This is a genomic window from Paenibacillus sp. ATY16, from assembly GCF_003399985.2.
GTDB lineage: Bacteria > Bacillota > Bacilli > Paenibacillales > Paenibacillaceae > Pristimantibacillus > Pristimantibacillus glycanilyticus.
Map to the genome: position 1 here is coordinate 57672 of NZ_NMOK02000002.1, position 57671 is coordinate 115342.

The following is a 57671-nucleotide window of genomic DNA, read 5'->3' on the forward strand; positions in this document are numbered from 1 at the left end:
GCCCGGCTCCTAGGGGTTACCCTGCAAAACCTGACGGCGGAGGAAGAGACTGCCGTTCAGCTTGATCTGTTCGATTATAAGGAGCAGCCTCGCAAGGAAGCATTGACCAAAACGATGGATGTGCTGCGGGACAAATTCGGCGAGAGTGCCGTGCTTACGGCGGGCATGCTGGGGGATGATCCGTCCGTGCTTATCCGCAATAAGCGATTGCGCGGCACTTCTCTCCAAAAGGATGAATTGTAACAATTGCATGGGCATAGCTTGTTGCCAAGGTGGTCGGTTTGTTATATATTGATGAGTGAAGGTTCACAATAATTATAGCGAGCGGTAGATACATCACGACGTTTGCAGAAGCATTTTTTATGTCTATTTTTTGTGGGAGGGAATACCAATGGCTAAATTTACATGGGTAGAGAAAGACACCTGTATCGCATGTGGAGCTTGCGGCGCTACGGCACCAGATATTTACGATTACGACGACGAGGGTATTGCTGAAGTCATCTTCGGAAACGACGGCAACCATGGTAATACAGAAATTCCTGAAGATCTGTACGACGATCTGCAAGATGCTTGCGACGGCTGCCCTACAGATTCGATCAAAATCGCTGACGATCCGTTTAATATGTAAGCTGTCATAATAAAACTCCATGCTACTTCAGCGTTCGCTGGGAGCATGGAGTTTTTTGCGCGTCTGCGTATGACTATTGATTGAGGATGAGGAGGACGGTAACGGCGGCGATAATAACAACCACGACCGAACCGATCCAGGCGAGCGCCTTGACGTTTACCTCTTCTTTTGGCTTCTGTTTCATAGCGGGAGCTTTCCGTTTGGCTGTGCTCATCGTCAATCAACCTTTCCGTGGGAAAAATGAATACCATATACCCACATTGTAAACGGTTTCTTGTTCTGCCGCAATATCCGGAAGGACTTGCCGGCCAGCGTCGCCCTTTTCTTTTTCTTATAAAAAAGATAAACTGTCAGGTAGGACAGAAACTTGAAACGGAGTGTGTAATCTTGCTTTATTCTTCTATTCTTAAACCGGTATTTTTCCAAATGGATCCCGAAAAGGCTCATCATCTCGTCATTGACGGCCTGCATACAGCCGGACGCGTTCCGGGCATGAACAACATGCTGCATGCCATGTACGGCGTGAGCGATTCGCCCGAGCTTGCGGTTGATCTGTTCGGCATTCATTTCCCTCATCCGGTTGGGCTTGCCGCCGGCCTGGACAAGAATGGCGTGGCAGCGGACGGCTTCTCCAGCATCGGCTTCGGATTTGCCGAGGTAGGAACGGTAACGCCAAAAGGACAGCCGGGCAACGAGCTGCCGCGGCTCTTCCGCTTGCCTTCCGACGAAGCGCTTATTAACCGGATGGGCTTTAATAACGAAGGGGCGGAAGCGATGGCCCGCCAGCTGTCGCAGCGCAAGATTAACCGGATCCCGATTGCCGTTAACGTCGGTAAAAATAAAGCAACGCCAAATGAACGGGCTCACGAAGATTACCGTTCCTGCATACAAGTGTTATATCCGTATGGCGACTTCTTTGTCGTCAACATCAGTTCCCCGAACACGCCGGATCTGCGCGCGCTGCAGCATGGCGACGAGCTGCGCACGCTTCTTGGCGAAGTGTTGGAGGAAATCGGGCTTCAGGCGTCGAAATTAGGTAGTAAAGCAAAGCCGGTTCTGGTGAAGATTGCTCCTGATATGACGGACGAGCAGCTTGAGCTTACCGTCTCGACGATTAAAGACAGCGGCGTAGCGGGCATTATCGCTTCGAATACGACGATTTCAAGAGAAGGGCTTAAGCACCCTAATGCCAAGGAAACGGGCGGACTTAGCGGAGCGCCGCTGCGCGAGCGCTCGACCGAGGTTGTTAGGGCGGTATACCGGCAGACGGAAGGCAAGCTTCCGATTATCGGATCCGGCGGAATTTTTACGGCGGACGACGCATACGATAAAATCCGCGCCGGAGCCTCGCTCGTCGAAATTTATACCGCTTTGATCTATAAAGGTCCAGGAGTACTCCGCGAACTGACGAACGGCTTAAAAGAACGATTGCGTAAAGACGGCTACCGTAACATATCGGAGGCAGTGGGCGCAGATCATCGATAGGAACAGGAGGCGGCCGGATGGATGGAAGAGATTGGAATCTTTTTTTACAGCCTTACGAGCAAGCAGTCGAAGAATTGAAAGTGAAGTTGAAGACGATGCGGGTCGAGCTTAAGATGCGTGAGGCGTATGCTCCGATCGAGTTCGTTACCGGTCGTGTTAAGAAAGTGTCAAGCATATTGGAGAAGGCGAGACGGCTTAGCGTACCCGCCGATCAGCTGGAAAAAGGCATCGAGGATATCGCGGGTATCCGGATCATGTGCCAGTTCGTAGACGATATTCACCGTGTCGCCGGATTCATCCGCATCCGGAAGGATCTGAAGCTTGTCTACGAGAAGGACTACATTACGAATTACAAGGACAGCGGCTATCGCAGCTACCATATGATTGTGGAATATCCGGTGCAAACGGCGCTTGGTCAAAAATTCGTGCTCGCCGAAATTCAGATTCGCACGCTTGCGATGAATTTCTGGGCTACGATTGAGCATTCGCTGAATTATAAATATAAGGAAAGCTTGCCGGACGACGTTCGCGAGCGGTTGAAGAAAGCAGCCGAAGCGGCTTTTCTGCTGGATACCGAGATGTCGAGCATCCGGCACGAAATTTTGGATGCGCAGCGCGACTTCGAGGAGCGCTCCAACGTGGTTTCCACCGTGCTCAGCGCCATTCAGGATTTGTATTTCTACCACCGCGTAAGAGAAGCGGCGCAATTCCAGATGAAATTCAACGAGCTGTTTGAGCAGGAGGACCTGTATGGTCTCAAGCAGCTGTCGGTTGATATTGAAGCGGCGATTCTCCGCGCGAAGAAAGGCAACAATCCTGGCTGAGGCTCATCGTCAAAATCCCGCGTACTGCTTATATGCAGGACGCGGGATTTTATTTGCGCTGAAATTTGACAAAAACTTGAGTCCGCCTTATCTTAACGATGTAAGGTTAACGATAAACATGAAGCATGAAGCTTAACGGCCGGGAGGCATAAGATGCAGCAAAACCATGTAACGATGAAGGATATCGCAAATAGGCTTGGCGTCAGCAGCGTAACCGTCTCGAAAGCTCTGGGCGACAAAGAAGGCGTCAGTGACGAACTCAAGCAGAAGATTAAGGAGATTGCCCAGGAAATGGGCTACCGGTTCAATACGGCGGCGAAGGCGATGAAGGAAGGGCTCTCCTACAACATTGGCGTTGTTATTGCAGAGAGGTATGCCAGCGTAACGCAGTCTTTTTATCTTCAATTTTATCAGTATCTGTCTACCGCTCTGGAGGATGTGCAGTATTCCGGCATTTTGCATATGTTGAGCGAGGAAGATGAAGGGCAGCTCGTGCTGCCGAGAATCTACCATGACCGCAAGGTCGACGGGTTTATTATATTAGGCCAGCTAAGCAATGCTTATATTTCGGCCATTCATGAAACCGGCATCCCTCTTGTGTTTCTGGATTTTTATACGGACCGGACTGAACTGGATTACGTCATTACGGATAATTTCTACGGCATGTACGAGATGACCAATTATTTGATCGCAAACGGCCACCGGGATATCGCTTTTGTCGGCAGCTTGCATGCTACCAGCAGTATACAAGACCGTTTTCTGGGTTATTATAAATCGCTCCTTGAGCATCGCATACCGCTGCGGCAGGAATACATCCTGAATGACCGGGATGAGAACGGCAAATTGCTGGATGTCGCCATTCCGGAAGTACTGCCAACCGCTTTTGCCTGCAATTGCGACCAAGTGGCCTATCTTCTGATGAATACGCTGCGCAAGCAAGGAGTTCGGGTACCGGAGGATTGCTCGGTTGTTGGCTTCGATAACGATATTTACGCCACCCTTGCCGAGCCGGCGCTTACGACGGTTGAAGTTGACAGACAGGAAATGGCTAAAACGGCGGTTAACAAGATGGTCCGCAAAATTAGCGACCCCGCATTAAGCAGCGGCAGGGTACTGGTCAGAGGGAAAATGATTTACCGGGAATCGGTAAGAAGCATGAAGTGACGATAGTCGCTTCATGCTTTTTTTATTGACGGGAGTGAGCAGTCCTTTTACAATAAACTTGTAACTTAATCGATAACTTAATTTTTAATTTACTTAAGTTATAACCGGGGAGCTGAAACTGGTGGAGCAGCAAGACTTAAAAAGCTGGCGGCAAGAGATCGAAAACGAACTGCAAGATAATATTCTTTCCTTTTGGATGAAGCATTCGCTTGATGAACGGGATGGAGGGTTCGTTGGGCGGATCGCCAATGATTTGAAGATTCAGGAGAAGGCGGATAAATCCCTCGTATTAAACGCGCGTCTTTTGTGGACGTACGCTTCCGCATACCGAAAGTATGGAGAGCCGGCCTATTTGACGATGGCTGAACGGGCTTACCGTTATTTAACCTCCTATTTTTACGACCGGGAGAACGGAGGATACTTCTGGCTGTTGAACCACGAGGGAGAGCCGATATCGAAGAAAAAACAAATTTACGGTCAAGCCTTTGTTTTGTACGCTTTTTCGGAATTCGTGCGGGCTTGCCCGAATGAAGAGGTGCTTAAGCAAGCCGTTCAGTTATTCGAGCTGATCGAGCGATATAGCTATGATCCTTTATACAAAGGGTATATCGAAGCGCTTGATAGCAACTGGGAGGCCACGGATGAGCTTAGCCTTAGCTCTACCGATTTGAATGAGAAGAAATCCATGAACACGCATCTGCACGTGCTTGAAGCGTATACGAATTTGTACCGGGTATGGCCTTCGGAGCGCTTGAAGGAAAGTCAAAAGGAGCTTATCGCGACGATGCTTGATCATATCGTGGACCCGCAGTCCGCGCATTTCAAGCTGTTCTTCGATGAACGGTGGAATTCCAAGTCGCACGAGATTTCTTACGGACATGATATCGAGGGCAGCTGGCTGCTCATGGAAGCAGCGGAGGTGCTGGGAGACGGGGAGCTGATCCGCCGTACGGAGGCAGTTGCGCTTGCCATGGCGCAAGCCGTCTACGAGGAAGGCGTGGATACCGACGGCGCGGTCGTTAACGAAGCGGGCCCGAAGGGCTGGACGGATACCGATAAAGTCTGGTGGCCGCAAGCGGAGGCGGTCGTGGGATTCCTGAATGCCTATCAGCTGTCGGGCAAGGATTATTTTCTGAATGCGGCTTACCGGACCTGGCGGTTTATCGATCGTTATCTGGTGGACAAGGCAAACGGAGAATGGTTCTGGAAGGTCAATCGGGCGGGTGAGCCCGACATGGCGGACATGAAGGTTGATGCTTGGAAATGCCCGTATCACAATGGCCGTATGGGCCTGGAAGTGCTGGAGAGACTCGAGAAGCTGAACGTACAAACCAAATAGGCGAAGGGATGAATAGACAATGAACGAGACCGTTTTTATGGAAAAACTACAACGTTTGCACACGGAGCACAAGGAGCTTCTTACACGGCCGAACACGCAAGTTCATGGCGGAAACGGCATATATGACCGTTATGCTTACCCGGTTATTACGGCAGCTCATGCGCCGGTTTATTGGAGGTATGATCTTAATCCGGAGACCAATCCCCATCTTATGGAGAGGATTGGCGTAAATGCCGCTTTTAATCCCGGAGCAATTGAATTGAACGGAAAGTTCTATCTGGTTGTGCGGGTCGAAGGTCATGACCGGAAATCATTCTTTGCGGTTGCGGAGAGCGTTAACGGCATTGACGGATTCCGTTTCTGGGATTATCCGATAGTCATGCCGGAGACGGATATTCCGGATGTGAACGTGTACGACATGCGGCTGACGAAGCATGAGGATGGATGGATCTACGGCGTATTCTGCACGGAACGGAAGGATCCCGAAGCGAAGCAGGGAGACACTTCCAGTGCCGTCGCAAGCGCGGGCATTGCGAGAACGAGGGATCTGAAGGCATGGGAACGGCTGGATGATCTCCGGACACCTTCTCCCCAACAGCGCAACGTTGTGCTCCATCCCGAATTCGTGAACGGCAAGTATGCATTCTACACGAGGCCGCAGGATGGGTTTATTGAAGCCGGATCCGGCGGCGGTATCGGTTGGGGCTTGTCAACTAGCATCGAGCATGCGACTATTGAGTTGGAAACGATAGTGGATGAGAAAAAATACCATACGATCAAGGAAGTGAAGAACGGACAAGGTGCGGCGCCAATCAAGACAGATATAGGGTGGCTGCATATTGCCCATGGCGTTCGGAATACGGCGGCAGGACTGCGTTATGTGATCTACGCGTTTATGACGGATTTGAATGATCCTAGCAAGGTGATTTATGCGCCCGGAGGCCACTTGATTGCGCCGGATGGGGATGAGCGGGTTGGCGATGTGTCGAATGTCGTCTTTACGAACGGGCTGATCGCTAGAGACAACGGAGAGGTGTACATCTATTATGCTTCCTCGGATACGCGCTGTCATGTCGCGGTTACGACCGTTGAGAAGCTCGTCGATTACGTTGTAAATACGCCTGCGGATCCGCTTCGTTCCTATGCCTGCGTGCAGCAGCGCAGCGAGCTGATCGCCAACAATCTGAAGCTTATGGAGCGTCCCGATTTCAGCTTTCTTAACGAATGAAGTCCCGAAGCAGTCGGGGCTAATAGAAAGGGATATGATCTATGCCGCTAATTGATATGCCGCTTGAACAGCTGTACAACTACAAAGGACGCAATCCTCGCCCGGAAGACTTCGACGCTTATTGGGAGCGTGCGCTGGATGAAATGCGTGCGGTCGATCCGCAAATCGAGCTTGTGCCGAGCAGCTTTCAGGTACCGTTTGCAGACTGCTTCGACCTGTATTTCACGGGTGTGCGCGGAGCGAGAATCCATGCCAAATACGTACGTCCGAAAAATGTCCCGGAGCCGCATCCCGCCATTATTCAATTTCATGGCTATACCGGGAATGCGGGAGACTGGTCCGATAAGCTGGCTTACGCGGCCCTCGGATATTCCGTGTTCTCGATGGATTGCCGCGGACAAGGCGGGCTGTCGGAGGATACGGGCGGAGTGAAGGGCACTACCCACAACGGGCATATAATCCGGGGTCTGAACGACCACCCCGATAATTTGCTGATGCGCCATATTTTCCTTGATACCGCGCAGCTTGCGGGGATTGCCATGGACCGGCCGGAGGTTGACCCTGACCGGGTAGGGGCAATAGGCGGATCGCAAGGCGGCGCGTTAACGATTGCCTGCGCTTCGCTGGAACCGCGTATTTCGAGACTTGCGCCCGTGTATCCGTTCCTGTGCGACTACAAACGCGTGTGGGAGATGGATTTGGCGAAGGACGCGTACGGTGAGCTAAGAACCTTCTTCCGGCATTTCGACCCGCGGCATGAGCGGGAAGAGGAAATTTTCGAGAAGCTTGGTTACATCGACCTGCAGCATTTAGCCAACCGGATCAAAGGGGAAGTGCTGATGACCGTAGGACTAGCGGATACGATTTGCCCTCCTTCCACGCAATTTGCGGCGTACAACAACATTACCGCGCCGAAGTCGGCCGATATTTATCCGGATTACGGTCACGAGCATATTCCGGAAGTGTCTGACCGGACGATTCAGTTCATGCTTGGTCTATAAAGGAGAAAGAGGAGGTTGCCCATTTCGGGACAACCTCCTCTTTCATTATGCCCGTGACCGGATTCGCTGCTCGGCCGTCTCGTTAAACTTAAGCAGCAGAGTGCCGAAGGTACGGATATCTTCCTCGCTCCAATCGTTAAGGAGATCCTTGAAAAATGCCTCTCTCGACTCGCGAACTTCCGCGAGCAAGGAAGGCGCATCCTCCGTCAGCTGCAGCAGGCTGATCCTCGCGTCATTCGGATCTGTCAACCTTGAGATTAGTCCTTTGGCTTCCAAGGCCGCAATCTGACGGCTTACCGTAGAGATATCCAGCTGGAAGGTGGTGGAAAGCGTTTTGATTCCGGTTGGTCCCGCTTTTTCCAGATGCTGAAGGATCAAGTAAGAGGAGCGGTCCATCTCCTTGCCCATAATATTGGAGAGCCGGGCAGCCTCGGCGCGGCGGATGAAGAGGGAGATTTGGCTTTCGATCAAGCTGAATGGCGACTTATCGTTCCTGTCCATAGGGTTGTTTCCCATTCCTGTCTTAGTTTCTTAATGTTAGCTTACCTTTCGTGTTTGCATAATGCAAGCAAGTCCATGGTAACTAATGTATGTCCTTGCGATAAGTATTTGCATTCCGGAAATAAACTTGTATAATACAATGGTTATTACTTGTATCATACAAACAAATAGTAGGAGTGCATGTCCAATGAAAGGGAACTTATTCTGGCTTAATCTGAAGCTGATGGCTAATCACAAAACGCTTCGGATCGGCTCGATTGTTTTGTTGTTTATTCCGCTGCTCTATACAGGCATGTTTCTGGCTGGCTATTGGGATCCGTACGGCCATATGGACAAGCTGCCCGTAGCGATAGTCAATGAGGACAAAGGGGCTGTATCGGAGGGCAAAGAGCTGCATCTTGGCCAAGATATCGTGGATAATATGAAAAGCGCCCATACGCTTGATTATCATTTTGTAGAGCGGTCAGAGGCGGAGAAAGGGCTCTATGACGGCGATTATTATTTGACGATCGTTATTCCGGACAACTTCTCGCAAAGCGTTACGACGCTGACGGAAGAGCATCCGCAGCCTGCCGATTTGGTCTATATGACGAATCCGGGCAACAACTATGTATCCGGTCAGATCGGAAGCAACGTGCTGAAGGAGCTAACGAATAAGGTCAGCCAAAATATCGTAAAGAGCTATACGCAAACCGTTTACGGGAAAATGCAGCAAATGGCTGACGGCTTCTCGGCTGCGAGCAGCGGCGCGGAGCAACTGGCGCAAGGAACGGAATCCGCGCAGGATGGCGTAAGCAAGCTGAATAACGCGATAGCGTCGCTGGCCAGCGGTGCAGGAAAGCTGAGCGACAGCATGAAGCCGCTCGGGCAAGGAATTCAGCAATTAGCTAGCGGAGCTGCCGGCCTATCTAACGGGACAGCTTCTTTGAACGATAATCTTTCCAGGCTAAAGTCGGCAGGACAACAGCTTGCTGACGGGGCAAATGCGCTGCGGAAAAATACGGCAGCATGGAATGAAGCGGCAGACTCCGCAATGAAGGCTGCTTCAGGAGTGGACAACTCGGCCGAAAGCCTTCAATCACGGATCAAGGCTTATGTCGAGCAGCATCCCGAGCTGAAGGATGACACTGCCTTCGCGGCGATTGTAAGCGGCAGCGAGAAGCTTGCTCAGGATGCTGACGAAGCCAGCAAGTCGGTTGAAGGGTTAAAGCAGCCGGCGGAAGCTGCCCGGCAATCCGGCGTTAAGCTGGCTGCAGGACAGTCGGCATTGGCGGACGGACTTGCGCAAGCGTACGAGGGCAGTGGCAAGCTTGCAGCCGGCAGCGCCCAGCTGAAGGACGGGCTGAACATCTCCAGCACTGGCATCGGCAAACTGCAGAGCGGCATTCATCAGCTTGCCGGAGGCGCGCAGCAGCTGAACAACGGTTCGCAAGAGCTGCTTGGCGGGGTGATCCGCCTCGTGGACGGCTCGCAGCAGCTGACGGACAAGCTGTCGGATGCCGCACAGTCAACAGCGGGTATAAAAGCAAGCGATGCGGAGCTTAATATGTACGCCCAGCCGGTACAGCTCGAACAAAAAGAGCTGAATACGGTCAAGACGTACGCAACGGGCTCAGCCCCTTATTTTCTGGCGTTAGGCCTTCTGGTTGGTTCTTTGATGGCCTCTAACATTATTCATTTCCAAGAGGGGCAGGTCCGTTCCGCATGGCAAAAGTTCTGGGGCAGAATCGGCGTCTTTTATCTGGTAGCCCTGCTGCAGACCATCGTGCTTGACCTTATCGTGCTGTACGCGATTGGACTGGACGTGCAAAGCGTGCCGAAGTTCTTCCTTTTCACTCTCGTCACGGCCTGCATGTTCACGACCCTCATTCTGATGCTTGTCGCGATCTTCGGTACGCTGGGCAAGCTGGTTGGCATTGCGCTTGTCGTTACCCAGCTGGCGAGCAGCGGCGGCACGTTCCCGATGGAGCTTGCGCCGCAATGGATTCAATCCGTTGGGCAATGCCTGCCGATGACGTATGTGCTTCGCGGCATGAAGAGCGTCATCTCCACAAGCAACTGGGATATGTATTGGAGCAATACGGGCATTCTGGTTACCTTTCTTGCGGGGTTTGCGGTTATTATGCTTGCGGCGTATCTTCTTCGTTCTGCCAAAGAAGCACCTGTTGCGCCGGCAGCCGCACACTAGAAAAACTTGCGCGCTTGCCCGTTTCCGGGTAGTCTCAATATAAAAGAGAAGAAATCGGGCAGGAGGTTTGCAAGAGAATGAAAGCATTGCAGGATAAGATTCGCAACGAAGGCATTGTGTTAAGCGAGACCGTACTGAAGGTGGATTCCTTTCTTAATCATCAGGTAGATCCGCAATTGATGTTTGAGATCGGACAGTTTTTCGCCGCGGCGTATGAAGGAGAAGGCATTACCAAGGTGTTGACGCTGGAATCGTCGGGGATTGCTCCCGCGGTTATGACGGCACTGGCACTCCAGGTGCCCCTTGTTTTCGCGCGCAAGCAAAAGTCGCTTACGCTTCGCGACGATCTCTACGTCGAGGAGGTATACTCCTTCACGAAGCAGGTGAAGAGCGAGGTGGCGATCTCCCGCAAGTTTTTGTCGCCGGGGGAGCGGGTGCTTATTATTGACGACTTCCTTGCTTACGGGGAAGCGGCCTTCGGGATGGCGAGAATCGTGGAAGCGGCCGGCGCAAGCGTAGCGGGGATCGGCATTGTAATAGAGAAGTCCTTCCAAAGCGGAGCGGACAAGCTGAAGGAAGCGGGCTATCGGGTAGATTCGCTGGCACGCATCGCTGTCTTGTCTCCGGGCGGCATTCAATTCGCAGCGGAATAAAGCAAAAGCGGAAGCTCTGTTCGGAGAGCTTCCGCTTTTTTTTAATCGTTACATCGCCTGCAAGCCGGCCTGATTGAGCAGATTCCAAGGCTTGTTGTAATGAGGCTGGAAGAAGAAGTCGACGAAGGTGAGCTCATTCATCGTCATGCCGTTCTGGATGCAGACCGACATGGTATTGATCGCTTGCGTCAGATCATCCTTCGACATCACCTGGGCGCCTACAATCCGGCCGGTATCCGCTTCGTAGACGACCTTGAGCAGAACCTTTTCATAGGTCGGCATAAATTCCGGCCGGTCATTGTCTTCCAAGGTGACGGTTTTTATATCCATCCCGGCGTCGAGGGCAGCCAGCTCGGTCATGCCGGTCGAAGCGATGTTTTGCTCATAGATCTTAATGCCCGAAGTGCCTTGCGTACCCATGTATCGGACCGTTGGAGCGACAAGGTTGCGGGCAACGAGCGTTCCCATCCGGACGGCGTTGGTTGCGAGAGGGATGTACGCATGCTTGTGGGTCGGGTTATAAAAGACGGCGCAGCTGTCGCCCGCAGCCATGACATCCGGGTTGCTGGTGCGCATATACTCATCCACGATAATGGCTCCGTTGGGCAGCATGTCGATCTGGCCTTTGAGCAGATCCGTATTCGGGCGGAAGCCGATGCAGAGGACGACGAGGTCCGTGTCGTATTCGCCGGCAGTAGTTACGACGGTGTTTACCTTGCCGGCTTCGCCGCGGAAGCCGGTTACGGTCTGTGCGAGCTTAAGCTCGATACCGCGGTTGCCAAGCTCTTGTTCAATCGCGTCGGTAAACTCGCGGTCCAAATATTTGTATAAGATCCGGTCCATATTGTCGATAAGCGTCACTTGCTTGCCAAGCTGCTCGAAAGCTTCAACAAGCTCGATTCCGATGTATCCGGCGCCAATAACGGTAATCCGGTTGGCGTGCTTCGCTTTTTCGATGATCGCTTGGGCGTGATTGTAGTTTTTGCACAAGACGATATTTTCAAGCTCCATCCCTTTCAGCTTAGGAATAATCGGCCACGAACCGGTTGTTACGACCAGCTTGTCGTAGCTTTCCAGCTTCTCCTCATTGGTTTCGAGATTGCGAGCCAGAATTGTCTTGGCTTCCGTGTGGACTTCCAGCACGTCATGGCGCAGCTTCATCTGAACACCCATGTCCGTCAGCTGCTGAGGCGAAGCGTAGAACAGCTTCTTCACATCCTGCACAACGCCGCCGACATGAAGGGCAATGCCGCACGAGAGGAACGATACATTGTCATTGCGCTCGTAAACCGTAATTTGCGCCTGGGGATAAAGCTTAGCCATCTGCGTAACAGCGGCGGTACCTGCATGCGTGCATCCAATAACAGCGATCTTCATATAAAATTCCTCCTCAAATTTTCCTGTGAAAATATTCACATACTTCTGCGCAAGTAAAGGAAGCGGATCTTGACGGGGGAGCATGTTGCTTGTTCATTGCATCGCCGGCTTCCTTCCGGGCTCAGTGAAGATGGTGACGAGAGCTTGCGGTTTGATAAACGGGGATGCCGCTTCATCTTGTGTGAATTAATTCACAATATCTTGTTGCTCTTATCATATGCCACTTTTATCAAATTGACAAGGAGTTGTGATTAATTTCACATATTGATCACAAATGCTCAGCCCTTCTAATTAGAGAGGCATTAGAGTATACTCGATGTTATATTTCTAACGTATTTTAGCTGCTTGCAAGGGGATGACCAGATGTCCGGCTATTTGCCGATTGCTTTTACGACAAAAATGAAATCACTGCTTGGAGAAGAGTATGACCGGTTTATGTCTTCCTACGAGGATCCTCGTGTGTACGGTATCCGGATCAACCGTTTGAAGCTGGGTACCGAAAAGTGGAAGTCGATCTCGCCGATGGGAGAAGCCGTTCGCCCGATCCCGTGGGCGCCGGAAGGCTTTTATTACGAAGAAGGAGCAAGACCAGGCAAGCATCCGCATTATCATGCCGGTCTTTACTATATTCAAGAGCCAAGCGCGATGGCTCCGGTTGAGCTGCTTGATGTCCATCCCGGACATCGCGTGCTTGATCTATGCGCGGCGCCGGGCGGCAAGTCGACTCAGATTGCGGCCAAGCTGCAAGGCGCCGGCGTGCTGGTAAGCAACGACAACGCCAGGGAACGGACGAAGGCGCTTGCCAAAAACATCGAGCTGGCCGGCGTCCGCAACGCCGTTGTACTGAACGAGGAGCCGTCGGCTCTAGCGCCGGTCTTCCGGGAATGGTTCGACCGCATACTGGTCGACGCGCCATGCTCGGGAGAAGGCATGTTCCGCAAGGATGAGTCGATGATCGCGGAATGGGAGAAGCATTCCATCGAACGCTGCTCGGCGATGCAGAGGCCTATTTTGCGCGATGCGGCAGCAATGCTGGCTCCGGGAGGCGTTCTGGTCTATTCAACCTGCACGTTCTCTCCGGAGGAAAACGAAGCTCAAATCGCGGAGCTGCTTGCGGAATATCCGGATTTCGAGGTTAAGCCGGTTCAGCATCAATTCGGCTGGAAGCCGGGGCATCCGGAATGGGCTGGAGAAGCGGGCGAAGGTCTTGCGGCCGAGCAATCGGCGTCGCTGGCGGGAACGGTCCGGCTGTGGCCTCACCATATCGAAGGCGAGGGTCATTACGCGGCGGTGCTGACCCGCAAAGTCACGGCTCCCGCGGAAGGAATGCCTTACAATGAGCCCCTTATCCAGACGGTCGAAGACAACGTAAAGAGAAAAAAAGTAAAGGGCAATGCCGGCGCTGCCTTGCGGGCAGCGGAGAAGAAGGGCGGCCGCGGAGCAAAAGACGGCGGCGAGCTTCAGAGGGCTGGCGGTTCGGTACGGCATTCAGGCAAAGGGCAGCCGGAGGTTGTTGATGCAGCCGCGTCATGGCATTCTTTTGCGGATCAGGAGCTGTCGGGTGGTTTTGCCGGTACGGGGTCTATTCAGAGCTTTGGCTCTCGTATCTATCTTCAGCCGGAAGGAATGCCTTCATTAGACGGTTTGCATGTCGTGCGCGCCGGCTGGTACGTCGGAGAAGCGGGCCGTAACCGATTCGAGCCTTCGCAAGCGCTTGCCATGGGGCTCCGGCATTCGGAAGCCGTACGATCGCTCGATTTTGCGTCGGATAGTCCCGAAATTATCCGGTATTTGAAAGGCGAGACGCTTTTTGTAGAAGCCCATAACATAAAGATTGAAGGAAATCCCGCACAGCCGCTTAAAGGATACGTGCTTGTATGCACGGACGGATATCCGGTCGGGTGGGGAAAATATACGGGAGACGGCATGCTGAAGAACGAGCTGCCGGCTGGCTGGAGGTGGATGTAAGATGGGTAAAAAGATGCGGATAGACAAGCTTCTGTCCCATACCGGATACGGAACCCGCAGCGAGATCAAGAAGCTGGTGAAGCAGGGAAAAGTTACGGTAGCCGGAAAAGTCGTCAAAGACAGCGGGCAACTCGTTGATCCGGAGCTCGATGAGGTTGCGTTCGACGGGGAACGGGTAATGTACCGCGAGGTTATTTACTTGATGATGAACAAGCCTCCCGGCGTCATCTCCGCTACGGAAGACCGCCGCGAACGGACCGTTATCGATTTGCTTGAGCCGGAGGATCAATTAATGGATCCGTTCCCGGTCGGAAGATTGGACAAGGATACGGTTGGACTCCTGCTGCTTACGAATGACGGACAGCTGGCGCATGAGCTTCTGTCGCCGCGCAAGCATGTTCCCAAAACCTATGAAGCGGTTGTGCAGGGCGATGTCGGCGAAGAGGATCAGACGCAATTCAAGGCCGGCGTTACGCTGGATGACGGATACGTCACGATGCCTTCGGATTTAAAGATATTGAAAAAGGACGGCGGCGAGGGTGGCGTAACTTCGGTCATATCGCTTACGATAATGGAAGGGAAGTTCCATCAGGTGAAGCGGATGTTCGAAGCGGTAGGCAAAAAGGTTGTATACCTGAAAAGGGTATCGATGGGACCGCTTGAGCTGGATGCCGACCTGGAGGAAGGGACTTACCGCGAATTAACCGATGAGGAAATCGCGCTTCTGCGCGCTCACAGGGCTGCGGATTAAAAAAAGAGACCAGGATGGAGAGAATCGTATGGCATTACAGTATGATTTGATTGCGCTAGATGTAGATGGTACCTTATTGACGGATGATCATCAACTGACAAGCAAGACTCGTGAAGCCGTGCGGGAAGCGGCAGACCGGGGAGCAAGCATTGTATTATGCACGGGCCGGGCGCCTTTCAGCGTCTTTCCGGTACTGGAGGAGTTAGAGCTGACCGGTACGATTATTACGCATAACGGCGGAGCGACGATTGACTCGGATACGAGGAAAATCATCCACCAATACGAGATCGCCCCGCAGCAGCTGGAGCCATTCGTGGAGTATTGCCGGAAAAATCAAGTCCATTACGACGTAAACACGGCTTTTGAAATGATGGTTGAATCGTTAACGCCAGAGGTATCCGATATGTACAGCAAGTTCCATGCGTCGCCTTCCGTTCTGGGACAAGGAGCCAGCCTGCCGCAGGGGCTTGTCAAGTTTACCGTATTCGGCAGCAAAGAGGTGATGGACCGGGTGCAGGAGGAATGGGAGAAATGGCCGTCGTCCCTGCAGACGATCCGAAGCGGCGATTTCTTTATCGACGTGCATCATCCGGAAGCAAGCAAGGGCAGAGCATTGCGGCAATTTGCTCTCAGCCATGGCATTGACCGGAGCCGGATTCTTGCGATCGGCAATTATTATAACGACATTTCCATGCTGGAGTTTGCCGGCTGCGGAATCGCGATGGGCAACTCTCCTGACGGGGTAAAGGAAGCGGCGGATGTCGTGGGACGTTCCAACGCCGAGGATGGCGTTGCGTACGCCCTACGGGAGTTCGCCTGGAGCTGAGCGGATAGAGAATGAACAATAAGAAGGGGCAGCCCCCTTGGTCATGTCGACCTCGGGAGCTGCCCCTTCTTTCATTGGGTTTAGTACCAAGTCCTTAGTGCCAAACTCCTCTAATGATGATTACCAGAAGAATGAAAAGGACAAGGATGAAACCTACCGTATTGACGCCGCCTCCATATACGCCAGACATGCTAATTCCTCCTTGTGATTATATTCCGCTGGAAGGCTGCTGTCACTCGAGTACATTCGCCCTCTGTTCGGTATACAGTATAGTATTGTGGGAGGCCTTCTTCGGAATGGACTCCTGTCACGATACATCGGGATTTGGGTAGTTACCCAGAAGGAAAAAGCTTGCTGGCAGCGGGTTTCGGCATCATCCCCGGCATTTGCCGCGGTATTAATTGAAACGCCGAAGCCCTTTCGGCAGATGGTTCTTAAGCTGTCCGCCGCTTGCTTTAGCCCAGCCAAGCGGAAGCCCGTCTACGGCAACAAGGCCCCAGCCGCTCTCTTCGCCCTCAGCGGGCAGCGTCTCTCCGCGAAGGTAAGCGGCAATCTCCGCCGCATCAGGAGGATAGCTCCGTACCCACGCTGCGTCCTCCGCTTGTATCGCGAGAGCAAGCGCATGCGCCGGCTCCAGCCGGTTCTTGCGGATATCGCCGAGATGAAGGCCGGGCCGCGCGACCTTAAGACCGTCAAGATCGGCGGCGCCAAAGCTGCCGTTTGTTTGATGGGGCAGCCAATAGAGGGCGTCGCCGAAGCGAAGCGGCTCGCCCGTACCAAGCTCGAAGCCGGGCAATGCCTGCTCGGCAAAGCTGTGGAACAAGGCCATCTCGGCCGTCAGCGGCTTGGGCCGTCCTGCCGCGCGTTTGTCGCGCCGTTTGTCTCTGCCTTTTGCCGGTTCATCCGCCGACTCAGGCTGCTCGCCTTCGGACGTGTTCCGCAGGCGGGCGACAAAATGTCCTTCGCCGCGAACCTGCTGCGGCCATAAACGCTCGATTTGTTCAACCTGGAAGGAAGGGTGGAGGGCAACGAATTGTTCGATCGTATCCTCGTTCTCGGCACGGTTAAACGTACAGGTCGAGTAGACGAGTACGCCGCCGGGCTTAAGCATGACCGCGGCATGCTCCAGAATTTCGGACGAGCGTTCGGCGCAATAGGCGACATGAGCCTCCGACCATTCGGCTACCGCATCTTCATCCTTGCGGAACATGCCTTCACCCGAGCAAGGAGAATCCAGCATGATGCGGTCGAAAAAGGCGGGAAACCGTCTCGACAGCTCATGCGGCGCGGCATTCGTAACAACAGCGTTGCGGATGCCGAGACGTTCAACGTTTTCGCTTAAAATTTTTGCTCGGGCAGGGTGGATCTCATTGGCGATCAGCAGGCCTTCGCCATTCATGCTGCCGGCGATTTGCGTCGTTTTGCCGCCCGGAGCGGCCGCGAAATCAAGAACCGTCTCGCCGGGTCGGGCATCCAGCAGCTCGGCCGCCGACATGGCGGACGGCTCCTGGATATAATAAAGACCGGCTGTATGATAAGGGTGCTTGCCGGGTCTTGAAGCTTCGTCATAATAGTAACCGGTTTTGCACCAAGGTACGGGCTCCAAATGAAACGGCTGCTTAAGAGCAGCCGCTTGGTCCCCGATTGGTTGTCGACATTTCAAAGGATTAAACCGAAGCCCGTAAACACGGGCATCATTGTAGCTGTCAAGAAACCGCTCGGCTTCTTCCCTTCCGAGAAGAGCCTGCATTTGCCGGACATAAGCCTCCGGCAGCTGCACGTTCTTCAATGTACTGCAACTCCTTTATGCTTATCTGTTGCGTCCGCGGCGTCCGCCGGGAGCAGAACCGCGGGAACCGCCGCCGTTATTGCCTCCGCGCGAATCTCTGCCGCCGCGTGGAGCGCTGCCGCCCGGGCCGCGTGAATCTTTGCCGCTGCTTGGACGGCCTTCCCATCTGCCGCCGCCGGCTGCCGCGCCGCGCGTATTACCGCGTGCTGCGTCGTCTTGGCTCCGTTCGCCTCTGCCGCTGCCGGTTGCTGCGCCGCGCGTATTGCCGCGAGCAGAACCGCCTTGAGTCCGTTCGCCTCTGCCGCCACGGTTAGCGCCTCGAGTGTCTCTGCCACCGCGTCCGGATTCGCGTTCGCCGCCTCTGCCGCCGCGTTCGGGAGCAGCAGCTTCCCACGGATTGCCCTCGGTGCCGCTGACGGCGGCTCGTTCCGGCTTGCCGCGTCCGCCTGCTTGCGAGCGGCCTGCACCCGCGCCGCGCTCATTGCGCTCGCCTCTGCCGCCGCGTCCGCCTTGCGCCGGTTTGAAGTCGCGATTGCCGCGACCGCGGCCGCCGCGATCCGGTTTTTTGTCATAGCTCTTGCCTTCGCTGCCGGAACGGGGAGCGCTAGTCTTCACGATTGTGCCGTCCGGTTCAACCGTACGGCGCTCAAGTACAGCATTGATGCTGCGCTCGATATGGGCAACCGCTCCGCGGTCGTAAGGCGATGCGATGGTAATTGCAACGCCGCGTTGTCCGGCACGGCCTGTCCGGCCGATCCGGTGGATGTAAATCTCGGAGTCGGTTGGCACATCGTAGTTGAACACATGGGTAACGCCCTCAACGTCAAGGCCGCGTGCCGCCACGTCCGTTGCGACCAGAATTTGAAGCTTCGCATCGCGGAAGCGTTTCATGACCTGCTCGCGTTTGGCTTGCGTAAGATCGCCATGCAGCTCGTCCGATTCGAAGCCGTGGTCTTGAAGATCCTTGTTTAGTTTTTTTGCGCGAACCTTCGTCCGGCAGAAAATAACGGCCAGGTAAGGGCGTTGCGTTTCGATCATGGAAATCAGCGCTTTCTGGCGTCCGCGGTCAGTCGTCTCAATAACCAGCTGTTTGATATTGTCCAACGTGACATTCGCGCTTTGAATTTTAATATCGACCGGAGTCTTCATGTAATTCTCGGCAAGACGTTTGATCTGATCCGGCATGGTAGCCGAGAAGAGCATCGTTTGACGGGCGCGAGGCGTCTGTTCTACGATATTTTGCACTTCGGGCAGGAAGCCCATGTGAAGCATTTGATCCGCTTCGTCGAGTACAAGCATCTTCAGCTTGCCGAGGTTGATCGTCTCGCGTCTCATGTGGTCGATCAAGCGGCCGGGCGTAGCCACAACAATGTGAGGCGAATTGTTAAGCTTGCGAATTTGCGCGTCTACGTCTTGTCCACCGTATGCGGCAAGGACTTTGGCGCCAACCGCCGCGGCAAGCTTTTTCAGCTCGCTTGTAATCTGGATAGCCAGCTCGCGCGTCGGAGTCAGAATCAGCGCTTGAACCTGCTCCTTCTCGACGTCGATGCGCTGCAGAATCGGCAAGGTGAAGGCGATCGTTTTACCCGTCCCCGTTTGGGCCTGAGCGATGACGTCTTGTCCGGACAGCAGGACGGGGATTGCTTTCTTTTGCACGGGAGTTGGACTCGTAATCCCATTGGATTGCAGGACATCGGTCAGTTCCGGGATAATACCCATGGAAATAAATTCAGTTGACATTTTGTATATGTTCCTCATTTCATCGAACTCGTTTATCGTTTAGTATACCAGTTGTGCCTTGGAAGTGCATCTTTCATCTACATATGCTATGCTGGGCGTCATAAGCTATTAAGCATACATGCAAACAAAGGAATGATCAACAATGAATAGCGGTACAGAGCGCGCTTCGGTGAAGCCGGGGCTTGAGGTGGATATTGTCCTGAAGCAGGATCAGCGGACGGGGAAGCTGACGCGCGGCATCGTAAAGGATCTGCTTACGAATTCGCCGACGCATCCGCATGGCATCAAGGTGCGTCTCACTGACGGCCAAGTCGGAAGAGTAAAACGCATTTATTCGTGATAAAGGAGCTTAGAGCGCGATGGCATTCGGGATTTCCAGGTCTGAAGTGACGGCATGGAAGGAAGCGGTCGCCCGCGGGGAGATTGCCTACCTGACGCATTATTGGGTGGATCCGCGTTTTCCGGGCATGAAGACCGTAACCAAGGTAGGCTGCTCCGATCTGGACAAGCTTGCGTTATGGTGCAGGGATAACGGTCTCAACCCGAGATATATTCATAGACGGGATAAATACCCGCATTTTGACCTGTTGGGGCCTAAGCAAAAAGAAATTCTTTTGCGGGAAAATCTACATGCGCAGCTGGAACGGTTTCATCTTCTATGAAAAGGAGGACGTTGGACATGCAGACGAACACGCTGCATCAGATGATAGAAGAGTTAAGTCTGAACGCATGGCCGTCTCTTCAGACGGTCGTTTACGACGGCTGGCTCCTCCGGTTCGCGGACGGTTATACGAAGCGTTCGAATTGCGTGATGCCGCTGTACGAGAGCCATGGCCAAGTGATGGAAAAAATCGTTCACTGCGAGAAGCTGTACGCGGAGCGCGGTTTGGACGCGGTATTTAAAATCACGCCCTTTGCAAGACCTAGTCAGCTGGATACCCTATTGGAGGAGCGGGGCTACCGGGTGGTGGATCCCGTTTACGTGAAGACGGCGGCGCTGGAGGATCTTCCGGATCCGGAAGTCTTCGCATGCCGGATCGACGAACGGCTTAGCGAACACTGGCTGGATGAATTTATGCAGATGATGCCGCTCTCGGACAAGCAGCGGGAAACGGCGGTTAAGATGCTGACCGGCATGCCGCTCCGCCAATGCTTTGTCACATTGTATGCGGATGGGGTTCCGGCGGCATGCGGAATCGGCGTAATCGAGCATGGCTATATCGGCTTGTACGATATTGTCACCTCCGAGAGGTTCCGTAATCGAGGACTTGGCTATCAGCTGCTGCTGCACATTTTTCGTTGGGGGAAGCGGAACGGGGCGGATAAAGCCTATTTATTGGTCGTTCAGGCGAACCAACCCGCAAACCGGCTGTATGACAAATTCGGTTTCGAGACGCAATACGAATATTGGTACCGGGTTAAATCTTTGAAGCAGGATGAGTGAACGTTTAGATGGTCTTAGGGTTAGCATTCATACAAGGCTTTTTATTTTCTTTATCTCTATGTTTGGATTTGGGCATGGTGAACGTTGCCATTATTAAAACCGGGGTCGAGCGCGGCTTTAAGCCTTCCTTTATGATAGGTTTCGGTTCATGCTTTGGAGACTTGACCTATCTGGCGCTTGCGCTGATCGGGTTCAGCTTTATACTCGAGATTACCGTCGTTCGTTGGATTTTATGGATTGCGGGAACGGCGGTTTTGCTTCTGCTCGCTTATAAAATGGCGAAAGAATCGCTCCATCCGAGAATGATCGATTGGAAGGCGAGGGAATCGGAAGCAGGGCAGCAGCCCAAGCGGAGGCTCGCGGATTTTCTGTTTGGACTCGGAGCGGCCTTGTCGTCGCCTACGGTTATGCTGTGGTTTGTCGCTTCGGCGGGGCCGATTGTAGCCGAGGTTCACGGCGACAGCCGTTATGCGATTGCGGTATTTATCGCGGGCTTCTTTACCGCCGGCTTATTGTGGTCGCTTGGCATGGCCTACCTCAGCGGGCGGGCAGGCAAAGCGCTAGGCGCGAAGTTCGTGAGGATCATTTCGATTTTCTCGGCTCTGCTTTTTGTTTATTTCGCAATCCGCGTATTCTGGTCGGGGCTGCAGTTTGTGTTAGGCGAGTAGGTTATTTATTGTGCGAAAGAGGGATATCGTGTCCGTTGTGAATTTGTTGGCTTCCCGGCTTGGCCGTAATGACGAGGAACCTAATATTGAACTTGCGCAAAGGCTGGCAAGCGAAGAAAATCTTGCCGGCATACAAGATATCATCGAGAATTTGTCCGGTAAGGATAAAAAGGTTCGGCATGATTGCATCAAGGTTGCCTATGAGATTGGCGAGCTTCGGCCGGACCTGATAAGCCCATTCGCTGCACGATTTATCGAGCTGCTGGACAGTTCGGATAATCGGCTGGTATGGGGCGGGATGACGGCATTGTCCACCATTGCGGATGCGGCATCGGAAGCGATTATGGAGCATTACGGCCAAATCGCTAAAGCCATGTACGAAGGTTCTGTCATAACCGTGGACAAGGCTGTTCTTACGCTTTCGAAATTAGCGGCAGCAAACGAGGACAACAACAAGGCAATCTTTCCGATCCTGCTCCGCCATCTTGAAAGCTGCAGGCCTAAGGAAGTTTCGCAGCATTCGGAAAGCGCGCTTCTTGCCGTGACGGATCTAAATAAGGAGGCTTTCCTGAAGGTACTGCGTGCAAGAGAGCAGCAACTCACGGAAGCTCAGTTAAGGAGAGTCAAAAAGATCTATAGGACGTTAGACAAATAGCACAAAATTAAAACTCGGATGGGCTTATCAAGGACAAGCACATCCGAGTTTTAGTTTTAAACCTATTTACAGCATGAGCGACAACAGCTGCTCTTTCGTAATCGGACCGAAGTAGAAGTTCACGTCGATCTCATCCAGCAGCTTGCCGAGCGATTCCGCGTCGTAACGCGTGCCGATCAGCTTCGAAGTCACTTCGCTTGTCTCGCCTCTGCCGAAGAAGTCGCCAAATACGGCGGCATCCACGATTTTGCCCTCTTCCACCTGCAGGCGTATGTCGTAGGTGCCCGCGCCTTCAATGCGCTTTGTCTGACGGACGTTAAAGGCAGGGGAGCGGCCGTAATTCCAGTCCCAGCTGCGGTAACGCTCGTCAGCCAGCTTCCGGACATTCGCCCAATCCGCTTCAGTCAGCTCGTAAACCGGAATTTCCGGCTCGCCTTCGAATATCGACTCCAGCAAATACTGTCTCAATTCCTGAATGGTCATTGGTTCCTTCAGAAATTCCGAGATGTTGGCAACGCGGCTCCGGATGGATTTGGTTGCTTTCGAGACGTATTTCTCCGCATTAACCTTGAGCGCTGAAACGACGTTCTCAATCTCCGAATCAAATAAAAGAGTGCCGTGGCTGAACATTTTCCCTTTGGTAGCAAATTGGGCGTTGCCGGAAATTTTGCGTTCGCCGACCTGAAGATCGTTGCGGCCCGACAGCTCCGCGTCTACGCCAAGCTTGCGCAATGCGCGGACAACGGGCTCCGTGAACTTCTTGAAGTTGTGGAACGACTTGCCGTCATCTTTCATGATGAAGCTGAAGCTGAGGTTCCCGAGATCATGATAAACCGCGCCGCCTCCCGACAGCCTGCGCACAACATGGATGCCGTTCTCATTGACGTATTCGGCGTTAATTTCCTCAACCGTATTTTGATTCTTGCCGATAATGATAGACGGCTCGTTAATGTAGAACAGCAAATATTCGTCTTCCGGCAGCGAACGTAAAATATATTCCTCGAGCGCCAGATTTAGCGTCGGGTCCGTGATATTGTGATTGTCGATAAAGCGCATGCGTAATTCTCCTCTTCCTATTCCGTCCTGCTCCCATTATAACCCTCACGGAAAGATTTTTCATGCGGGAGCGGACAAAATGTTGGGGCGTCCTATCTTACACGCTGCGTGCTTTGCCGCCTTCCCCGATCCAGGTTTTCTTCCAGTCCAGCTGGGCAATCGCAAGCATAATGACGCTTAACAGCGCTATGCCGCACAAAATGAGGAAGCCAGGCGTGTAGGAGCCCGTGGACTGATACAGGTTGCCCAGAATAAGCGGCAGCGCATATCCGCCAAGTCCGCCGGCTGCGCCAACGATCCCGGTTACCAGTCCAATCTCGTCGCCGAACCGCTGCGGTACGAGCTGGAACACGGAGCCGTTCCCGGCGCCAAGACACATCATGCCTACGAATAACAGGCCAATCACGAGATAGAGAGGCGGAAGACTCGAAATCGTTGCGAGCATAACAGCCGCTCCCGTATACAAAATCATCAGAACCTTAATGCCGCCAAGCTTATCGGACAAGTAGCCGCCAATCGGACGGAAGAAGCTGCCCGCGATGACGCATAGCGTAGTAAAATCGGCTGCTTTGACGGCAGACAAGCCGTATTGGGTGTTAAAGAAGATCGTCAGGTAGTTGGAAAGGCCAACAAAGCCGCCAAACGTAACGCCGTACATGATGCAGAAGAGCCAGGTATCGCGCTGCTTTAATATTTTTGCGTATTGGGACAGCTTTTTGGGAGCGGGCTGGTTCGGGCTGTCTTTCGCGAAGATCGTAAAGACGATGAAGGCGATTGCGATTGGAATAAGCGCAAGGCCAAAAACCACTTCCCAACTTCCGAAATGCTGGGCGATCCGGTTGGCGAACAAGGTGGAGAAGACCGTTCCACTGTTGCCCGCGCCGGCGATTCCCATGGCGAGACCTTGATATTGAGGCGGATACCAGCGGCTTGCAAGCGGAAGCGCAGCGGCAAACGATGCGCCTGCGACACCAAGCATGAGAGCAACGATATGCAGATCCGACAGGGAATCAACAAATTTCCAGCCCCATACAAGAGGGATCATCGTAAGCAGCATACCGAGCTGTCCGGTTCTCTTTGGTCCGATATAGTCGGTAAGGAAGCCGAACACCAGGCGGAGAATGGAGCCGCCAAGCACCGGCAGGGCAACGAGGTTGGCTTTTTGAACCGGCGTCATATCATAATCTCCGATAATAACGACGCTAAGCGGTCCAATCAGTACCCAGATCATAAAGCTGATATCGAAATACATAAAGGCACTAAATAATGAAGGCTTATGACCGCTTTTCCAGAACGACGTAGGGTTACTCATAACCAATTCCCTCCAATGGATATATTTCTGATTTTCTGTTGCAGACTCGCGTTCCCGGGGCGAGAGTCTGATTTTCGTTTCATTTCAACATTAAAAAAAGGCCGCAAACTGCCCTTGCGGACAGAAGCGGCCTCTTTGCCGAAGGCGGTACAGCATTGTACCCACCGGATCGTACGGTCACATCATTGTGAACCCAATTCGAATTATAGGTGAATTGTCAAATGCATGTCAATAAACATAACACCGAATTTTTAAATATTCCTAAAACAAAGCAGTATTTGATGTTTTTGTGTAACTTATATTGACATGTAAATAAACTTCCATTATGCTCAAATCAAATGATCAGCACAACGATGTGCTGTCGACCTTGGCAACGGAGCCCGCTTCCTTATTTACATAGGGAACGGGCTTTTTATGTTCATTTTGTGCGGTGGGGAGGGAATTTCTAATGACTACCTTGCAGAAGCAGCAGCTTATTGTATCCGTAGAAGAAGCGCTTCGTCATTTGTGCGGGGGAGCGTCCCCCGTTCTAACCGAAAAGCTGCCCTTGGAGGATTGCGTGGGCAGAGTGCTGGCGGAAGATTTCTTTACGCCGTTTCCAATGCCGCCGTTCCGCCGGGCTGCTATGGACGGGTATGCGGTACGCTCTCACACCTTGCTTGAAGCCGGTCCGGGCAGTGAGGTCATGCTTAAAGTGATTGCGGAGGTTAAGGCGGGCACATCCAAGGAATGGGCTCAGGAGTGTACCGTAGACCGGCCGGTTAATGATAGGGATGCCGTGCGGATTTTTACGGGTGCGCCCGTGCCGCATCGTTACGATACCGTTGTCATGCAGGAAGTGGTTACCCCCATTTACGGAGAAGACGGGAAGCCCCTGTGGATCGGAATAGACCGTCCGCATCCGGCAGGCCGACATATCGCGGAAGCCGGAGAGGATCTTGCGCCAGGCAAGCTGATTCTCGTGAAAGGAACCGTGATCGGGGCAAAAGAAATGGCGGTGCTGGCCTCTTACGGGCAGGCTGAAGCGGTTGTGCGCGTGAGGCCCAGGATCGTTGTTCTGCCGGTTGGCGATGAGCTTCAGGAACCGGGTACGGCGCTTTCCGCAAACCGGATTTATGACGCTAACGGACTTGTAGTTTACGCTTTCCTGAAGCAGCTTGGCGCTCAAGTCACCCGCCGGAAGCCGGTTCCGGATCATCCCGCCATTCTGGCTAATGAAATCAGGCTTGCCGCGGAGCAGGCCGATATAGTAATAACGACAGGCGGGATATCGGTCGGTGACCATGATTACGTTGAGCGGTCCGCTGCCAGCGCCGGCTTTGTGCCGATGTTTACGAAGGTGCTGATGAGACCGGGGACCCCAACCTCCGCTTTTAAAAAAGAGGGCTGTCTACTGTTTGGTTTGTCGGGTAATCCGTCCGCTTGTTATTCCGGTCTTGAGCTGCTGGTGAAGCCGGCCGTTCAATGGCTCAAGGGAATGAAAAATTACCGCAATCAGTGGTTAAAAGGCAAGCTGGAGGACTCGGTCGGCAAGCCTTGCCCTTATCCCCGATATATTCGCTCGATAGCAACGATGGAGCTTGGGGTATGGCGAATTTCACCGCTGCCCAACGACAAATCGGGGAATATTGCGGCATTCGCGGAAGCAAACGCCATTGCCGTAATCCCGGCGGGCGGAAGAGGTGCGGCAAAAGAGGAAATCGTTTCTTTTCTATTACTAACGCATATGGCAAACGGAGGATTAACGTTGTGACGACAAGGAAACTAGCGGTAATCGGCAATGGAATGGCAGGCGTAAGATGCGTAGAGGAGATAGACCGGTTATCGCCCGGAGCCTTCGAGATTACGATTATCGGGGATGAGCCGCATCCGAACTACAATCGGATTATGCTGTCGAAAGTGCTGCAGGGCGATACCTCCATTTCGGATATTACAATCAATGACTTTGCCTGGTATAAGAAGCGAGGGATCCGGCTGCTGCTGGGCGAGAAGGCTGTGCGGATCGATGCGGTTGGAAAAAGCATTTATCTGGAATCGGGCAAGACGGTGCCTTACGATGAACTTATATTGGCAACGGGATCTTCGGCTTTTGTCCCGTCGATCTCGGGTATTCATAAATCCGGCGTAACGGCCTTTCGCAACATAAAAGATTGCGAGACGATGATCGAAGCCTCGGAATCCTACCGGAGAGCGGCGGTTATCGGAGGCGGTCTGCTGGGGCTGGAAGCTGCGCGCGGTCTGCTTAACCTGGGCATGGAGGTGCATGTCGTTCATAATGCCTCCTATCTGATGAACAGGCAGCTGGATGCGATGTCGGCCGATATGCTGAAGCGGGAGCTAATGCAGCAGGGCATGCGGTTCTGGATGGAGAAGCGGACGGAGAAAATTATCGGCCGCAAAAGGGCGGAAGGGCTGTTGTTCAGTGACGGCACCAAGCTCGTGGCGGATCTGATTGTCCTGGCTGTAGGGATCAGTCCCAACATCACGGTAGCCGTTAACAGCGGAATTGCCACGAACCGGGCTATTCTTGTCGACGATTACATGCGGACTAACGTGCCTCATATCTATGCGGTTGGAGAATGCGCGGAGCATAACGGGACGGTATACGGATTGGTCGCCCCGCTGTACGAGCAGGGCAAAGTGCTGGCCAAGGTACTGATGAATGCGGATACCGTTCCTTACAAAGGCTCCATTCCTTATTCCATGCTGAAGGTGTCCGGGGTAGACGTGTTCTCGGCAGGAGATATTCAAGGCGATGTTGAGGTGGCGCTGCAGCAATATAACGGTCTTCAGGGTACATACAAGAAGGTAACCGTCAAAAACGGAAAAATAGCCGGTGCCGTCTTGTACGGGGACAGCTCTGAAGGAATGAAGCTGCTTGATTGCTTAAAGAAGAAAACGGATGCGAAGGTGCTCTTTGAAAAGACGGAAAGCGAGTCCGGCGGTGCTGATGAGGCTGTTGTTGCGATGGCCGATCACCAGACCGTATGCTCGTGCAACGGCGTCAGCAAGGGAGCTATCGCATGCGCGATCCAGGAAGATAATTTGCAGACGGTCGAGCAGATCCGGGATAAGACAAAAGCATCCGGCTCCTGCGGCGGCTGCAAGCAGCTCGTAGGCGCGGTGCTGGCAAGCGTGCTGGCGGGAGCGGGAGGCGGAACTAAAAAGGTAGTCCCAATCTGCGGCTGTACCGAGCTCGGTCATGAAGAAGTAAAAGCCGAAATTGCGAAACGGGAGTACGCAAACGCAGCGCAGGCAAGAGAAAAGCTTGGATGGAGCAAGGCAGACGGCTGCGTCGTTTGCCGCGGCGCTATTCCTTATTATATGGGATTGATCCAGGAATCCAAAAAGACAGTAAGCCCGTTGTTGGACGATGAGCGCAAGGAGTTAACATGGGATACCCGGGAACTCAAACTGCCTTATCCTGTGCAAACCGAGCGGTCTGCCCATTATTTGAAGCCTTCGGACGTCCTGGTCCGAGATTTTGGGCTTGCCGCCGTACCTGCCGGCTGGGAGGTTTACGTCGGAGGCCATTCGGAGCATCCGGTTAAGCAAGCGCAGCTGCTTGCGGTTGAGGCGGACGAGGAGCAAGCCATGCAGCTGGCGGCAGCCTGCGTTCAGTGGTACCGGGAATCCGCTTATTACGGGGAGCGTCCTTGGAAATGGCTTGAGCGAATCGGCCTCCAGCCGCTTAGGGAAAAGCTTCTGGATCGCGGAGAGCAAGAAGATTTACTCAGCCGGTGGCAGGCGGCGGAAAGGGCGGAGATGGTATGGAGCGGCACGTAGAAACAATGACATTCTCGGTGGAGCAGGCGAGGCAAGTGATGGCCACGCAATGTCCCTTTTGCAGCGTGCAATGCAAGATGGAGGTTATGGAGGACCGTTCGGGACGGCGGCCGACCTACCAGGTAACGGCGATCCCGAACAAAGCTTCGGAAGGCCGGTTATGCGTGAAAGGGATGAACGCGTATCAGCATGCGGTCAGCAGGGAAAGGCTGCTTCACCCGATGATTCGCAAAAACGGCAAGCTGACGCAGGTGACGTGGGAAGAAGCTCTCGAGGCGGTCAGCAGCCGGCTGTCCGGACTGCAAGCGGAGCATGGCGCCCATGCCGTTGGTCTGTACGGCGGCGGATCGCTTACAAACGAATCTGCCTATTTGCTGGGCAAGTTCGCGCGGGTTGCTCTGCAGACCAAATATATTGATTATAACGGCAGGTTTTGCATGTCGGCGGCGGCATCGGCGGGCGTAAAAACCTTCGGCATCGACCGCGGCCTGACAAACAAGCTGTCGGATATTCCTCTAGCCGAATGCATTATTTTGGCGGGGACTAACATCGCGGAATGCCAGCCGACGCTGATGCCGTATTTTACGAGAGCGAAGGAAAACGGGGCCATCATCATTGTTATTGATCCCCGTGTATCGGCCACCGCTTCTATCGCCGACGTCCATCTGCAGGTGAAGCCCGGTATGGATGCGGCTCTGGTGAACGGCATGCTGAAGGTTATTTTTGACGAGAAGCTGATTGACGAAGCCTTTATCAAGAGCAGGACAAAGGGTTTTGCCGAAGTGAAGGAGCATGTGGATTCGCTGGATCTTGGCGAAATCGCTGACATTACCGGCGTAAGCTTGGACCTGATCCGCAAAGCGGCAATCAGCTTTGGCAAGGCGCGTACGGGAATGGTCTTTACAGCCCGCGGCGTAGAGCAGCATGCGGATGGGCATATGGCCGTAAGAAATTTTCTAAACATGGTTCTGGCCACGGGCAAAATCGGCAGGGAAGGCTGCGGCTATGGCGCGGTGACCGGACAAGGGAACGGACAAGGCGGACGCGAGCATGGGCAAAAGGCGGATCAGCTGCCCGGCTACCGATTGATCGAAAATCCGGAGGACCGCGCTTATATAGCGGGCGTATGGGGGATTGAACCGGGAGAGCTTCCCGGCAAAGGAGTATCCGCCTACGAGATGATGGAGCTTGTTCATAGCCGGGATATAAAAGGGCTGTTCGTCATGGGCTCTAATCCGATTGTATCGAACCCAAACGCCGTTCTGGTGGAAGAAGCGCTGGAACGGTTGGAATTCCTTGTTGTTGCGGATATGTTCCTCTCGGAAACCGCAAAGCTTGCCGATATCGTACTGCCGGTGACCTCCTATCTCGAGAACGAGGGAACGATGACGAATCTGGAGGGCAGGGTTCTGCTGCGGCCGGCTGGCCGTCCGGCTCCGGGTGAAGCGCGTCATGACTGGCAGATTCTATGCGACTTGGCTTATAGCCTTGGCAAAGAAAAGTATTTCACCTTCCGCCATCCGGAGGATATTTTTAATGAACTGCGCATGGCAAGCCGCGGCGGCATTGCGGATTATTACGGCATCACGTACGAAAGGCTCCGCAAGGAGGAAGGGATCTATTGGCCATGCCCTTCTCTTGACCATCCGGGAACACCGCGGTTGTTCGGAGAACGATTCGCCCATCAGGACGGGCTTGCCGTATTCCAGTCCGTAGACAGTCAGTCTCCGGCGGAGCAGCCTAATAATGAATACCCGCTGTACATGACAAACGGCCGAATGCTGTCCCATTACCTAACGGGAGTGCAGACGCGAAGAAGCCCCGTCCTGGCTGCCCGCGAGGTGGAAAACATATTGGAGATTCACCCGTCGACAGCGCGGAAATACCGGCTTGAGGATGGCGTGCTCGCCAGCGTGCAATCCGTCAGGGGAACGGTTATCGTTCGCGCGAAGGTGACTTCGGATATTCGCGAGGATACGATATTTATCCCGATGCATTGGGGAGATGCCCAGAACGTGAACCGGGCAACCCATGCTCTTCTGGATCCGAATTGCAAGATGCCGGATTTCAAGACAAGCGCGGTAAAGGTTCTCCCTCTTGCCGAGTATTTGCGGGAGGAGCAGGAGAAGGGGCTGATGAAGGAATGATTGGCGGCATCATATTGGCCGGTGGCCAAGGCAGGCGAATGGGCGGATTAATGAAGGCGTTCCTGCCGATTGGCGGGCAGTTTATGATTGAGCGCGTTCGTGACAACATGCTGCCCTTATGCGGCAGCGTGACGGCCGTGGTCGCGTCGGAGGATCAGGCTAAGCTCCTCTCCGGCTTGAAGCTGCCATGCCTGATTGATGGGGCGCCCGGTCAAGGTCCGCTTGCGGCTCTTCATACCGCTTTTGAATACAATTGTTTTTCCGCGCTGTGGGTATCCGCTTGCGATATGCCTTTTGTATCGGATAAGGCCGCCAATTTTTTGCTGCAACAGATGGAAGAGAGCGACAGTCTGGCTGCCGTGCCCGAAGTGAATGGTCGGCTTCATCCTCTTCATGCAATTTACCGCGCGGAGTGCCTGGAACAGGTTGAGCGTTGTCTGCGGGAAGGCGACTACAGCATGAACGGATTTCTGAAGCGGATCAACTATGCCAAGGTTCCGGAGGAGAAGTTTAAGGCGGCCGGCATTTCCCTTAGCTTTGTTGACAATATCAATACTCCGGAGCAATACGAAGAAGCGAAAATTCGAAAGGAGGTGTAGCCATGGCAGCAGCCGTGTATCAGATTACGGGTTATAAAAATACGGGCAAAACAACGCTCATGTGCCGGCTGATCGATTATTTGGCTTCCCGCGGAATTAAGGTCGCCACGGTTAAGCATGACGGCCATCCATTCGAGGCGGAGCCGGCGCATGCGGATACCGCCCGGCACCGATCCTCCGGAGCGGTCTGGTCGGCGATTACTTCGGCAGACCGGACGGCTATTGTGAAGGAGAAGCCTTCCGCATTGCTTGAGCTGATCGGAGAAGCGCCGGCGGAGGCTTTTATCCTTGTTGAAGGGTTTAAGGCGGAGCGGTTGCCGAAGCTTGTAATCGTGAGGCGGGCGGAAGACGAACGGCTGCTGGGCGAATTGAGCGGCATTACGGCAGTAGCGGTCTGGCCGGGATATCATCTGCGGAAAGACGCCATTCCGGCAGGAGTCGAGTTATTCGAGGTAGACGATGTGCAGGGGATAGGAGATCATATACAGATAGAAGGTTCGAGAAGACAGTCCTGAACGGGACTGTCTATTTTTTTGCATCCTGAGAAAAACTTTTTCGGTATTGAACCGTATACAATACTTAACGAAGAAACAGCAGCAGGAGGCGTTCCCATGTTTCAATTATTCATCTATATCGGCTGTGGATTCATTTTTATATCCGGGGTAGCTTTGGGAGCCTGGACAACGCCCGAGCAGCAAAGAAGCAATTTTAATTCGGAGCAGCCAGCGGATAAAAGAATGAGAAACAAAGTTGCTACCTGGTCCTTTGTGCTGGCTCTGGTCTGTCTCGCAATTGCCGGACTGATCAACTGGCTGGATTAAATAGAAAGCGCCCCGTTTATGACAAACGGGGCGTTTTTTCTCGTCAGCTTTCAGGAAAGAGTGTTTCCGAGGGATTCGTCGCAAACGGAGGGAAGGCGGATGACGGCTTCCGTTCCAACCCCTTTGGTGCTGCTGAAGCGGATCGAACCCTCCATAGCCTCGATAATCCGGAAGGTGACCATGAGACCAAGGCCCGTTCCCTTGGATTTGTTGGAGAAATAGGGCTCGCCAAGCTTGTCCAGCTTCTCGGGATCAATCCCTTCGCCATTATCGATTACACGGATGAGAACCTCATTATCTTCCCTGTTGGCCAGAATGGATACGGCTCCGTCAAAGCTGGATATGGCCTCCAGGCTGTTTTTGATCATATTTATGATTGCCTGTTTAAACTTCTCGGCGCTGCCGAGCACATAAAGGTCCGGTTCCGCGATGACTTCAAGCCTTGTGCTTTGCATTGCGGCAAGCGGTGAGATGATATCCTGAATCTGATTCAATTCTTCCGAAATATTCAAGGTCTTTATATCTTCCAGATGAGGCTTGGCGAACGTGAGGAACTCGGTAATGATGCTGGACGCGCGATCGAGCTCTTGTACGGCCAGCTGCAGGAACTGCTTCTCCTTGTTTACGGCCTTTTCTCCCACCAATTGAATGAATCCGCGCGTCACTTGCAGCGGATTGCGTACCTCATGCGCGATAGAAGCGGCCAGATGGCTGATCAGCTCCATTTTCTCCGCGCGCTGAATTTCCCGGTTGAACATTTCGAGCTCCTTGGAATATTTAACGAGCTGGTCGTGGTTGCGCGAGAATTGCCTGCCCATCACGGCAATGAGCGACAACAGGAAGGCGAGCAGCCCCCACTTCCAATAGATCAGATGATAGGTCTCATCCCTGAAATAGATCATAATCTCCGAGATAAACACGCTGCAGAAGACGGAGTATCCGACGGAAATCATAATCGCGTCCCGGTTCCCCTTCCAAGCGTAACCAATCGCGTGAACAGTCAGAATGAGGAATTGAATAGCGGCGATAAAGGTAAGCGGTACAACTTGAAGCAAGCTAAGGCTTATGCCTGGAACAATGGTTTTGCCAAGCGCCCATAACACAATAACCAAGACCGTAACCGGAATAAGAACGATTCTGAATTTTTTTATAATGCCGTGAATGCCAGGTCCAAGAGTCTGTTCGAAAAAGACTGCGAGAGCAGGAGTAAGCAGGAAAAGGGCTAAATCAAACAAATCCAGAAACGGTCTTCCGTAAGCATAATAATGGTGGTACAGAGCGGGAGAGTAGGCTAGTATAATTTCACCCAGGCATAAGATGATCAGGCATAAAGACATCCACAGCACAATTTGCTCGCGTTTAAGAAAAAACAGGCAAGTCATCATGATTAAGGCAATGAACATAAACGAACCGCCATAAACCAATTCAATCAATCCGTAACGCTCATATTCGGGCAGCATCTGATTGTAATCGCCGATGACCATTTCAGGCACCAGCGATTGTCTCTCATCGGATAAACGGAGCAGGATCAGCAAGTGATTGCCTTTTGTCGCATCGGACAGAGGGAGGAGCGTATAGTTCACATCGTAAGGATACGATCTTTCCATGTTATAGAGCAGGCCTTCCCGATGTTCAAGAGCTACGCTGACAGCAGTCCCGTAAGCACGTTTTATCCATATTCCCGGCGTATTCCAATCCAGGGTCGGAAGCGTGATGCGCAGGATCAGGGCATCGGCACCGGCTGCCCGCTTCTGCATAGGCTGCTCGGTGTCGGCATGCTGCCATTTTGTCGGGTCTCCCTCTGCGATCCATGCCGGTTGATAGGACTCCTTAGGCTTGTACAGCCACTGGTAGTCCCATTCCTTGATGACGGAATAGTTTTGCTGGGGTTTCTCTATGGAAGAGACATGTTGAATCTGGTAGACCGAGCATATAACCAGTACAATTATGCCTGTAATCAGAAGAATGGTTGATCTCATTACCGTCACCTACAGTTGATATTTCTGTCATCTTTTACCATACTTGCTAATTCGACAAAAATCAATATGATGCAACAAAGTATATATCACCTTCATACTTGAGTGCTATAATAAAGCCATTTAAATTGGGGCAGGGGTGGTGTAACGCATGGCGGTAAGCGAGTATTACGCGCGTAATGGCGAGGTCAGCATTCATTATTACGATTCAAGAGACGAAGCGGATGAAAGGTTGGTTCCGATTGTAGTCTGCCCGGGATTATCGGAAACGGCGGAAGAATATTTGGATTTTATGGAAGCGGCGGCGCCAAGGCGATGCATTCTGTTATCATTCCGCGGAAGAGGGAAAAGCGATACCCCAGAGGCTGGTTACGATCTGAAGGATCATCTGACTGATCTGGAATCCGTCGTGAGGGATGCCGGGGTGAAGAGCTTTCATCTGTTTGCTTATTCAAGAGGGGTATCCTATGCGCTGCAATACGCCCATGCCTATCCAAGCGATGTGCGCTCCTTTATCGTTGGGGATTATCCGCCCGAACATCGGGCGATGCCTGACGGCTGGGCGGAGGACTATATCCATCATTATTTGATTCCATTTAACCGGACATCCAACATACGGACGGACGCAGTATGGGGAATACAACGGGAGTCGGTTCAAATTCCGCTGGACCAGCCATTGCAGCTGCCGCTTATGGTGGCAAGGGGACAACGGGAGGGCTCTTTGGTTACGGAAGAGGATCTGGCCAGGTACAAACGAATGAGTGAAGCGGTCAGCGTGAAAGAGTACGCCCGGTCTGACCATGCGCTGAAGGGTGAAGACAAAGCATTGTTTTACGCGGATATTATCCGATTTGTTAATGAGCAGGACGGAGGTACGGAATAAGAAAAAAAAGTAATTGAAGGTCGCAACTATTGTGTGTTATAACTATTGCGGGTGATGTAGGAATGGAACAATTGCCGCAGTATGTGGATGTGCGCGAAATACTGCAAGGCGTCGTTAGAAGATTCGGCCTGCAGCAGAAGGACGGAGCCCAGGGATTCGGGATTTCCGTTATTCAAAGCCATATTCTGTATGAGCTGCACAAGCGTCCGAATCTATCGTTGAATGAGCTGGCGGATGTGCTCTGCGTGGAAGCAAGCACGTTAAGCAGGCAGGTCCAGCAATTGGTTGAGCTTGAGCTGCTCAGTCGCGAACCGGATCAGAAGGACCGTCGATACGTAACCTTGACCCTGACGGCAAAGGGACATGAGCAGCAGAAGGCCGTTGCCGAAGCAATGGAAGATTATATCTTAAGCATTTTTCAGTATGTGCCCGCAGATAAAAAAAGGCAGGTGCTCGAAAGTCTTCAACTATTAAATGAGGCGATGGGACAAAGTTCTCATTGCTGTTTACCTCCTCTATAGAGGAGTTTATTTTTGGATAATAGTTGCAAATTGCAATTATTAACCGAATCGATATGAATTAAAGCGGGGAACGACAAGTGGCATTTATAGCAATTATTCTTTTTTTGATTACGTTAACGTTTGTTATTTGGCAGCCGAAAGGGCTTGGTATTGGCTGGTCAGCCGCAGGCGGTGCTGTACTGGCGTTGCTTTTTGGCGTTGTCAGCTTTGCCGATGTAGGAACCGTAACCGGCATTGTATGGAATGCAACGATTGCTTTTATCGCCATTATCCTGAACTCGTTGATCCTTGACGCAATTGGTTTCTTTGAGTGGGCAGCCCTTCATATGGCCCGTCTAGCTAAAGGAAACGGCAGAAGAATGTTTGTATACGTCATTGTGCTTGGCGCAGCGGTATCGGCCTTTTTCGCTAATGACGGAGCAGCGCTTATCCTTACGCCAATTGTGCTCGCCATGGTCAGGGCGCTTAAGTTCGACAGTAAAATGATCCTGCCGTTTATTATGGCGGGCGGTTTTATATCGGACACGACGTCATTGCCCCTCATTATAAGCAATCTGGTAAATATCGTTTCGGCCGATTATTTCGGAGCGGGTTTTGTGGAATATGCCAGCCGGATGATCATCCCGAACCTCTTCTCGCTTGGCGCAAGCCTTCTTGTGCTGTATCTTTTTTACCGGAAAAGCATTCCCGCGGATTACGATGTCCGCGAGGTGAAGGAACCAAGAGAAGCGATTAAAGATCACAAGCTGTTCCGCTTGTCCTGGATTTTGTTGGCGATTCTGTTTGTTGCCTATCTGGCCAGCGAATTTATTCATGTGCCGGTATCGATCATTACGGGGGCCGTGTCTTTGGTCTTCTTGCTGTTCGCCCGCCGGAGCCCGGCGATTCAGACCAAGAAGGTGTTGAAGGAAGCTCCATGGACTGTTGTTGTGTTTTCGATTGGCATGTATGTCGTGGTCTACGGGCTGCGAAACGCGGGACTTACGGATGCGCTTGGAAACATCATTCAAGTCATTGCCGACCATGGACTTTTTGCCGCAACGATGGGTATGGGCTTCCTGTCGGCGATCTTATCCTCCGTAATGAACAACATGCCAACGGTAATGATTGATGCCTTAGCGATCAAGGGGACAGCAACGGCAGGTGCGATCCGGGAAGCGTTGGTTTACGCCAATGTGATTGGATGCAATCTGGGTCCAAAGATGACGCCAATCGGTTCGCTGGCCACCTTGTTATGGCTTCATGTTCTCGCGAAGAAGGACGTGAAGATTTCATGGGGCTCATATATGAAAGCAGGCTTCGTATTAACCGTGCCGACCTTGTTTATCACGCTGGTCGGGTTATATATCTGGCTTGAGTTTATTCATTCGTTTAATGTGTATGTTGGCTTTGCGATTGCGGGATTCCTATTGGCAGCAGCCGGTGTTGCCCTCGCCTTTTTCTTCAGGTTGAAATCCGGCAAAAAACAAGAAGCGGAAAAACAAGTGGCATAGCCATGACAGGAGGATACGGATGACAGCAAAACCTATCATATATTTCCTATGTACGGGCAATTCGTGCAGAAGCCAGATGGCGGACGGATTCATGAAGCTGCTGGGCGGAGACGAATTCGAGGTGTACAGCGCCGGCTTGGAAGCGCACGGACTAAATCCGAAAGCCGTGCAAGCGATGAAAGAAGCAGGAGTGGATATTTCGGGCAATACCTCCGATGTGATTGATGTCGAATTATTAAACCGGGCTAAATACGTCATTACCTTATGCGGGCATGCGGACGAGCATTGCCCGGTCATTGCCAATGAAAATGTCGTTAAGTGGCACTGGGGATTTGACGATCCGGCGAAGGCTACCGGCACCGAGGAAGAAATCATGGTCCAATTCCGTGCCGTGAGGGATGCCATTCATGACCGAATTAAACAATTTGTAGATGAAAAAAGCTGCCGTTAAGGCAGCTTTTTTATTAATCCTCAGGCTCATTCATGCCGCGGACGTAAATCACGTAACAGCCCCGGTCTTCGTCAATTTCGGTTGATGTCGTAAACATGGGACCGTAACCCGGAACGTCTACGATATCCTTCAGCAAGTAACGGATAACCTCATAATGGTTGGCGCTGTCGATCTCGGTCAGCTTGCGTCCCCGCTCGTTAGGCTTCCTGAATTCGATATAAATGCCGCGTCCCCGGTAGTTGGATTCGTCTCCGTAATTCTCGTTTGGCCCGATGCGCTTGACGATCAGCATTTCTTCGTTTTCCTGCATCTCGTTTGAGGTTAATTCGTATTGAACTCCGTTTGCAATCAGGTAGGTGCATAATTGACGGGCATACATCTCATCGATTCCAACGGAAGCGGCAGGATACTCCATTAACGGCTCGTATTCATTAAAGCCTTTGTCGACAAAATAAATTAATTTATTCATCTCTCTCACTCCGAATCAAAATGATTTCACTATCATACCATCATTTTATGGAAACTTTAACTTTTCTTGCTGCATCCCTATTAAAATATGATATAACTTTATAGGAACTATGAAGCTTGGAGGATACCAGTTTATGAATTTAACTCAAAAAGCAATGCTTGGCGTCTCTGCCGTTGCCATGGCTACCGCCCTTGCGGGCTGCGGTCAAACAACGACTTACCCGCGAACGGTTCCGCCAACGGACAGCCAATGCAGGGACTGGGAGTGGGACAGCAAAAACGGCGTATACCGCTGCGACGATTCCAGCTCCTCTTACTACCGGAATTATTACTATGGCAACAGCTATTATTCCTCCCGATCGGCTCTGCAAAAAAGCAGCTCTTATTCTGCTTATAAATCCAGCATTACAAGCAAAACGAGCTCCGGCTTTGGCAAAGGCAGCTCCATTGGCGGAGGCTGAACGTGGACCAATTCGCCAAGGCGAGAAACGCCTTTTATTCCGGAATTAAAGATTATTGGGCAGATTTGTACGGCGAAGAGTATTCCCTTTACGACCTATACGGCATGACGAAAGAAGAGGTTCATAAAATTCGCGAATCGACGAACCGCATTGGCCATATTTTCTATAAGACCGCGCAATTGCTTCGGACCGTGGACGACGATACTTTGATGATGCTTGGTTTCCCGCGCGAAACATTGGCGTACATAAGAATCAGAAGCTTATCTGTCGAGAGCGTTATCGCCAGGCTGGATCTGGTTGGGACGGGGGAGACGTACAAATGCATGGAGATCAATTCGGATACCCCGACCTTCATCAAAGAGCTCCATTATGTAAACGGACTGGTCTGCGAGGTCTTTGATCACCATAATCCGAATAAGGGCTTTGAGAAGCAGCTTGCGCTTGCGGTTGAGAAAGCGGTTATCGAGAGTCTGGAATATCTCGGCGAAGATCCGAATGAGCCTCGCATCGTGTTCACGGCCCATGGAGATAACGTAGAAGACGCCAATACGGCTCTTTACTTGCAGAGCTTTCTGCCTTTCCCGTCGAGCTTTGTTCCGCTTGATCAGCTTCAAATTATCCGGCATGTCGGGTTGTTTGACGGAGAGGGAAATCCCATTCACGTGCTGTACCGCCAAACCTTCCCGGTAGAGAATCTTATTGAGGATGAAGATGAGGAAGGGAATCCGATCGGATTATGGCTGCTGGAGCTCATCGGGCAGAAGAAGGTCGCAGTCGTTAATCCGCCGTCCGCCTTCCTTCTCCAATCGAAGGCCGTGCAGGCCATTATTTGGGGACTGCACGAAGAAGGGAGTCCTTTTTTTACCGAAGAAGAGCACCGATGGATCGGAGAGCATTTTCTCCCCACCTATCTGGAGCCGGACCGCTTTCTTGAAGGCCGGACGAAATACGTGATGAAGCCTGCGTTTGGACGCGAAGGGGATACGGTCAAAATTTTCGAAGGCGACGGGACGGTAGCGGCGGAGGATAGTCATAACTCCTACGCTCATTACCTTCCGGTCTATCAGGAATACGTCGAGCTGCCAACCGCCAATTTCCGGACGGTAAAGGGAGAACGTGAAGGCTCGTACATGTACGGCAGCTTTTTAATCGGAGGAAATGCGGGCGCCATAGGCATTCGCATCGGCAGCCCGATTACGGATAATTTATCTTATTTTTTGCCGGTTGGCATTACTAAATCAGAGTAAGGAGCTAAATTGGAATGGACACTAATTTATATGTGGATTTTTTGCTTTATTCATTGACGGGTTTCGCCATTATGATAGCAGGGCTGCTCTTGTTTGAACTGACAACGAAGAATAAGGAGTTTGCCCTTATCTTTAAAGGAAATGCTTCGGCAGCCTTGTCGCTTGGCGGCAGGCTGGCAGGTCTCGCCATCGTAATCCGCGCGGCTGCGGAAAACTCGGTATCGCTCTCCGACATGCTGCTGTGGGGCGTGATCGGGATCATTGCGCTCGTTATCCTCTACTACTTGACGGAGCTGATTACTTATTTATTCGGCAAGGGGCTTAAGGTGAACGTGACCATCTTTAAAGCCATTGAGCAGAACAACATCGCGGTAGGCATTCTTATTCTGCTTATTTCGTGCAGCGTAGGTATGATTATCGCCGGATGCCTTACTTATAATCCGGATTTGCTCGGGTAGCCCGGCAAACACCCGCATATCTTGACATGTGGCGTCACTGGCGGTATAATCGGGTCTAACCATGTTTTTCTATACTTAATGGCGTTGAAGAGGAGCAGTAATGTCGCGGAGCAAGGCTAAGAGAGCCGGCGGATGGTGCAAGCCGGACCTGCAGCGATATGAATCTCGCCTTGGAGCTTTGCGTTATTATTACGCAACGAATAGCCTGCGTTAAAGGCAATGAGTGAACGAAAGGCAAAGCATGCCGGACGTTAACTAGGGTGGTACCACGGGAATAATCTCTCGTCCCTAGCGATAATACGCTAGGGGCGGGAGTTTTTTTATGTTTGTGATGCGCTCGCGCACACTTTTTAGGAGGAAATGATGATGAGTCAGGAATTTCAAGGCTACAACCCGCTGGCGGTAGAGCCGAAATGGCAGAAATATTGGGATGAGAACAAGACATTTGCAACAACGGAAGATCCGGGCAAGAAAAAATTCTACGCCCTTGATATGTTCCCTTATCCGTCCGGCGCGGGCCTGCACGTAGGTCACCCGGAAGGTTACACGGCTACGGATATCGTATCCCGTTACAAACGGATGCGCGGCTATAACGTTCTTCATCCGATGGGCTGGGACGCGTTTGGTCTGCCGGCGGAGCAATACGCTCTGCAAACGGGACGCCATCCGCGCGAGATCACGGTGGAGAACATCAACAACTTCCGCCGCCAGATCAAATCGCTTGGCTTCTCGTACGACTGGGACCGCGAATTCAGCACAACGGATCCGGATTACTATAAATGGACGCAATGGATCTTTATCCAACTGTATAATAAAGGACTCGCTTATGTTGCCGAAGTACCGGTTAACTGGTGTCCTGCGCTGGGTACCGTACTGGCGAACGAAGAAGTGATCGACGGCTTGAGCGAACGCGGCGGCCACCCGGTTATCCGCAAGCCAATGCGCCAATGGATGCTGAAAATTACGGAATACGCCGAGCGCTTGCTCGAGGACTTGGAAGAGCTCGACTGGTCGGAAAGCATCAAAGACATGCAGCGCAACTGGATCGGCAAATCGACTGGCGCGGAAGTAACTTTCGCCATTGACGGTCATGATGCCTCGCTTGTCGTATTTACAACGCGTCCGGATACGCTGTTTGGCGCAACTTACTGCGTACTGGCACCCGAGCATGAGCTGGTTGCGACAATCACGACGGCTGACCAAGCCGAAGCGGTTGAGGCGTACAAAGAAGCGGCGGCTCGCAAGAGCGATCTGGAGCGTACCGACCTTGCGAAGGACAAAACAGGCGTATTTACGGGCGCTTACGCGATCAACCCGGTTAATGGCGCAAAGACGCCAATCTGGATTGCCGACTACGTGCTTGCGGGTTACGGAACGGGCGCCATTATGGCGGTACCTGGCCATGATACCCGCGACTGGGAGTTTGCGAAGCAGTTCGATCTGCCAATCCTTGAGGTTGTTCAAGGCGGCGATGTAACGAAAGAGGCTTATGCAGGCGACGGTCCTCACGTCAATTCCGATTTCCTGAACGGTCTGAACAACGAAGATGCGATCAAAACGATGATGGAGCATTTGGAAAGCTCGGGCAAAGGCCACGGCAAAGTCACTTACCGTCTGCGCGACTGGCTGTTCAGCCGCCAGCGCTACTGGGGTGAGCCGATTCCGATTCTGCACCTGGAAGACGGCACCATGAAGCCGGTTCCCGTAGATCAGCTGCCGCTTGTATTGCCGGACGTGGATGCGATCAAGCCATCCGGCACCGGTGAATCGCCGCTTGCGAACGTTACGGAATGGGTAAACACGATTGACCCGGAGACGGGCATGAAGGCTCGCCGCGAGACAAACACCATGCCGCAATGGGCGGGAAGCTGCTGGTATTACCTGCGCTTTATCGATCCGAAGAACGAGAACGAAATCTGCTCGCCGGAGAAGCAACGGGAATGGCTGCCGGTTGACCTGTACATCGGCGGCGCGGAGCATGCGGTGCTTCACTTGCTCTACGCGCGCTTCTGGCACAAAGTGCTGTACGATCTTGGCGTTGTAAACACGAAAGAACCATTCCACAAGCTGGTGAACCAAGGCATGATTCTCGGCACGAACAACGAGAAAATGTCCAAATCGCGCGGCAACGTTATTAACCCGGATGATATCGTGAACGAATTCGGTGCGGATACGCTCCGCATGTACGAAATGTTCATGGGACCTCTGGAAGCGACGAAGCCTTGGAATACCAACGGCGTAGAAGGCACATACCGCTTCTTGAGCCGCGTATGGCGTTTGTTCGTTAGCGAAGACGGCAGCGTAAACGCGAAAATCGCAAACGACGGCGAAACAACAAAAGCGTTCAAGCAAACATGGCACCGTTCCATCAAAAAGGTGACCGATGATTTCGAGAACCTGCGCTTTAACACCGCGATCAGCCAGTTGATGATTTTCGTTAACGAAGCCTACAAAACGGATGTATTGCCGGTTGAAGCCATGAAGAACTTCCTGCAAATGCTGTCCCCGTTAGCTCCGCACATCGCTGAAGAGCTGTGGGAGAAGCTGGGCGGAACGGGCTCCATCACTTACGAGCAATGGCCTTCGTACGAAGAAGCATTGACAGTGGATGATGAAGTTGAAATCGTCTTGCAAGTGAACGGTAAAATTATCGAGCGCGTTTCCATTGCAGCCGATACGGCGGAAGCAGAGATGGAAAGCCTTGCCAAAGACATGGATAAAGTGAAAGAACTGATAGAAGGCAAAACGATCCGCAAAGTGGTCGTTGTTAAGGGCAAGCTCGTTAACATCGTAGCGAACTAAATAGCAGGCAAAAAAAGAAGAGGTGAGCGGCCCAGCAGCGCAAAATGTGCTACTGTCCGTTCACCTCTTCGCCGTAGAAAGCCGTATTTATTTTGGCGACGTCTTCGTCGAATTTTTTATGCGTCGTCCGGATCAGCCGGTTGAAGGTGCCGTCAAGCTCACGATTCAGCAGCTGCAGGGCCTGGGCCGTAATTCCTCCGGGAACGGCTACTCTCTTCTGGATATCTTCCGGAGATAGTCCGCCTTCCGTCAGCAGAAGTCCCGTGCCGAGCAGCATGTTGCTTGCAACGCTGACCGCGTCCTCGCGGCTGATTCCCGTTTCGCATACGGCGGCATCTACGAACTGCTCGACCAGATAAGCGAAAAAGGCAGGTCCGCAGCTGGAGAGGTCGGATACGATCCGGGTGTAAGGCTCTTCGATAGCAAGGGGCTCGCTGATGAAAGCAAGCATATCTTCGATAAGGGTCTGGTCCTCTTCACTAATGCGGGAGCCATACATGCATAGGGTAGCTCCGCTCCAGACGAGGTTGGTGACGCTTGGAATGACCTTTGCGATTTTGCACGGCAAAAGCTCTTCCAGATGACCGATCAGAACCGGGCTTGTTATGGATATAAGAAGCTGCTCCGGCCGCAGGACCGGCAGAAGATCATCAATCACTTTCTTATATTCAAGCGGTTTGACGCATAAAAACAAAATGTCGCTAACGCTTGCGGTGCTTGCATTCGAACGCTCGGCTCTCATTCCGGGATATCGTTCAGCAAGCGCCTGGGCTTTTGCGTAGGTGCGGTTGCTGATTACGATCTGACACGGGTCGAGTGCTCCAGATGCGACGAAGGCTTCGATAAGCAGGCTTCCCATCGCGCCCGTCCCAATGAATCCGACATTCATGCTCAGCCCTCCTAACAGATTTGCTCTTTTAACCTATTCCTCAAGACTTGCCTAATATGACATGGAAATGCTAAAAATCCCTTTTTTTTGGGTAGAAGGAGTGTTCGCAGTGGCTCGTTTCCCGCAAGGACGTCAAACGAATTCGAATAAAAACGGATTTATAATCCCTCTATTTCTTGTCGCGGTTGCGGTTGTATTGCTTGCTGCGGCCTTCGCGCAGCCAAAGGAGAAAGCGCCGGATGAGTGGGTGAAGCTAAACCGGGAGGTTGGCGCTGCCCTGCAAATGAATGAAGAACCGGAAGCGGCAGCGGAGAAGGCGGATCTGCCGGAAAAAACGAAGGAGAGCGGAGCGCAGTTGCCGAACGTCCAAACGGGGAGCATTCATGCGGAGGCTAATGCCGGAGAGACTGCAGGGAAAGAAGAAGTCCCGTCAGGCAAGCTTGATATTAACCGGGCAACGGCCGAGCAGTTGGATACGCTGAAAGGGATTGGCCCGGCAAAAGCGCAGGCCATTATCGCCGACCGGGAACAGAATGGACTTTTTTCATCCGCGGATGATCTTCTTAGAGTGAAGGGAATAGGCAGCAAGCTGCTTGCCGGAATAAAAGATAGCATTGTCGCATCGCCATGATTATGAGAGAATGGGACAAGGTGCAGGGAGGTTTTCCCAGGCCTATATAACCATATTCGGGCATTAAGTTCGATTCCATTGGACAACCAAACCGAGCCGTTTGCTTTGAAATGGTTGAAGCATGTCCATCCCATATACCAAGGAGTTGTTGCACATGACGAATCAAGAACAAAACAAACGTTCGCTCGACACATTGGCTGTCCATGGCGGACAGGAGATTGACCCGACTACTTTTGCCCGCGCGGTTCCGATTTACCAGACGACCTCTTACGGCTTCCGTGACACGGATCATGCCGCGAACCTGTTCTCGCTTCAGGAATTCGGCAATATCTATACCCGCTTGATGAACCCGACAACGGATGTATTCGAGAAGCGTATCGCCGAGCTGGAAGGAGCGCCTGCCGCACTCGCCGTAGCGTCCGGACAAGCTGCGATTACGTATTCGATTTTGAATATCGCGGGAGCGGGAGACGAGATTGTATCCGCAACCAGCCTTTACGGCGGTACATACAATCTCTTCTCGACAACCCTTCCGAAGCTGGGCATTCAAGTCAAGTTCGTAGACCCGTCGAATCCCGAAAATTTCCGCGCGGCCATAACGGAACGCACAAAGGCTTTGTATGCGGAAACGGTAGGCAATCCGAAGGGTGATATCCTTGATATCGAGGCCGTAGCGGCTATTGCTCACGAGAACGGCATTCCGCTTATCGTGGACAATACGTTCCCAAGCCCTTACTTGCTCCGTCCGATTGAGCACGGCGCGGATATCGTGGTTCATTCCGCAACCAAATTCATTGGCGGTCACGGTACATCGATCGGCGGCGTTATCGTGGACGGCGGCCGTTTCGACTGGAAAGAAAGCGGCAAATTCCCTGGCCTGACCACTCCGGATCCTAGCTATCACGGCGTTGTGTACACGGATGCGGTTGGTCCGATTGCTTATATCATTAAAGCTAGAGTACAATTATTGCGTGACATGGGCGCTGCCCTGTCGCCGTTTAACTCGTTCCTGCTGCTGCAAGGTCTCGAAACCCTGCATCTGCGCATGGAACGCCATAGCGCAAACGCCTTGAAGGTTGCCCAGTTCCTGGAGTCGCACGAATCGGTGGAATGGGTAAGCTATCCGGGTCTCGAGAGCCATCCTTCTTATGAGCTGGCCAAGAAATATTTGCCGGACGGCCAAGGCGCCATCTTGACCTTTGGCATTAAAGGCGGCGTCGATGCCGGCAAGAAGGTGATCAATTCCGTGAAGCTGTCTCGCATTTGGCGAACGTTGGCGATTCGAAGTCGCTTATCATCCATCCCGCAAGCACAACCCACCAGCAGCTGTCGGCTGCGGAGCAGGAAGCGGCAGGCGTAACGGCCGGGTTGATCCGCCTGTCGATCGGCACGGAAGGCATTAAGGATATTTTGGCTGACCTGGATCAAGCCTTGCGCGCAAGTCAATCGAACTAATACAACGATATCATCTATATACATCTAGATAGAGGCAGATCCGTCGGGTTCCTTCCTTGAGGAATCTGACGGAAGCTGTCCGGGCAAAAGGAAAAGGAGTGGAAGACATGTCAGAAGCGCAGGATGCTTCACGCAAAGACTGGGATACGTATTTTATGGATATCGCCTATATGGTGTCGACACGCTCGCGTTGTCCCCGACGTCATGTCGGATCGGTGCTCGTGCAGGGCAAGAAGCTGCTGGGAACCGCCTATAACGGCGCTCCGATGGGCGTGCAGGACTGCTCGGAAGCAGGCTGCATGATTGCGGAAGAATGGGAGACGCGAATCGGCGACGACGGTAAGGAGCAAATGGTCAAAAAACAGCGCTGCATCCGTACGATACACGCGGAGCAGAACTTGCTTCTCTTTACGGACCGCGCCGACCGTGAAGGATCAACGGTATACGTAACCGATCAGCCTTGCTGGACTTGCGCCAACATGCTGGCAAACAGCGGCGTGAAGGAAATTGTGTTCCATCGCGGTTATCCGAAGGATAGTGACAAGGTAAGCCTGCTTATGAGCCAGAAGGGGATTGTATTCCGTTCGCTGACGGATTACGAGCCGCCGCCGCAGGCGAGCATGAAGGTTACATCCTAACTAAATAAGCGAATGGGGAAGAACCTCCGTATGCATCTGCTTTGATGCGTCCGGAGGTTCTTTTTTTTCTGCACGGAGGAGGGATTGCCGTGAATAGACGGCCTTTAGTATGGTTTGCCGTGTTCTGGATAGCGGGAAGCAGCATGGCCGCTCATCTGAGCATAGGGGGAGCGGCTCTGGCCATAAGCTCAGCGGCGGCTTTGTTGCTTGCACTTGTGCTAGTTGGACAATCGACAAGGCGGCTTGCCGTTGTCTGCTTAATCGGCTGCATGCTTGCAGCCGGCGAGCGGCTGTGGGCCGATGCCCGCAACGGGAGCGCGCTGGATCTGCCGGGCGCTTCGTATGAAGCGGAAGTGACCGGCACGATTGTGTCCGCGGTAGAGGTCGACGGAGACCGCGCGATGTTCCGCGTGACGGCCGATGCCGTCCGCGTGGGTGGCGAAGCGGCGCCGCGCAAGGTCCGCGAGCGCCTGCTTGTTCAGGTGCGGCTTGCCGAGCAGCCGCACCAAGAGCTCGCCGCCGCGTGGCACCGAGGCGGCAGCGTGCGCCTCGCCGGCGAGCTTTCGCGGCCGGCCGGCGTTTCCAATAGCGGCGGTTTTGATTACCGCCGCTATCTGGAGAGCAGCCAGCATGTCCACTGGCTGCTCAAGGTCAAGGGCATCGGCGCCGTCCAGGCGGCGCCGGGCCCGGGCTGGACCGCGGCCTCCGTGCTCGGCCGCGTGGATGCCGCGCGCGACTGGCTTGGCGCGCGGATGGACCGATTGTACCCGGCCGACCAGTCCGGGTACATGAAGGGGCTGGTCCTCGGCATACGCGAGGACCTGGACCCGGAGCAGTTCCAGCAGTTTTCCCGGCTGGGACTGACTCATATATTGGCCATTTCGGGTCTTCACGTGGCCGTGTTTGTATACGCGCTGGGGGGCGTTTTGCGGCTGCTGCGTTTGACTCGGGAGCGGCTGCTGCTTACCTTGATTGCGGCCGTTCCGTTTTACGTGCTTCTCTCCGGCTCGTCCCCTTCCGTCGTAAGGGCAGGGCTCATGACGATGCTGGCGCTTCTAGCCGCAAGAATGGATAAGCTGAAGGACGGCCTGCATCTGCTGGCCGCCGCTGCGGTAGCGATGCTGATCTGGAATCCTTCCTTTATTCAGGATGTAGGCTTCCAATTGTCCTTTGCCGTTACGGGAGGGCTTATTCTGTTTGTGCCGCCGGTTAGGCGGGCGATGCCGAATTGGCGCAAAGGAAAATCGCTGCTTGATCTGCTTGCCGTGACGGTTGTGGCGCAAGCGGTATCTTTTCCGCTGACGGTCTATTACTTTAATCAGTTTCATTTGCTGTCGATTCCGGCTAATTTGATCCTGGTGCCGTTTATTAGTTTTATCGTAATGCCGATAGGGGCGGTAGCGCTCGTCTTTGGCCTGCTGTGGCCGCTTGGCGGTCAACTGCTGGCAGCCGTCAGCGTATACGCAAATGATTGGACGTTTCTTCTGGTTAGCTGGCTTGGGGAAATGGACGCCGTCCGTACCATCTGGGCCACGCCTCCGTTATGGTGGATTGCCGCCTGGTATTTGGCTCTAGCCGTTCTATGCAGACAGCTGCCGGCTGCACCTGCTGCTGTTCGGAAGGAAACGGACGAGACTATGCCCCTGCAAGAAGCGTCAGCCGGCATGGAACGGGATGCTGCTCCTATTTGGGAGCTGCTGGAGGAACGGAAGCTCCCGATCTGGAGGAGGCGGTCAACCGGATTAAGTCTCGCCATGTTAGCGGGTGCGGCCTTATTGTTCTACGCCTATTTTCCGGATATGCTGAAGCGTACGGCCGATGTTGATGTTCTTGATGTTGGACAAGGGGATGCCATCTTTATCCGTACGCCGCAGGGCAAGAGGATTCTGATCGATGGCGGGGGAACGTTAAGCTTCCGCAAACCCGGCGAGGAATGGAAGCAGCGCAGCGATCCGTTTGAGGTGGGAAGCAAGGTTGTTGTTCCCTTATTAATGAAGCGAGGGGTTCATTCTCTTGATCTGCTTGTCATTTCCCATCTGGACAGCGACCATATCCGCGGTTTGCAGGCGGTGCTCGACGCTATTCCCGTACGCGCCATTGCATGGAACGGAAGTTTAAAGCATGCCGAGGACGCGGAAGCGATTATGCGCACGGCCTTGCGAAAAGGGATCCCGCTCTACCGTGCGGAAATCGGAAAGGAGTGGAAGGTGGATGCCGATACGGAATTAACCGTCTTATGGCCGCCGGCTGCAAGGGAAGGAATTCCCGTCGTTGAGGATCAGAACGACGACAGCGTTGTGTTATGGATGAGAATCTATCAATCCACCTTTCTGCTGTCGGGGGATATTAGCAGCACAGCCGAATCGGCTATACTATCGCGTATGCGGGATGAAAATACTACTCTCTCATCAACCACATCCTCCAAGAAGCTAAGCCGGATCGATGTCCTGAAAATTGCTCATCACGGCAGCAAATATTCCACCTCGGAGGAATGGCTGCGCTATTGGAAGCCGCTTCAGGCGGCAATTTCCGTCGGGGCAACCAACACTTACGGTCATCCGCATCCGGATGTGCTGAAGCGTCTGGAGGAGCACGGCGTCACGGCATTGCGGACGGATCAGAATGGCGAAATCCGCTATAGAGTGGGTTTATCTGGAATATATGAACAAACGATCAGGAAGAATTAGGAAGACTCTGGCGAAAGTGCCTATATTCCTAATCGGGTATCCTGCTAAAATGCTTCTTTCAACCTAACTCACTAGGAACTACCTATATACGGGGTTCCATTTTTTTGTTATCCTTTAGGTTGGAGTTTTCTACTTTTTCAATTAAAAAATTAAAGGTTTTTCATTTTAGAGGTGCAACAATTTATGCAACCCGCTCGTCAGAGAGGTTGCAAGAGAGGGGGATCCTTCGTGGTAGAGCCTGGCCTTATTAGAGCCGCTCAGTCAGGAGATCGGGATGCTTTAATAACTCTGTTGCGAGAGATTGAAACCCATGTTTACCGGACAGCCTATTATATATTGAATAATGAACAGGATGCGATGGATGCGGCGCAGGAAGCGTTAATCCGCATATACACGAAAATCGGCTCCTACGAAGAGAAGGCCCAGTTCAAAACGTGGATTCAACGAATTGTAACGAATATTTGCATAGATAAGTTTAGAAGAAGCAAGCCAACCGTATCGATAGACGAGCATGAGATGGTATTCCGGGAGAAACAAAATGTCGAGGACGAGGTTATGTCGGCTTACGCCGTACAAGACATCCGCAAGGCAATCGATAAATTGCCGGAGCATCACCGGGCAGTAGTTGTACTGCGGTATTTGCAGGATTTCTCTTATAACGAAATCGCTGACTCGCTTGATCTGCCATTAAATACGGTCAAATCCTACTTATTCCGAGCTAGGCAGCAGCTTCAAACTTTACTACATGATTATCAGAAAGGTGGTGTCCGGGGATGACTTGTCAAGAGGTGATCGAATACATGAACCGTCAGCTAGACGGCGATTTGGATGAACATGAATATGAGATCTTGATGAATCATACGAGACATTGTCCGGACTGTGCAGCAATGTTTGAGCGGCTGAAGAAACTGTCCGATGAGCTTGGCAATTTACCTCATGTCATGCCAAAGTACAGTCTGGTAGACGCTATTTTGCCTCAGCTCGAAGAAATTGTTCCATTCCGGCAGCCGGAGGCGGCTGCGGTGGAGATTGCTCCGGTGGCCGTTCCTGCGCCAACGCAGCAAACCACGCGCCGTGCCAAAGAGCGGCATCAGCTGCGCTTCCGGGCGATAACGGGAATTATTGCGGCGAGCGTAGCAGCCGGATTATTCCTAGTATCTTATAATGCGGGTTTATTCCCGTCGTCTTCGCATAGCTTTGATGACGATAAGGTGCAAACGGCTGCGGCGGATACTTCCGCCAACTCAGCTGAAGTGCAAAGACAGTTTAAAGAGGTTCAGCCTTACGCCAACAATGCCAACGATACCGGCAAAGCGCACGTCAACACGGAATCGATTGATCCGGATCAATCTGCATCCTCGGCTGATTCAGCGGGCAACGACGATTACCATGTGACGACGGAAGAAGACTTGGGGATAGCCGCATCCGAATCGGAAGCAGGCGGATCCACGGATAATCAAGGGAACAGCTCCGGCGGCAGCAACGAGCCCGCATCGGACAACAAAGGGGCCTCGACCGGTGAAGTTCCTTCCGTCAAAGGACCTAGCCAAGGCATTGGCGATGGCAATGAGCCGAATCAGGGGATAGCCGGGTTTACGCCTGCACCGCTCGAGGTTGCTTCTCCGGACGGCAGCTACATTGCCAAGGCAGTTGGTTACCAGATCCATGTTTACAAGAACGGTGACGATGCAGGGAAAGCCGTTTATGATTCCATACGCAGAAACGGCAAGGTTGCCACGCTCGCATGGTCGGAGGACGGCAAGCAGATTACCTATGAGGTGCAGCTGGAATCCGGCGGCATGGAGCGTTACACGATTGACCTGGCAGCGAAAACCGAATCGAAGGCAGCTCATTAATTCTAGACATTTTTACGGCTGATATTCGCACACTTTATCGTTCACTTGCGTATGATATACAAATGAAAAGTCAACGTGAGCCTTGACCAAAAGTATGACCATCTACAGGGCGGTACCATGGGCCTGCCTGCAGATGTTTATATAGATGTTCAGGGACAAAGGGATGAGGCCTAAGAAGCCCATCCCTTTGTTGCTGTTCAGCGAATGCCATAAGATGCATGCATGGGAGACGGGGAGAGGTGAAGCATGGAAGCAAAAGAGGCGTTAAAGGAAATTAAAGCGGGGAAGTTCCGTCCCGCTTACGTGATATACGGCAAAGACCGGTACCGGATCGGCCAGTTTACGGAGACGTTAACGGAAGCGATGTTTACGCCGGACGAGCGTGAGCTTGGCGTAGTCAAGTTCGATACGTCGGAGACGCTGATTGAAGAAGCGGCGCTTGAAGCGGAGACGCTGCCTTTCTTTGTGGAGCGTAAGCTCGTTATTGTACGCGATTCGGTTGTGTTTGCTGCCGGAGGCAAAGAAGGCGGCAAGCTGGATCATAAGACGGACCGGCTGCAGCATTATTTGGACATCCCGTCGGAGACAACGGTTATGTTGTTCATTATAAACGCGGAAAAGCTGGACGAGCGGCGCAAGCTGGTGAAGATGCTGAAGGACCGCGATGCGCTTATCGCTTTTCAGGAGCTTGATGCGGCGGAGCTGAGACGCTGGGTTGTCAAACGCGCGGAGGAACAGAAACGGACGATGTCGTCGGATGCGGCGGATCTTCTGCTCGTGCGAACCGGGGCGAATATGCAGCAGCTGGCGATCGAAGTGGACAAGCTATGTCTTCATGCCGGTGAAGGCGGGGTTATAGGCGTTGAAGAGACGGAACTGCTGACAGCCTCTACCGTTGAAGAGGATGTATTTGCGCTGGTGGATGCCATCGCAAGCCTGCAGGTTGACCGTTCGCTGAAGCTGTACCGGGCTTTGCTCGTCAGAAGGGAAGAGCCTATCAAGATTGCCGCGTTAATCGCAAGGCAGCTGCGAATCATGCTTCAGATCAAGGAGCTTGAGCAGAACCGGTATTCTCCGCAGCAAATGGCTGGGCAGATTGGACTTCATCCGTACGCGGTTAAGCTTGCCGCCGAGAAAAGCCAAAAGTTTAAAGTAGCACGGCTTGGCGCGCTGCTTAGCGATATAGCGGATCTGGATTACAAAATGAAGACGGGCGCTATCGATAAGACGCTGGGATTGGAATTATTCCTGCTGTCGCTTGGCGTTCAGCAAGGACAAGGCGCCAGATAATCGAATAATGACAAATCAAAAACGGCCTCGCATAAGCGAGGCCGTTTATTTGTTTGCGGTTTATTAAGCTTGAGCCGACAGAGCGTTCAGCTTTTTAGCAAGACGAGATTTTTTGCGGGAAGCCGCATTTTTATGAATCAGGCCTTTAGTAACCGCTTTGTCCAATTTTTTCGTTGCAGCGACCAGAGCAGCTTTAGCTGCTTCTACATCAGTGCCAGCGATAGCTTGGTCAGCAGATTTAACAGCCGTACGAAGCGCGGATTTTTGGGAAGCGTTCAAAGCGCGGCGTTTTTCGCTCGTTTTAACGCGTTTAATTGCGGATTTAATGTTTGGCATCGAGTTTCACCTCCTACAAAGTTTGCGTAAGCAAACAAAAAGCGTACGCGGTAAGTCTAGGTAACACAACTTAAAATATATTACCATGCACTCTCATGAAAAGCAATAGCGAGCCTGTCCTGCCATTTTTGCTCAACCGGGCAAAAGTATGAAATTGTCTCCCTTGCGAACAATAAGCTGGAGAGAATGGTATGGCTTTGAAGGGAGAATGGTTAAATGACCGAACTTGATTTGCAGCAATACAACATTCGCACCGATCTGGCGCTTGAGGCAAAAGAAATCGCGGAGCAGCTTGGCGGGGGAGGCCCGATCCCGGGCATACATTCAGAAACAACCGAAGATGACGGCATCACGATTACTCATCTGCACGTGCAGAACGAGCAAGGCTCCCGCGCGATCGGCAAAGTGTTGGGCCGCTACGTCACGATTGAGGTACCCGGCCTCCGCAAGCAGGATACGGAGCTGCAGGATCGCGTCGCTACGCATTTCGCCAAGCATTTCGAGACGTTCCTGGAGCGGATTGGCATAGGCAAGACGGCAAAGGTGCTTATTGTTGGGCTGGGCAACTGGAATGTAACGCCGGATGCGCTGGGACCGCTCGTCGTAGAGAATGTGATGGTTACGCGCCACTTCTTCGAGCTGATGCCGGATCAGGTTGCGCCGGGTTACCGTGCGGTTAGCGCGGTAGCTCCGGGCGTGCTCGGGATAACCGGCATCGAATCCAGCGAGATTGTCCAGGGTATCGCGGAAAAAACGCATCCCGACGTCATTATTGCGATTGATGCGCTGGCTTCCAAAGCGCTGGACCGCGTGAATACAACGATTCAAATTGCGGATATCGGCATTCATCCGGGTTCGGGCATCGGCAATAAACGCAAAGGCCTTACGCAGGAGATACTGGGCATACCGGTTATTGCTATCGGCGTTCCGACGGTGGTGTACGCCTCCACGATCGTAAATCATACGATTGAGCTGATGAGGGACCATATGGCGGCGAACAATGCCAATAACGATCAAATATTCGGTCTGATGAACCAAATGGGCGAAGCCGAGCGACTGCAGCTTGTCAAAGAGGTGCTTAATCCGGTGGGCCATGATCTGCTTGTGACGCCAAAAGAAATCGACGAGTTTATCGAAGATATCGCCAACATTATCGCAAGCGGCTTAAACGCTTCGCTCCATGAGGCTGTCGATACCGATAACGTTGCCGCCTATACGCATTGAATTTATTCAAAGTCCTTGGGGCTCAAAAGCCTCAGGGGCTTTTTTGACTTTTTTGACGGCCAGCCGTTTACGCTTGATGGAATCTCTTAATCTATCAAAATTCACTTAATCTATTATTTCCTTTCGGTTCTATCAAACCTTCTTGTCTCATAGATTAGTAACAGATGAGCAACGAAGAAGCGGGAGGTAGAACTCGAAATGAAAAGAACCATCATGTTGTTTGATCTGACACGCGGGAGCAAACGGATTCGCCGGTTGCTTGTAACCGGAAAAACCTTCGCGGTGTTGTCGATAAGCTCCATGCTGTTTTTTGTTGCGATAGGGATAGTGGGGATGGCCCAGCAGCAATCGCTTGCCGCGCCGGTATCTTCCATGTCCGGTTTCGCGGCATCTGTTTCAAGCGGTTTTTTTGGGGATATGCTAGAGATGGAGATGCCTCAGTTCAAGAGCACCAAATCGGGCGAGGAGTTGTCTGGCACGCAAATCAGCAGCTTTATCCTCCGTTTGATGACGAACGTTAATCCTGGAGATCCAAGAAGCCTTGTCGCCGGTGAAATTCCGGGCATGGATGCGGATTCGCCATTTCTAATCGCAGGAGGAGTCGGTACGGATCCGAATGTGTGGCCGGAAGACAACATTCCGATACCTGGCGATGATACGAACGCAATAAACGGCGATGATCATGGTCCGGATAATACAGGCGGAGGCAACGAGCCTGCGGATACTCCGGAGCCGCCAACATCGACACCAACTCCTACGGAGAAACCAACATCGACGCCAACACCGGATGATACCGGGACGCATTCAACTGGGAAAGACAAAGTGGTGTTTATCTATCACTCGCATAGCCGGGAATCCTGGTATCCGGAAATTGCGGACAAGAACGGGGATGCCAACTCGGCTTCCAAAAATATTACGCTGGTAGGCGAACGTCTGGCTGAGAAGCTGGAGGATTTGGGCGTAGGCACTACGCATTCGGATGTGGATTACCCGACAACGGTGCCGAACTATGATTGGAACTTCTCTTACAAATACTCGAAGAAAACCGTTCAGGAAGCTATTGCAAGCAACAAAAAGCTGAAATTTTTCTTCGACATCCACCGCGATTCGGGCAGACGCAAAACCACTACGGTGGATATTAACGGCAAAAGCTACGCGCAAGTTTATTTTATTATCGGACACAAGAATCCGAACTGGAAAAAGAACGCGGAATTCGCAACCCAGATCCATGACGTTCTGGAGAAGCAATATCCCGGCCTTTCCAGAGGGATCTTGGGCAAGACCACGGCAACGGGCAACGGCGAGTACAACCAGTCGCTTGCCGAGGACAGCGTATTGATCGAAATTGGCGGCGTGGACAACACGTTGGCCGAGAGCTACCGGACAGCGGATGTATTGGCAAAAGTCATTGCGGATATTTACTGGGACGCTGAGAAAGTGTCTGCTTCAAAATAATCAAGCTTAGGCGAAGGCTGTTGCGGCAGCCTCGCCTGACTAAAAAGGGGCTGGAGAGAGATGAAAGGCGCATTTAAATGGATCTTGCTTGGAGGCGTGCTTGTATTTATCGTGTTGTACGGCATCGAAATGTCTTCGACAGGCATTGAGCGTATATACGGGCCGATCGAGAAAAACAATTCTTCGTCGGTTATTTCGGAGGACGACCGATATAATCTGGCTGCCTCCGATGAAGAAACAACAACCGTGAAGAGCAGCGGATTATCCACGGAAGCCGACCGGAAAATCGCCGAGCTCGAGAAGGAATTGAAGGAAGTCCGGAAAATCGCGGAGCAAAACGGACGCCATGAACGGCTTCCCGGCCTGTCGTCGGACAACGGGGAACCAACGGTGAACAAGGTTGCTGACGGAACAGCCGGCCTTTTGCAGTCCGTCTCCAATAGCGGGATCCGCTTTATTGCTTCATTATTCGGGTCGGTTACCGGATAGGCGGCCGTGCATCTTGCCGTAACCGCATTGCTGGTATACCATATAGCTGATATAATGGAAAGAATGATTAGCTATATTGGATTGTGTGGGGGTTAGGCATGACTGACGTTCGTGACCGGCAAAAGAAAATTAGGAATTTCTCGATTATTGCACATATTGACCACGGGAAGTCGACGCTCGCTGACCGTATTCTCGAATTTACCGGAGCGTTATCCTCGCGCGAAATGCAGGAGCAGGTTCTCGACCAGATGGATTTGGAGCGGGAACGCGGCATTACCATCAAGCTGCAGGCCGTACGCCTTACTTACAAGGCTGACGACGGCGAAGAATATTTACTTAACCTGATCGATACGCCTGGGCATGTCGATTTCACGTATGAAGTATCCCGCAGTATGGCGGCATGCGAAGGAGCTTTGCTGGTGGTCGATGCGGCACAAGGCATTGAAGCGCAGACGCTGGCCAACGTATATCTGGCACTCGACAACAACCTAGAGATTCTCCCGGTTATTAATAAAATCGATCTGCCAAGCGCCGAGCCTGAGCGCGTAAAGCAAGAGATCGAGGATGTTATCGGTCTTGATGCAAGCGAAGCGGTTCTCGCTTCGGCAAAAGCAGGGATCGGCATTAAAGAAATTTTGGAGCAAGTGGTACAGAAGGTGCCAGCTCCAACCGGTAATCCGGATGAACCGCTTAAAGCGCTTATTTTCGACTCGCACTACGATCCGTACAAAGGTGTTATCGTGTATGTGCGCGTTATCGACGGCAGCATTCAGGCCGGCAAGAAAATTCGTTTTATGGCGACCGGCGCCGAGTTTGAAGTTATCGAGGTTGGCGCATTTAAGCCTCGGATGGGCATTGTGGACGAGCTTGCCGTTGGCGACGTAGGTTTTGTCGTTGCCGGCATCAAAAACGTAAAAGATACGCGTGTCGGCGATACGGTTACGGAAGCGAAACGTCCGGCTCCGGAAGCTTTGCCTGGTTACCGCAAAATCAATCCGATGGTTTATTGCGGTCTGTATCCAATCGAGACGCAGGACTATAACGATCTGCGCGAAGCGCTCGAGAAGCTTGAGCTTAACGATGCGTCGCTCCGTTACGAGCCGGAAACCTCGACGGCACTGGGCTTTGGCTTCCGGTGCGGCTTCCTAGGCCTGCTGCATATGGAGATCATCCAGGAGCGTATCGAACGCGAGTTTAATATTCCGCTTATCACAACAGCGCCAAGCGTTATTTACCGCGTTACGCTGACGAACGGTACGGTTCTCGACATCGACAATCCTTCCAACTACCCGGAAGCGGGCAAGCTGGAGTATGTTGAAGAGCCGTATGTAAAGGCTTCGATTATTGTCCCTAATGATTTCGTAGGCGCGATTATGGAGCTTTGCCAAAGCAAACGCGGCGAGTTCGTGAACATGGAGTACCTGGATACGAACCGGGTTACGCTTACTTATGAAATTCCGCTCTCGGAGATTGTTTACGACTTCTTCGACCAGCTGAAATCGAGCACCAAAGGTTACGCTTCGTTTGATTACGAGCTGTCGGGCTACCGCAGATCGAATCTGGTGAAGATGGATATTATGCTGAACGGCGAGCAGGTCGATGCCCTGTCCGTTATCGTTCACCGCGACCGCGCATACCATCGCGGACGCGGTATTTGCCAGAAGATGAAAGAGCTGATCCCGCGCCAAATGTTCGAGGTGCCGGTACAGGCTTCGATCGGGACGAAGGTTATCGCGCGCGAGACCGTTAAAGCGATGCGCAAAAACGTTCTTGCCAAGTGTTACGGCGGCGACATCAGCCGTAAACGGAAGCTTCTCGACAAGCAGAAGGAAGGCAAGAAGCGGATGAAGCAGGTCGGCAGCGTAGAGGTGCCTCAAGAGGCCTTCATGGCGGTGCTGAAAATCGACGAGGACTAAGATCGGGCTGCTTCTTAGTCGCTGTCGCAAGATAACGGCATAAGGCTGAGCTCAGGGGACAGGGTATCTCCTTACAGCCGCTGTTGCTGATTTTT

General features: G+C 52.6%; 54 protein-coding genes, 1 pseudogene and 1 other annotated feature (1 of these 56 only partly in view). Of the genes and pseudogenes, 43 read left to right on the forward strand and 12 right to left on the reverse strand.

Annotation, left to right across the window (positions count from 1 at the left end):
- Positions 1-243, forward strand: the 3' portion of a protein-coding gene (locus CFI03_RS00995; RefSeq protein ID WP_127496550.1) for a DNA polymerase IV. The gene continues 1026 nt to the left of window position 1, outside the view; only the last 243 of its 1269 coding nucleotides appear in the window; the start codon falls outside the window, past its left edge; its stop codon occupies positions 241-243.
- A gap of 148 nt (positions 244-391) precedes the next feature.
- A complete protein-coding gene (locus tag CFI03_RS01000) occupies positions 392-628 on the forward strand; it encodes a ferredoxin (protein ID WP_015843751.1) in 237 nt (78 codons plus the stop codon).
- Between the two features lie 73 nt (positions 629-701).
- Here CFI03_RS01000 and CFI03_RS01005 read toward each other — a convergent pair whose 3' ends face one another.
- Positions 702-842: a hypothetical protein gene (locus CFI03_RS01005; RefSeq protein WP_248756178.1), complete on the reverse strand. Its 141-nt coding sequence runs from the start codon at positions 840-842 to the stop codon at positions 702-704.
- Positions 843-1015: 173 nt separating this feature from the next.
- Here CFI03_RS01005 and CFI03_RS01010 point away from each other — a divergent pair, with 173 nt between their 5' ends.
- The 6 genes from CFI03_RS01010 to CFI03_RS01035 all read left to right on the forward strand — a co-directional run bounded on the left by CFI03_RS01010 (position 1016) and on the right by CFI03_RS01035 (position 7669).
- Positions 1016-2113, forward strand: a complete 1098-nt coding sequence (locus CFI03_RS01010; RefSeq protein WP_127496549.1) for a quinone-dependent dihydroorotate dehydrogenase — start codon at positions 1016-1018, stop codon at positions 2111-2113.
- Positions 2114-2130: 17 nt separating this feature from the next.
- Positions 2131-2937 carry a GTP diphosphokinase gene (gene yjbM / locus CFI03_RS01015; protein ID WP_127496548.1) on the forward strand — a complete coding sequence of 269 codons (807 nt, stop codon included), beginning with the start codon at positions 2131-2133 and terminating at the stop codon, positions 2935-2937.
- Between the two features lie 153 nt (positions 2938-3090).
- The gene (locus CFI03_RS01020; protein WP_248756180.1) at positions 3091-4101 is read left to right on the forward strand and encodes a substrate-binding domain-containing protein; all 1011 of its coding nucleotides are present in this window, start codon (positions 3091-3093) and stop codon (positions 4099-4101) included.
- A gap of 121 nt (positions 4102-4222) precedes the next feature.
- On the forward strand, positions 4223-5440 hold the full coding sequence (locus CFI03_RS01025) for an AGE family epimerase/isomerase (protein WP_248756181.1): 1218 nt from the start codon (positions 4223-4225) through the stop codon (positions 5438-5440).
- A 37-nt stretch (positions 5441-5477) separates the two neighbouring features.
- On the forward strand, positions 5478-6668 hold the full coding sequence (locus CFI03_RS01030) for a glycoside hydrolase family 130 protein (protein WP_481857642.1): 1191 nt from the start codon (positions 5478-5480) through the stop codon (positions 6666-6668).
- Positions 6669-6709: 41 nt separating this feature from the next.
- Positions 6710-7669: an acetylxylan esterase gene (locus CFI03_RS01035; RefSeq protein ID WP_248756184.1), complete on the forward strand. Its 960-nt coding sequence runs from the start codon at positions 6710-6712 to the stop codon at positions 7667-7669.
- A 45-nt stretch (positions 7670-7714) separates the two neighbouring features.
- On the opposite strand, the gene CFI03_RS01040 is transcribed toward CFI03_RS01035, so the two are convergent.
- Positions 7715-8170, reverse strand: a complete 456-nt coding sequence (locus CFI03_RS01040; protein WP_127496543.1) for a MarR family winged helix-turn-helix transcriptional regulator — start codon at positions 8168-8170, stop codon at positions 7715-7717.
- A gap of 187 nt (positions 8171-8357) precedes the next feature.
- Between CFI03_RS01040 and CFI03_RS01045 the strand changes: the two genes are divergently transcribed.
- Positions 8358-10358 carry a YhgE/Pip domain-containing protein gene (locus CFI03_RS01045; protein ID WP_248756186.1) on the forward strand — a complete coding sequence of 667 codons (2001 nt, stop codon included), beginning with the start codon at positions 8358-8360 and terminating at the stop codon, positions 10356-10358.
- A 77-nt stretch (positions 10359-10435) separates the two neighbouring features.
- The gene (locus tag CFI03_RS01050; protein WP_248756187.1) at positions 10436-11011 is read left to right on the forward strand and encodes a xanthine phosphoribosyltransferase; all 576 of its coding nucleotides are present in this window, start codon (positions 10436-10438) and stop codon (positions 11009-11011) included.
- A 48-nt stretch (positions 11012-11059) separates the two neighbouring features.
- Here CFI03_RS01050 and CFI03_RS01055 read toward each other — a convergent pair whose 3' ends face one another.
- Positions 11060-12388: an FAD-dependent oxidoreductase gene (locus CFI03_RS01055; protein ID WP_248756189.1), complete on the reverse strand. Its 1329-nt coding sequence runs from the start codon at positions 12386-12388 to the stop codon at positions 11060-11062.
- A gap of 363 nt (positions 12389-12751) precedes the next feature.
- Here CFI03_RS01055 and CFI03_RS01060 point away from each other — a divergent pair, with 363 nt between their 5' ends.
- The 3 genes from CFI03_RS01060 to CFI03_RS01070 are packed head-to-tail and all read left to right on the forward strand — an operon-like array spanning position 12752 to position 15933.
- Positions 12752-14356, forward strand: a complete 1605-nt coding sequence (locus tag CFI03_RS01060; RefSeq protein ID WP_248756191.1) for an RsmF rRNA methyltransferase first C-terminal domain-containing protein — start codon at positions 12752-12754, stop codon at positions 14354-14356.
- Between the two features lies 1 nt (position 14357).
- Complete coding sequence (locus tag CFI03_RS01065) at positions 14358-15107, forward strand: pseudouridine synthase (protein ID WP_201003826.1); 750 nt, start codon at positions 14358-14360, stop codon at positions 15105-15107.
- Between the two features lie 28 nt (positions 15108-15135).
- Complete coding sequence (locus CFI03_RS01070; RefSeq protein WP_248756192.1) at positions 15136-15933, forward strand: Cof-type HAD-IIB family hydrolase; 798 nt, start codon at positions 15136-15138, stop codon at positions 15931-15933.
- Positions 15934-16027: 94 nt separating this feature from the next.
- On the opposite strand, the gene CFI03_RS01075 is transcribed toward CFI03_RS01070, so the two are convergent.
- The 3 genes from CFI03_RS01075 to CFI03_RS01085 form a co-directional block, all read right to left on the reverse strand.
- Positions 16028-16123, reverse strand: coding sequence for a dihydroorotate dehydrogenase (locus tag CFI03_RS01075; RefSeq protein WP_127496536.1), 96 nt, complete (start codon positions 16121-16123; stop codon positions 16028-16030).
- A gap of 207 nt (positions 16124-16330) precedes the next feature.
- Entirely contained in the window at positions 16331-17722 is a 1392-nt protein-coding gene (locus CFI03_RS01080; protein WP_481857643.1) for an RsmF rRNA methyltransferase first C-terminal domain-containing protein, read from the reverse strand.
- Between the two features lie 21 nt (positions 17723-17743).
- Positions 17744-19462 carry a DEAD/DEAH box helicase gene (locus CFI03_RS01085; protein ID WP_248756194.1) on the reverse strand — a complete coding sequence of 573 codons (1719 nt, stop codon included), beginning with the start codon at positions 19460-19462 and terminating at the stop codon, positions 17744-17746.
- Between the two features lie 142 nt (positions 19463-19604).
- Here CFI03_RS01085 and CFI03_RS01090 point away from each other — a divergent pair, with 142 nt between their 5' ends.
- From CFI03_RS01090 to CFI03_RS01110, 5 genes are read left to right on the forward strand one after another with little or no spacing between them, the layout of a single operon-like run.
- Positions 19605-19802 carry a YwbE family protein gene (locus tag CFI03_RS01090; protein ID WP_127496533.1) on the forward strand — a complete coding sequence of 66 codons (198 nt, stop codon included), beginning with the start codon at positions 19605-19607 and terminating at the stop codon, positions 19800-19802.
- A 19-nt stretch (positions 19803-19821) separates the two neighbouring features.
- On the forward strand, positions 19822-20124 hold the full coding sequence (locus CFI03_RS01095) for a hypothetical protein (RefSeq protein WP_127496532.1): 303 nt from the start codon (positions 19822-19824) through the stop codon (positions 20122-20124).
- Between the two features lie 17 nt (positions 20125-20141).
- Positions 20142-20906, forward strand: coding sequence for a GNAT family N-acetyltransferase (locus CFI03_RS01100; RefSeq protein ID WP_248756195.1), 765 nt, complete (start codon positions 20142-20144; stop codon positions 20904-20906).
- 8 nt (positions 20907-20914) lie between these two features.
- Positions 20915-21574, forward strand: coding sequence for a LysE family translocator (locus tag CFI03_RS01105; protein ID WP_283094371.1), 660 nt, complete (start codon positions 20915-20917; stop codon positions 21572-21574).
- Between the two features lie 28 nt (positions 21575-21602).
- On the forward strand, positions 21603-22229 hold the full coding sequence (locus CFI03_RS01110; protein ID WP_248756198.1) for a HEAT repeat domain-containing protein: 627 nt from the start codon (positions 21603-21605) through the stop codon (positions 22227-22229).
- A gap of 66 nt (positions 22230-22295) precedes the next feature.
- Here the strand turns inward: CFI03_RS01110 and lplA are convergent, their stop codons facing one another.
- Together lplA and CFI03_RS01120 are read right to left on the reverse strand one after the other, a co-directional pair.
- Entirely contained in the window at positions 22296-23285 is a 990-nt protein-coding gene (lplA, locus tag CFI03_RS01115) for a lipoate--protein ligase (protein WP_248756199.1), read from the reverse strand.
- 97 nt (positions 23286-23382) lie between these two features.
- Positions 23383-24597 (reverse strand): nitrate/nitrite transporter, encoded by a 1215-nt coding sequence (locus tag CFI03_RS01120; RefSeq protein WP_127496528.1) that lies wholly within the window; start codon positions 24595-24597, stop codon positions 23383-23385.
- 448 nt (positions 24598-25045) lie between these two features.
- Between CFI03_RS01120 and CFI03_RS01125 the strand changes: the two genes are divergently transcribed.
- From CFI03_RS01125 to CFI03_RS01150, 6 genes are all read left to right on the forward strand, one after another.
- Positions 25046-26350: a molybdopterin molybdotransferase MoeA gene (locus CFI03_RS01125; RefSeq protein ID WP_248756201.1), complete on the forward strand. Its 1305-nt coding sequence runs from the start codon at positions 25046-25048 to the stop codon at positions 26348-26350.
- Positions 26347-28383: a nitrite reductase large subunit NirB gene (gene nirB / locus CFI03_RS01130; RefSeq protein ID WP_248756202.1), complete on the forward strand. Its 2037-nt coding sequence runs from the start codon at positions 26347-26349 to the stop codon at positions 28381-28383. The genes CFI03_RS01125 and nirB overlap by 4 nt, the downstream gene beginning before the upstream one ends.
- Positions 28368-30530 (forward strand): assimilatory nitrate reductase catalytic subunit NasC, encoded by a 2163-nt coding sequence (nasC, locus tag CFI03_RS01135; protein WP_248756203.1) that lies wholly within the window; start codon positions 28368-28370, stop codon positions 30528-30530. The genes nirB and nasC overlap by 16 nt, the downstream gene beginning before the upstream one ends.
- Positions 30527-31129: a molybdenum cofactor guanylyltransferase gene (mobA, locus tag CFI03_RS01140; RefSeq protein WP_248756205.1), complete on the forward strand. Its 603-nt coding sequence runs from the start codon at positions 30527-30529 to the stop codon at positions 31127-31129. The genes nasC and mobA overlap by 4 nt, the downstream gene beginning before the upstream one ends.
- Positions 31130-31131: 2 nt before the next feature.
- Positions 31132-31644, forward strand: a complete 513-nt coding sequence (gene mobB / locus CFI03_RS01145) for a molybdopterin-guanine dinucleotide biosynthesis protein B (protein ID WP_248756207.1) — start codon at positions 31132-31134, stop codon at positions 31642-31644.
- A 96-nt stretch (positions 31645-31740) separates the two neighbouring features.
- The gene (locus CFI03_RS01150) at positions 31741-31950 is read left to right on the forward strand and encodes a DUF5316 family protein (protein ID WP_248756209.1); all 210 of its coding nucleotides are present in this window, start codon (positions 31741-31743) and stop codon (positions 31948-31950) included.
- A gap of 50 nt (positions 31951-32000) precedes the next feature.
- Here the strand turns inward: CFI03_RS01150 and CFI03_RS01155 are convergent, their stop codons facing one another.
- The gene (locus tag CFI03_RS01155; RefSeq protein WP_248756211.1) at positions 32001-33929 is read right to left on the reverse strand and encodes a sensor histidine kinase; all 1929 of its coding nucleotides are present in this window, start codon (positions 33927-33929) and stop codon (positions 32001-32003) included.
- 148 nt (positions 33930-34077) lie between these two features.
- On the opposite strand from CFI03_RS01155, the gene CFI03_RS01160 reads away from it, so the two are divergent.
- From CFI03_RS01160 to arsC, 4 genes are all read left to right on the forward strand, one after another.
- A complete protein-coding gene (locus CFI03_RS01160) occupies positions 34078-34809 on the forward strand; it encodes an alpha/beta fold hydrolase (RefSeq protein ID WP_248756212.1) in 732 nt (243 codons plus the stop codon).
- Positions 34810-34871: 62 nt separating this feature from the next.
- Positions 34872-35330, forward strand: coding sequence for a MarR family winged helix-turn-helix transcriptional regulator (locus CFI03_RS01165; RefSeq protein ID WP_248756214.1), 459 nt, complete (start codon positions 34872-34874; stop codon positions 35328-35330).
- Positions 35331-35407: 77 nt separating this feature from the next.
- On the forward strand, positions 35408-36823 hold the full coding sequence (locus tag CFI03_RS01170; protein WP_248756216.1) for an arsenic transporter: 1416 nt from the start codon (positions 35408-35410) through the stop codon (positions 36821-36823).
- Positions 36824-36842: 19 nt separating this feature from the next.
- On the forward strand, positions 36843-37274 hold the full coding sequence (arsC, locus tag CFI03_RS01175; protein ID WP_248756217.1) for an arsenate reductase (thioredoxin): 432 nt from the start codon (positions 36843-36845) through the stop codon (positions 37272-37274).
- A gap of 13 nt (positions 37275-37287) precedes the next feature.
- Here the strand turns inward: arsC and CFI03_RS01180 are convergent, their stop codons facing one another.
- Positions 37288-37743 carry an RNA helicase gene (locus CFI03_RS01180; protein ID WP_248756219.1) on the reverse strand — a complete coding sequence of 152 codons (456 nt, stop codon included), beginning with the start codon at positions 37741-37743 and terminating at the stop codon, positions 37288-37290.
- A gap of 133 nt (positions 37744-37876) precedes the next feature.
- On the opposite strand from CFI03_RS01180, the gene CFI03_RS01185 reads away from it, so the two are divergent.
- The 4 genes from CFI03_RS01185 (at position 37877) to leuS (ending at position 42710) form a co-directional block, all read left to right on the forward strand.
- Positions 37877-38203, forward strand: a complete 327-nt coding sequence (locus tag CFI03_RS01185) for an aminotransferase yhxA (protein ID WP_248756221.1) — start codon at positions 37877-37879, stop codon at positions 38201-38203.
- Positions 38204-38205: 2 nt separating this feature from the next.
- The gene (locus CFI03_RS01190) at positions 38206-39450 is read left to right on the forward strand and encodes a glutathionylspermidine synthase family protein (RefSeq protein WP_248756222.1); all 1245 of its coding nucleotides are present in this window, start codon (positions 38206-38208) and stop codon (positions 39448-39450) included.
- A 14-nt stretch (positions 39451-39464) separates the two neighbouring features.
- On the forward strand, positions 39465-39908 hold the full coding sequence (locus CFI03_RS01195; protein ID WP_127496513.1) for a DUF350 domain-containing protein: 444 nt from the start codon (positions 39465-39467) through the stop codon (positions 39906-39908).
- A 75-nt stretch (positions 39909-39983) separates the two neighbouring features.
- Positions 39984-40201, forward strand: a binding site (T-box leader).
- Positions 40202-40274: 73 nt separating this feature from the next.
- Positions 40275-42710, forward strand: coding sequence for a leucine--tRNA ligase (leuS, locus tag CFI03_RS01200; protein ID WP_248756223.1), 2436 nt, complete (start codon positions 40275-40277; stop codon positions 42708-42710).
- 49 nt (positions 42711-42759) lie between these two features.
- Here the strand turns inward: leuS and comER are convergent, their stop codons facing one another.
- Positions 42760-43599 (reverse strand): late competence protein ComER, encoded by an 840-nt coding sequence (gene comER / locus CFI03_RS01205; RefSeq protein ID WP_248756225.1) that lies wholly within the window; start codon positions 43597-43599, stop codon positions 42760-42762.
- Between the two features lie 109 nt (positions 43600-43708).
- Here comER and CFI03_RS01210 point away from each other — a divergent pair, with 109 nt between their 5' ends.
- The 7 genes and pseudogenes from CFI03_RS01210 (at position 43709) to holA (ending at position 52156) form a co-directional block, all read left to right on the forward strand.
- Complete coding sequence (locus tag CFI03_RS01210) at positions 43709-44230, forward strand: ComEA family DNA-binding protein (protein ID WP_248756227.1); 522 nt, start codon at positions 43709-43711, stop codon at positions 44228-44230.
- A gap of 154 nt (positions 44231-44384) precedes the next feature.
- A pseudogene (locus tag CFI03_RS01215) lies at positions 44385-45685 on the forward strand (homocysteine synthase).
- A 107-nt stretch (positions 45686-45792) separates the two neighbouring features.
- Complete coding sequence (locus CFI03_RS01220) at positions 45793-46323, forward strand: deoxycytidylate deaminase (protein WP_248756228.1); 531 nt, start codon at positions 45793-45795, stop codon at positions 46321-46323.
- Between the two features lie 89 nt (positions 46324-46412).
- Positions 46413-49010 (forward strand): DNA internalization-related competence protein ComEC/Rec2, encoded by a 2598-nt coding sequence (locus CFI03_RS01225; protein ID WP_248756229.1) that lies wholly within the window; start codon positions 46413-46415, stop codon positions 49008-49010.
- A gap of 228 nt (positions 49011-49238) precedes the next feature.
- Positions 49239-49787, forward strand: a complete 549-nt coding sequence (locus CFI03_RS01230; RefSeq protein WP_015843796.1) for an RNA polymerase sigma factor — start codon at positions 49239-49241, stop codon at positions 49785-49787.
- A complete protein-coding gene (locus CFI03_RS01235; protein ID WP_248756230.1) occupies positions 49784-50866 on the forward strand; it encodes a zf-HC2 domain-containing protein in 1083 nt (360 codons plus the stop codon). Before CFI03_RS01230 ends, CFI03_RS01235 begins: the two co-directional genes overlap by 4 nt.
- Positions 50867-51112: 246 nt before the next feature.
- Positions 51113-52156: a DNA polymerase III subunit delta gene (gene holA, locus CFI03_RS01240; protein WP_248756231.1), complete on the forward strand. Its 1044-nt coding sequence runs from the start codon at positions 51113-51115 to the stop codon at positions 52154-52156.
- A gap of 63 nt (positions 52157-52219) precedes the next feature.
- Here the strand turns inward: holA and rpsT are convergent, their stop codons facing one another.
- Positions 52220-52492 carry a 30S ribosomal protein S20 gene (gene rpsT / locus CFI03_RS01245; protein ID WP_127496425.1) on the reverse strand — a complete coding sequence of 91 codons (273 nt, stop codon included), beginning with the start codon at positions 52490-52492 and terminating at the stop codon, positions 52220-52222.
- 216 nt (positions 52493-52708) lie between these two features.
- Between rpsT and gpr the strand changes: the two genes are divergently transcribed.
- The 4 genes from gpr to lepA all read left to right on the forward strand — a co-directional run bounded on the left by gpr (position 52709) and on the right by lepA (position 57576).
- Positions 52709-53716, forward strand: coding sequence for a GPR endopeptidase (gene gpr / locus CFI03_RS01250; protein ID WP_248756232.1), 1008 nt, complete (start codon positions 52709-52711; stop codon positions 53714-53716).
- 198 nt (positions 53717-53914) lie between these two features.
- Entirely contained in the window at positions 53915-55171 is a 1257-nt protein-coding gene (spoIIP, locus tag CFI03_RS01255) for a stage II sporulation protein P (RefSeq protein ID WP_248756233.1), read from the forward strand.
- Positions 55172-55231: 60 nt separating this feature from the next.
- Positions 55232-55660: a DUF3679 domain-containing protein gene (locus CFI03_RS01260; protein WP_248756234.1), complete on the forward strand. Its 429-nt coding sequence runs from the start codon at positions 55232-55234 to the stop codon at positions 55658-55660.
- Between the two features lie 98 nt (positions 55661-55758).
- A complete protein-coding gene (gene lepA / locus CFI03_RS01265; RefSeq protein WP_248756236.1) occupies positions 55759-57576 on the forward strand; it encodes a translation elongation factor 4 in 1818 nt (605 codons plus the stop codon).
- The last annotated feature ends 95 nt before the right edge of the window (positions 57577-57671 follow it).

Bases quoted from the DNA above. Each gene is read 5' to 3' on its own strand.
- CFI03_RS01000 (WP_015843751.1), top strand. From the start codon at position 392: ATGGCTAAATTTACATGGGTAGAGAAAGACACCTGTATCGCATGTGGA.
- CFI03_RS01005 (WP_248756178.1), bottom strand. From the start codon at position 842: ATGAGCACAGCCAAACGGAAAGCTCCCGCTATGAAACAGAAGCCAAAA.
- yjbM (WP_127496548.1), top strand. From the start codon at position 2,131: ATGGATGGAAGAGATTGGAATCTTTTTTTACAGCCTTACGAGCAAGCA.
- CFI03_RS01020 (WP_248756180.1), top strand. From the start codon at position 3,091: ATGCAGCAAAACCATGTAACGATGAAGGATATCGCAAATAGGCTTGGC.
- CFI03_RS01030 (WP_481857642.1), top strand. From the start codon at position 5,478: ATGGAAAAACTACAACGTTTGCACACGGAGCACAAGGAGCTTCTTACA.
- CFI03_RS01035 (WP_248756184.1), top strand. From the start codon at position 6,710: ATGCCGCTAATTGATATGCCGCTTGAACAGCTGTACAACTACAAAGGA.
- CFI03_RS01040 (WP_127496543.1), bottom strand. From the start codon at position 8,170: ATGGACAGGAACGATAAGTCGCCATTCAGCTTGATCGAAAGCCAAATC.
- CFI03_RS01045 (WP_248756186.1), top strand. From the start codon at position 8,358: ATGAAAGGGAACTTATTCTGGCTTAATCTGAAGCTGATGGCTAATCAC.
- CFI03_RS01050 (WP_248756187.1), top strand. From the start codon at position 10,436: ATGAAAGCATTGCAGGATAAGATTCGCAACGAAGGCATTGTGTTAAGC.
- CFI03_RS01055 (WP_248756189.1), bottom strand. From the start codon at position 12,388: ATGAAGATCGCTGTTATTGGATGCACGCATGCAGGTACCGCCGCTGTT.
- CFI03_RS01060 (WP_248756191.1), top strand. From the start codon at position 12,752: ATGTCCGGCTATTTGCCGATTGCTTTTACGACAAAAATGAAATCACTG.
- CFI03_RS01065 (WP_201003826.1), top strand. From the start codon at position 14,358: ATGGGTAAAAAGATGCGGATAGACAAGCTTCTGTCCCATACCGGATAC.
- CFI03_RS01070 (WP_248756192.1), top strand. From the start codon at position 15,136: ATGGCATTACAGTATGATTTGATTGCGCTAGATGTAGATGGTACCTTA.
- CFI03_RS01075 (WP_127496536.1), bottom strand. From the start codon at position 16,123: ATGTCTGGCGTATATGGAGGCGGCGTCAATACGGTAGGTTTCATCCTT.
- CFI03_RS01085 (WP_248756194.1), bottom strand. From the start codon at position 19,462: ATGTCAACTGAATTTATTTCCATGGGTATTATCCCGGAACTGACCGAT.
- CFI03_RS01090 (WP_127496533.1), top strand. From the start codon at position 19,605: ATGAATAGCGGTACAGAGCGCGCTTCGGTGAAGCCGGGGCTTGAGGTG.
- CFI03_RS01095 (WP_127496532.1), top strand. From the start codon at position 19,822: ATGGCATTCGGGATTTCCAGGTCTGAAGTGACGGCATGGAAGGAAGCG.
- CFI03_RS01100 (WP_248756195.1), top strand. From the start codon at position 20,142: ATGCAGACGAACACGCTGCATCAGATGATAGAAGAGTTAAGTCTGAAC.
- CFI03_RS01105 (WP_283094371.1), top strand. From the start codon at position 20,915: ATGGTCTTAGGGTTAGCATTCATACAAGGCTTTTTATTTTCTTTATCT.
- lplA (WP_248756199.1), bottom strand. From the start codon at position 23,285: ATGCGCTTTATCGACAATCACAATATCACGGACCCGACGCTAAATCTG.
- CFI03_RS01120 (WP_127496528.1), bottom strand. From the start codon at position 24,597: ATGAGTAACCCTACGTCGTTCTGGAAAAGCGGTCATAAGCCTTCATTA.
- CFI03_RS01125 (WP_248756201.1), top strand. From the start codon at position 25,046: ATGACTACCTTGCAGAAGCAGCAGCTTATTGTATCCGTAGAAGAAGCG.
- nasC (WP_248756203.1), top strand. From the start codon at position 28,368: ATGGAGCGGCACGTAGAAACAATGACATTCTCGGTGGAGCAGGCGAGG.
- mobA (WP_248756205.1), top strand. From the start codon at position 30,527: ATGATTGGCGGCATCATATTGGCCGGTGGCCAAGGCAGGCGAATGGGC.
- mobB (WP_248756207.1), top strand. From the start codon at position 31,132: ATGGCAGCAGCCGTGTATCAGATTACGGGTTATAAAAATACGGGCAAA.
- CFI03_RS01150 (WP_248756209.1), top strand. From the start codon at position 31,741: ATGTTTCAATTATTCATCTATATCGGCTGTGGATTCATTTTTATATCC.
- CFI03_RS01155 (WP_248756211.1), bottom strand. From the start codon at position 33,929: ATGAGATCAACCATTCTTCTGATTACAGGCATAATTGTACTGGTTATA.
- CFI03_RS01160 (WP_248756212.1), top strand. From the start codon at position 34,078: ATGGCGGTAAGCGAGTATTACGCGCGTAATGGCGAGGTCAGCATTCAT.
- CFI03_RS01165 (WP_248756214.1), top strand. From the start codon at position 34,872: ATGGAACAATTGCCGCAGTATGTGGATGTGCGCGAAATACTGCAAGGC.
- arsC (WP_248756217.1), top strand. From the start codon at position 36,843: ATGACAGCAAAACCTATCATATATTTCCTATGTACGGGCAATTCGTGC.
- CFI03_RS01180 (WP_248756219.1), bottom strand. From the start codon at position 37,743: ATGAATAAATTAATTTATTTTGTCGACAAAGGCTTTAATGAATACGAG.
- CFI03_RS01185 (WP_248756221.1), top strand. From the start codon at position 37,877: ATGAATTTAACTCAAAAAGCAATGCTTGGCGTCTCTGCCGTTGCCATG.
- CFI03_RS01195 (WP_127496513.1), top strand. From the start codon at position 39,465: ATGGACACTAATTTATATGTGGATTTTTTGCTTTATTCATTGACGGGT.
- leuS (WP_248756223.1), top strand. From the start codon at position 40,275: ATGAGTCAGGAATTTCAAGGCTACAACCCGCTGGCGGTAGAGCCGAAA.
- comER (WP_248756225.1), bottom strand. From the start codon at position 43,599: ATGAATGTCGGATTCATTGGGACGGGCGCGATGGGAAGCCTGCTTATC.
- CFI03_RS01220 (WP_248756228.1), top strand. From the start codon at position 45,793: ATGTCAGAAGCGCAGGATGCTTCACGCAAAGACTGGGATACGTATTTT.
- CFI03_RS01235 (WP_248756230.1), top strand. From the start codon at position 49,784: ATGACTTGTCAAGAGGTGATCGAATACATGAACCGTCAGCTAGACGGC.
- holA (WP_248756231.1), top strand. From the start codon at position 51,113: ATGGAAGCAAAAGAGGCGTTAAAGGAAATTAAAGCGGGGAAGTTCCGT.
- rpsT (WP_127496425.1), bottom strand. From the start codon at position 52,492: ATGCCAAACATTAAATCCGCAATTAAACGCGTTAAAACGAGCGAAAAA.
- gpr (WP_248756232.1), top strand. From the start codon at position 52,709: ATGACCGAACTTGATTTGCAGCAATACAACATTCGCACCGATCTGGCG.
- spoIIP (WP_248756233.1), top strand. From the start codon at position 53,915: ATGAAAAGAACCATCATGTTGTTTGATCTGACACGCGGGAGCAAACGG.
- CFI03_RS01260 (WP_248756234.1), top strand. From the start codon at position 55,232: ATGAAAGGCGCATTTAAATGGATCTTGCTTGGAGGCGTGCTTGTATTT.
- lepA (WP_248756236.1), top strand. From the start codon at position 55,759: ATGACTGACGTTCGTGACCGGCAAAAGAAAATTAGGAATTTCTCGATT.